At 54.3% G+C, this 57,671-nt stretch carries 54 protein-coding genes (2 of these 54 only partly in view); 50 read left to right on the top strand and 4 right to left on the bottom strand.

What is annotated here, in order from left to right:
- The 8 genes from KXU80_RS09280 to KXU80_RS09245 form a co-directional block, all read left to right on the top strand.
- Positions 1-1,174, top strand: the 3' portion of a protein-coding gene (locus tag KXU80_RS09280; protein WP_219837906.1) for a DNA polymerase IV. The gene continues 113 nt to the left of window position 1, outside the view; 1,174 of the gene's 1,287 nt are visible here — the last part of the coding sequence; its start codon lies off the left edge, out of view; it ends in the stop codon at positions 1,172-1,174.
- A gap of 65 nt (positions 1,175-1,239) precedes the next feature.
- Complete coding sequence (locus KXU80_RS09275) at positions 1,240-1,476, top strand: ferredoxin (RefSeq protein ID WP_219837905.1); 237 nt, start codon at positions 1,240-1,242, stop codon at positions 1,474-1,476.
- 220 nt (positions 1,477-1,696) lie between these two features.
- A complete protein-coding gene (locus tag KXU80_RS09270; RefSeq protein ID WP_219837904.1) occupies positions 1,697-3,112 on the top strand; it encodes a L,D-transpeptidase in 1,416 nt (471 codons plus the stop codon).
- 354 nt (positions 3,113-3,466) lie between these two features.
- On the top strand, positions 3,467-4,567 hold the full coding sequence (locus tag KXU80_RS09265) for a quinone-dependent dihydroorotate dehydrogenase (protein ID WP_219837903.1): 1,101 nt from the start codon (positions 3,467-3,469) through the stop codon (positions 4,565-4,567).
- 15 nt (positions 4,568-4,582) lie between these two features.
- Positions 4,583-5,386, top strand: a complete 804-nt coding sequence (locus tag KXU80_RS09260) for a GTP diphosphokinase (RefSeq protein WP_219837902.1) — start codon at positions 4,583-4,585, stop codon at positions 5,384-5,386.
- A complete protein-coding gene (locus KXU80_RS09255) occupies positions 5,387-5,812 on the top strand; it encodes a DUF309 domain-containing protein (protein WP_219837901.1) in 426 nt (141 codons plus the stop codon).
- A gap of 220 nt (positions 5,813-6,032) precedes the next feature.
- The gene (locus KXU80_RS09250; RefSeq protein ID WP_219837900.1) at positions 6,033-6,803 is read left to right on the top strand and encodes a pseudouridine synthase; all 771 of its coding nucleotides are present in this window, start codon (positions 6,033-6,035) and stop codon (positions 6,801-6,803) included.
- A 33-nt stretch (positions 6,804-6,836) separates the two neighbouring features.
- On the top strand, positions 6,837-7,634 hold the full coding sequence (locus tag KXU80_RS09245; RefSeq protein WP_258171329.1) for a Cof-type HAD-IIB family hydrolase: 798 nt from the start codon (positions 6,837-6,839) through the stop codon (positions 7,632-7,634).
- Between the two features lie 62 nt (positions 7,635-7,696).
- Here the strand turns inward: KXU80_RS09245 and KXU80_RS09240 are convergent, their stop codons facing one another.
- Positions 7,697-7,789: a YjcZ family sporulation protein gene (locus tag KXU80_RS09240; protein ID WP_210654703.1), complete on the bottom strand. Its 93-nt coding sequence runs from the start codon at positions 7,787-7,789 to the stop codon at positions 7,697-7,699.
- A 321-nt stretch (positions 7,790-8,110) separates the two neighbouring features.
- Between KXU80_RS09240 and KXU80_RS09235 the strand changes: the two genes are divergently transcribed.
- The 30 genes from KXU80_RS09235 to KXU80_RS09095 all read left to right on the top strand — a co-directional run bounded on the left by KXU80_RS09235 (position 8,111) and on the right by KXU80_RS09095 (position 39,732).
- The gene (locus KXU80_RS09235) at positions 8,111-8,572 is read left to right on the top strand and encodes an SRPBCC family protein (protein ID WP_219837899.1); all 462 of its coding nucleotides are present in this window, start codon (positions 8,111-8,113) and stop codon (positions 8,570-8,572) included.
- Positions 8,573-8,610: 38 nt separating this feature from the next.
- The gene (locus KXU80_RS09230) at positions 8,611-9,162 is read left to right on the top strand and encodes a pyridoxamine 5'-phosphate oxidase family protein (protein ID WP_219838954.1); all 552 of its coding nucleotides are present in this window, start codon (positions 8,611-8,613) and stop codon (positions 9,160-9,162) included.
- Positions 9,163-9,269: 107 nt separating this feature from the next.
- The gene (locus KXU80_RS09225; protein WP_219837898.1) at positions 9,270-9,878 is read left to right on the top strand and encodes a LysE family translocator; all 609 of its coding nucleotides are present in this window, start codon (positions 9,270-9,272) and stop codon (positions 9,876-9,878) included.
- Between the two features lie 81 nt (positions 9,879-9,959).
- The gene (locus KXU80_RS09220) at positions 9,960-10,523 is read left to right on the top strand and encodes a GNAT family N-acetyltransferase (RefSeq protein WP_219838953.1); all 564 of its coding nucleotides are present in this window, start codon (positions 9,960-9,962) and stop codon (positions 10,521-10,523) included.
- 109 nt (positions 10,524-10,632) lie between these two features.
- Positions 10,633-11,106, top strand: a complete 474-nt coding sequence (locus KXU80_RS09215) for a TcaA NTF2-like domain-containing protein (RefSeq protein WP_219837897.1) — start codon at positions 10,633-10,635, stop codon at positions 11,104-11,106.
- Positions 11,107-11,156: 50 nt separating this feature from the next.
- Positions 11,157-11,657, top strand: a complete 501-nt coding sequence (locus KXU80_RS09210; protein ID WP_219837896.1) for a GNAT family N-acetyltransferase — start codon at positions 11,157-11,159, stop codon at positions 11,655-11,657.
- Positions 11,658-11,706: 49 nt separating this feature from the next.
- Positions 11,707-12,126: a VanZ family protein gene (locus KXU80_RS09205; RefSeq protein WP_219837895.1), complete on the top strand. Its 420-nt coding sequence runs from the start codon at positions 11,707-11,709 to the stop codon at positions 12,124-12,126.
- A gap of 2 nt (positions 12,127-12,128) precedes the next feature.
- Positions 12,129-12,842 carry a YjjG family noncanonical pyrimidine nucleotidase gene (locus KXU80_RS09200; protein ID WP_219837894.1) on the top strand — a complete coding sequence of 238 codons (714 nt, stop codon included), beginning with the start codon at positions 12,129-12,131 and terminating at the stop codon, positions 12,840-12,842.
- Positions 12,839-13,594 carry a phosphoribosylformimino-5-aminoimidazole carboxamide ribotide isomerase gene (gene hisA, locus KXU80_RS09195; RefSeq protein ID WP_219837893.1) on the top strand — a complete coding sequence of 252 codons (756 nt, stop codon included), beginning with the start codon at positions 12,839-12,841 and terminating at the stop codon, positions 13,592-13,594. The genes KXU80_RS09200 and hisA overlap by 4 nt, the downstream gene beginning before the upstream one ends.
- A 144-nt stretch (positions 13,595-13,738) precedes the next feature.
- Complete coding sequence (locus KXU80_RS09190; protein WP_219837892.1) at positions 13,739-14,296, top strand: DEAD/DEAH box helicase family protein; 558 nt, start codon at positions 13,739-13,741, stop codon at positions 14,294-14,296.
- A gap of 38 nt (positions 14,297-14,334) precedes the next feature.
- Positions 14,335-14,631, top strand: a complete 297-nt coding sequence (locus tag KXU80_RS09185; protein ID WP_219837891.1) for an antibiotic biosynthesis monooxygenase family protein — start codon at positions 14,335-14,337, stop codon at positions 14,629-14,631.
- 16 nt (positions 14,632-14,647) lie between these two features.
- The gene (locus tag KXU80_RS09180) at positions 14,648-15,310 is read left to right on the top strand and encodes an HAD family hydrolase (protein WP_219837890.1); all 663 of its coding nucleotides are present in this window, start codon (positions 14,648-14,650) and stop codon (positions 15,308-15,310) included.
- A gap of 235 nt (positions 15,311-15,545) precedes the next feature.
- Positions 15,546-15,953, top strand: coding sequence for a hypothetical protein (locus KXU80_RS09175; RefSeq protein ID WP_219837889.1), 408 nt, complete (start codon positions 15,546-15,548; stop codon positions 15,951-15,953).
- A 134-nt stretch (positions 15,954-16,087) separates the two neighbouring features.
- Positions 16,088-18,274 (top strand): AAA family ATPase, encoded by a 2,187-nt coding sequence (locus KXU80_RS09170; protein ID WP_219837888.1) that lies wholly within the window; start codon positions 16,088-16,090, stop codon positions 18,272-18,274.
- Between the two features lie 207 nt (positions 18,275-18,481).
- Positions 18,482-18,991: a Pvc16 family protein gene (locus tag KXU80_RS09165; protein WP_219837887.1), complete on the top strand. Its 510-nt coding sequence runs from the start codon at positions 18,482-18,484 to the stop codon at positions 18,989-18,991.
- A gap of 13 nt (positions 18,992-19,004) precedes the next feature.
- Positions 19,005-19,790, top strand: a complete 786-nt coding sequence (locus tag KXU80_RS09160; protein WP_219837886.1) for a hypothetical protein — start codon at positions 19,005-19,007, stop codon at positions 19,788-19,790.
- Positions 19,791-19,889: 99 nt separating this feature from the next.
- Entirely contained in the window at positions 19,890-21,632 is a 1,743-nt protein-coding gene (locus KXU80_RS09155) for a phage tail sheath family protein (protein ID WP_219837885.1), read from the top strand.
- A gap of 59 nt (positions 21,633-21,691) precedes the next feature.
- Complete coding sequence (locus KXU80_RS09150; RefSeq protein WP_091215083.1) at positions 21,692-22,126, top strand: phage tail protein; 435 nt, start codon at positions 21,692-21,694, stop codon at positions 22,124-22,126.
- A gap of 159 nt (positions 22,127-22,285) precedes the next feature.
- Positions 22,286-22,663 carry a phage tail assembly protein gene (locus tag KXU80_RS09145; protein ID WP_219837884.1) on the top strand — a complete coding sequence of 126 codons (378 nt, stop codon included), beginning with the start codon at positions 22,286-22,288 and terminating at the stop codon, positions 22,661-22,663.
- Positions 22,664-22,674: 11 nt separating this feature from the next.
- Positions 22,675-22,857, top strand: a complete 183-nt coding sequence (locus tag KXU80_RS28285) for a DUF6760 family protein (protein WP_308858299.1) — start codon at positions 22,675-22,677, stop codon at positions 22,855-22,857.
- A gap of 8 nt (positions 22,858-22,865) precedes the next feature.
- Entirely contained in the window at positions 22,866-23,312 is a 447-nt protein-coding gene (locus KXU80_RS09140) for a phage tail protein (protein WP_258171327.1), read from the top strand.
- Between the two features lie 34 nt (positions 23,313-23,346).
- Positions 23,347-27,504, top strand: a complete 4,158-nt coding sequence (locus KXU80_RS09135) for a hypothetical protein (protein ID WP_219837883.1) — start codon at positions 23,347-23,349, stop codon at positions 27,502-27,504.
- A gap of 30 nt (positions 27,505-27,534) precedes the next feature.
- Positions 27,535-28,161, top strand: coding sequence for a CIS tube protein (locus tag KXU80_RS09130; protein ID WP_219837882.1), 627 nt, complete (start codon positions 27,535-27,537; stop codon positions 28,159-28,161).
- A 3-nt stretch (positions 28,162-28,164) separates the two neighbouring features.
- Complete coding sequence (locus KXU80_RS09125) at positions 28,165-29,265, top strand: phage late control D family protein (RefSeq protein ID WP_219837881.1); 1,101 nt, start codon at positions 28,165-28,167, stop codon at positions 29,263-29,265.
- Positions 29,262-29,975 (top strand): phage baseplate assembly protein V, encoded by a 714-nt coding sequence (locus KXU80_RS09120; RefSeq protein ID WP_219837880.1) that lies wholly within the window; start codon positions 29,262-29,264, stop codon positions 29,973-29,975. The genes KXU80_RS09125 and KXU80_RS09120 overlap by 4 nt, the downstream gene beginning before the upstream one ends.
- 25 nt (positions 29,976-30,000) lie before the next feature.
- A complete protein-coding gene (locus KXU80_RS09115) occupies positions 30,001-30,399 on the top strand; it encodes a GPW/gp25 family protein (protein ID WP_219837879.1) in 399 nt (132 codons plus the stop codon).
- Between the two features lie 25 nt (positions 30,400-30,424).
- Positions 30,425-33,511, top strand: a complete 3,087-nt coding sequence (locus KXU80_RS09110; protein WP_219837878.1) for a baseplate J/gp47 family protein — start codon at positions 30,425-30,427, stop codon at positions 33,509-33,511.
- Positions 33,512-33,532: 21 nt separating this feature from the next.
- The gene (locus KXU80_RS09105) at positions 33,533-35,869 is read left to right on the top strand and encodes a putative baseplate assembly protein (protein WP_219837877.1); all 2,337 of its coding nucleotides are present in this window, start codon (positions 33,533-33,535) and stop codon (positions 35,867-35,869) included.
- A 17-nt stretch (positions 35,870-35,886) separates the two neighbouring features.
- Positions 35,887-38,013 carry a phage tail protein gene (locus KXU80_RS09100; RefSeq protein ID WP_219837876.1) on the top strand — a complete coding sequence of 709 codons (2,127 nt, stop codon included), beginning with the start codon at positions 35,887-35,889 and terminating at the stop codon, positions 38,011-38,013.
- A 33-nt stretch (positions 38,014-38,046) separates the two neighbouring features.
- Entirely contained in the window at positions 38,047-39,732 is a 1,686-nt protein-coding gene (locus tag KXU80_RS09095) for a hypothetical protein (RefSeq protein ID WP_219837875.1), read from the top strand.
- A gap of 52 nt (positions 39,733-39,784) precedes the next feature.
- Here KXU80_RS09095 and KXU80_RS09090 read toward each other — a convergent pair whose 3' ends face one another.
- Positions 39,785-41,764, bottom strand: a complete 1,980-nt coding sequence (locus tag KXU80_RS09090) for a hypothetical protein (RefSeq protein WP_219837874.1) — start codon at positions 41,762-41,764, stop codon at positions 39,785-39,787.
- Entirely contained in the window at positions 41,764-42,150 is a 387-nt protein-coding gene (locus KXU80_RS09085; RefSeq protein ID WP_219837873.1) for a DUF4280 domain-containing protein, read from the bottom strand. The genes KXU80_RS09090 and KXU80_RS09085 overlap by 1 nt, the downstream gene beginning before the upstream one ends.
- A 219-nt stretch (positions 42,151-42,369) precedes the next feature.
- Here KXU80_RS09085 and KXU80_RS09080 point away from each other — a divergent pair, with 219 nt between their 5' ends.
- From KXU80_RS09080 to queC, 11 genes are all read left to right on the top strand, one after another.
- Positions 42,370-45,150, top strand: a complete 2,781-nt coding sequence (locus tag KXU80_RS09080; protein WP_219837872.1) for an adenylate/guanylate cyclase domain-containing protein — start codon at positions 42,370-42,372, stop codon at positions 45,148-45,150.
- 21 nt (positions 45,151-45,171) lie between these two features.
- A complete protein-coding gene (locus KXU80_RS09075) occupies positions 45,172-45,702 on the top strand; it encodes a GNAT family N-acetyltransferase (RefSeq protein WP_219837871.1) in 531 nt (176 codons plus the stop codon).
- Positions 45,703-45,705: 3 nt separating this feature from the next.
- On the top strand, positions 45,706-48,771 hold the full coding sequence (locus KXU80_RS09070) for a cyclic nucleotide-binding domain-containing protein (RefSeq protein ID WP_219837870.1): 3,066 nt from the start codon (positions 45,706-45,708) through the stop codon (positions 48,769-48,771).
- Between the two features lie 137 nt (positions 48,772-48,908).
- Positions 48,909-50,126, top strand: coding sequence for a formaldehyde dehydrogenase, glutathione-independent (gene fdhA, locus KXU80_RS09065; RefSeq protein ID WP_219837869.1), 1,218 nt, complete (start codon positions 48,909-48,911; stop codon positions 50,124-50,126).
- Positions 50,127-50,288: 162 nt separating this feature from the next.
- Positions 50,289-51,281, top strand: coding sequence for an eCIS core domain-containing protein (locus KXU80_RS09060; RefSeq protein WP_219837868.1), 993 nt, complete (start codon positions 50,289-50,291; stop codon positions 51,279-51,281).
- A 168-nt stretch (positions 51,282-51,449) separates the two neighbouring features.
- A complete protein-coding gene (locus tag KXU80_RS09055) occupies positions 51,450-51,902 on the top strand; it encodes a GyrI-like domain-containing protein (protein ID WP_219837867.1) in 453 nt (150 codons plus the stop codon).
- A 21-nt stretch (positions 51,903-51,923) separates the two neighbouring features.
- Complete coding sequence (locus KXU80_RS09050) at positions 51,924-52,874, top strand: DMT family transporter (RefSeq protein WP_219837866.1); 951 nt, start codon at positions 51,924-51,926, stop codon at positions 52,872-52,874.
- Positions 52,875-52,915: 41 nt separating this feature from the next.
- Positions 52,916-53,722, top strand: a complete 807-nt coding sequence (locus KXU80_RS09045; RefSeq protein ID WP_219837865.1) for a PhzF family phenazine biosynthesis protein — start codon at positions 52,916-52,918, stop codon at positions 53,720-53,722.
- Between the two features lie 135 nt (positions 53,723-53,857).
- Positions 53,858-54,340, top strand: coding sequence for a 6-carboxytetrahydropterin synthase QueD (gene queD / locus KXU80_RS09040; protein WP_219837864.1), 483 nt, complete (start codon positions 53,858-53,860; stop codon positions 54,338-54,340).
- Positions 54,330-55,040 (top strand): 7-carboxy-7-deazaguanine synthase QueE, encoded by a 711-nt coding sequence (locus KXU80_RS09035; RefSeq protein ID WP_219837863.1) that lies wholly within the window; start codon positions 54,330-54,332, stop codon positions 55,038-55,040. The genes queD and KXU80_RS09035 overlap by 11 nt, the downstream gene beginning before the upstream one ends.
- 58 nt (positions 55,041-55,098) lie before the next feature.
- Entirely contained in the window at positions 55,099-55,740 is a 642-nt protein-coding gene (gene queC / locus KXU80_RS09030; protein WP_219838951.1) for a 7-cyano-7-deazaguanine synthase QueC, read from the top strand.
- A 78-nt stretch (positions 55,741-55,818) separates the two neighbouring features.
- Here queC and KXU80_RS09025 read toward each other — a convergent pair whose 3' ends face one another.
- Positions 55,819-57,021, bottom strand: coding sequence for a GGDEF domain-containing protein (locus KXU80_RS09025; protein ID WP_258171326.1), 1,203 nt, complete (start codon positions 57,019-57,021; stop codon positions 55,819-55,821).
- A gap of 144 nt (positions 57,022-57,165) precedes the next feature.
- Between KXU80_RS09025 and KXU80_RS09020 the strand changes: the two genes are divergently transcribed.
- Positions 57,166-57,671: the beginning of a glycosyltransferase family 4 protein gene (locus tag KXU80_RS09020; RefSeq protein WP_219837862.1), read on the top strand. Its footprint extends 637 nt past the window's final position; 506 of the gene's 1,143 nt are visible here — the first part of the coding sequence; its start codon is at positions 57,166-57,168; its stop codon lies beyond the right edge, outside the window.

Raw genomic sequence — 57,671 nt, 5'->3', positions numbered from 1 at the left:
AAAACCGACAGCGGTTGCAGGAAGCGTAGAGCAGCGGAAGGGCATTATTGTAACCTCCTCGTATACCGCGCGTTCGAAGGGCATCAAAACGGGGATGACCGTTCGGGAAGGACTGCGGCGCTGCCCGGATCTGATTCTCATCCGTCCCGATTTCAATCTCTATCGCACCTACTCGCGCGGCTTTATGTCCATTGCAAGACAATATACACCGCTCGTTGAAGCGGTATCGATCGATGAATGCTACCTGGACATTACTGGCTCATCAGCGTTCGGAGAGCCTCTTGAAATCGCGCGCGCCATTCAGGAGCGCATTCAAACCGAATGGAATTTGCCCTGCTCGATTGGCATTGCGCCGAATAAGCTGCTGGCCAAGATGGCTTCTGACATGAATAAGCCAAACGGGTTCACTGTGCTGCGCATTCGGGACGTGCCTAACCTGCTCTGGGACAAGCCATGCGATACCTTATTCGGCATAGGCCGCAAGACGGCAGAGAAGCTGATCAAGCTGAATATTCGAACGATCGGACAGCTGGCAGCAGTCGATGAAAGCATGCTTGTCAAGCATTTTGGCGTCATCGGCTCGTGGATGAAGGCTGCCGCGTACGGCCATGACCATGGAGAAGTATCTGCGGAGCGGGAGCGCAACAAGTCGATCGGCCATACGACGACGCTGCCTAAGGATGTGACCGGACGTGAGGAGGCTCATCGGATTCTGCTGAATTTGGCGGACCAGACCGGCAGGCGGATGCGTCATCAGAAAATGATGGCCGCTACGGTTCAGATCGTCATCCGCAGGCCGGATATGACGACGTTCAATCGATCGGTTACGCTTGATTCACCTACCGATTCTGCCTCTGATATCCATAGAGAGGCTTGCAAGCTGTTTGACCGCTATTGGAAGCCGGGAGAGCCCGTCAGACTGCTCGGCATCACGCTCCAAAATCTTACGCTGCAGACCGAAACCGCGGTTCAGCTGGACCTGTTCGATTACAATGAACAGCCTCGTAAGGCAGCTTTGACGAAGACAATGGACATGCTAAGAGACAAGTTCGGCGAGGATGCCGTGCTTACGGCAGGCATGCTCGGAGACGATCCCTCCACGCTAATTCGGAACAAACGAATTCGGGGGACATCCTTGCAAAGGGATGAGCATATGTTATATAGTGATGAGTGAGGGTTGTTCGCTTTATATGACACAAAGTAAGTTTAACGCTTACAATTAATTTAGGAGGGAATACAATGTCGAAGTTTACTTGGGTTGAGAAAGATACATGTATTGCTTGCGGAGCTTGCGGCGCAACAGCACCGGACATTTACGACTACGACGATGAGGGTCTTGCAGAGGTTATATACGGAAGTGACGGCAACCACGGTAACACTGAAATTCCTTCCGATTTGTATGATGATTTGCAAGATGCGGCAGACGGCTGCCCTACGGACTCCATCAAAATCGCAGATACGGCTTTCAACTACTAATCGCGCATAATTACGCATAAACCCCCGTTTCCTGTTCCAGCAGGAGATGGGGGTTTCTTAATGTCTGGACGCGGCTGCCGAGACGATGCTAGCCAGAATCGAAGAAGCCATTCAAGTTAATCTGAAATTAAAGTTAAAAAAAGAGCCGTTCGGGTACAAACCTGGCGGCTCTTCTGCCGATATAGTAGCTACAATCGAATGGAGCCGGGAGGATTCGCCAGTGGATCTGCAAGACGACATGAATTATTTGAAGCGCTACGTTCAGAGCCACCCGAACAACCGCATGGCTTGGTACCTGCTCGGAAAGCAATATATGCAGGAAGAGAAGGAAGCAAAGGCGAATTATTGCTTCCTTCAATCCGGAAGCATCTATGATGCCTATGAACGCAAGCAGCATCCGTTAGCAAGCGAGCCGAAGCAAATGATCGCCGCATGGAATCGCAAGCGGCGATCGCGCATGCTGCTGATGCGAACAACGGCGGGCTTGCTCGCCATTCTAGCGTTAACGCTGATCCTGCCGCTTAGCAAAAAGGATGAGGATGCGAAGCAGGGTTCGAATTCGGTGCAGAGCGAAGCTTCCGCCGACCCGGTTCAGACATCGGATGAATCGCCTGGATTGGCCGTCATGTTCGTTAAGCCGTCCGGCGGGGGAACGCTGGGCAAGGCGCTTGGGGTGCTGCTGAAAGGAAGCGGCGGAGGTGCGAAGATCGGATTAGCCGTCATGCTGGAGCAAGACGGACCGTGGCGCAAATGGACAGGAGACACGCGCATCGTAGTGCAAACGCAGAAGCAGCGTGACGGGCAAGCGGATGTCAGCCTTCTGGATGCGAAGACATGCGACTGCCAGCCCGACGATGCATCGGCAGCGTTCAAGACCTACACGGCATGGAGCGCGCAGCAGGAAATGCAGTGGACGCTCGCCAGTGGCATCGTGCAGTACCGTGAGCGGACGAAATCATGGCCAAGCGGGCTGGAAGCGCTAAACAAGCCCTATCCAAATAATATTCTGTCGGGCAGCTCGCTTGCGATGAAGCAGCTGTTTCCAAAGCTTCTTCGCCAGCTGAAGTCGGCAGCAGCCGGAGGCAAGCCTGGCGATGAAGAATCAGGCAGTCAGGATGCTTCACCAACAAACACGAATAAGCCAGGAAGCAGCGCGGCTTCTGGAGGCCCAGCTTCCGAGAGTAACCAGCTGCCTGACGAGCCGCTGTCCATTATTATCGATAAGGACACGCACCAGCTGGCCGTCGTAAGCGGTGACGTTATCGTGCGAAGCTACACCGTGGGGCTTGGCGGCGATAAGACGCCTGCCGGAAGCTTCGCCATTACCGAGAAGGTGCGCAATCCGAACGGCCAGGACGACAGTGAGTTCGGCAGCAGGGGCATGACCTTATCAAGCACCTTGTATGCGATTCATGGCACGAACGATCCTGACAGTATCGGCAAGGACGAGTCGCACGGCTGCGTACGCATGCTGCGGAAAGATCTCGAGGAGCTGTTCGACCTCGTGCCGCTCGGCACGAAGGTCAAAATAAAAAGCGGCGTCCTTCCCGCCAAAACTGCCCCGATTGCATCGCGTTTCCGCTTGCAGCCGGTTCAGGACGAGACGAACTCCGCTGTTGTATACCGCTGGTTATAGGAAAGAATTCATGCAGCTTATTTATCGACGATAAGCAGGACTGCCATGACGATGACGATCAGGGCGAAGATCGATCCGATCCAAACAAGAGCTTTCTTATTGATTTCTTCCTTTTGCTTGGATTTCATGATAGGGGGCTTCTTCTTAGCTTGGCTCATACGGATCAACCTTTCTTTTCATTCAGATAGGGATATGTATGTATTGTAATCGTTTTCCCGGGACGAGACAACTAGGGATGACGGAAATTGTGGTGGGGTCTGCCGTCCTGAAAGCCGCGGCGGGCTCTTTCTTTTTCGCCGCCGACACGTTAAACTGTTCGATAGAGCTAACACGAAGAACGGAGTGAATCATTCAGTGTTGTACAGTAAAGTGGCCAAACCTTATTTCTTTCGGATGGATGCAGAGAAGGCGCATCATCTCGTTATTGACGGGCTTCATACGGCCAGCCGCGTCCCGGGGGTTCCGGCATTCATGCGAGCGATGTACGGCGTACCGGAAGCGAAGGAATTGGAGATGGGCGTATTCGGCTTGCACTTTGCCCACCCGATCGGACTTGCAGCGGGCCTTGATAAGAATGCGAAAGCCGTTGATATGTTTGCTAATATCGGCTTCAGCTTTGCCGAAGTCGGCACAGTAACGCCGAAGGGACAAGCGGGCAATGACCTGCCGAGGCTGTTTCGGCTTCCGTCCGACGAAGCGCTCGTCAATCGGATGGGCTTCAACAATGACGGTGCTGCCGCCATGGCCGAGCGGCTCGCGAAGGATACGAACCGCCGAATCCCCATCGCCGTGAATATCGGCAAGAACAAAACCACGCCAAACGAGCTGGCGCATGAAGATTACCGCGCATGCTTGCAGCAGCTTTATACATACGGTGACTTCTTCGTGGTCAATATCAGCTCGCCCAACACGCCCGATCTTCGCGCGCTTCAGCACGGGGACGAGCTCCGCCTGCTGCTTTCGACAGTCATGGAAGAGATGGGCAAGCAAGCAGGCAAGAGCGGCGCGGCGCGCAAGCCCGTGCTTGTGAAAATCGCCCCAGATATGACGGACGAGCAGCTGGGCTATACTGTAGATACGATCGTTGCAAGCGGCGTAAACGGCATTATCGCTACGAATACGACAATCAGCCGTGACGGGCTTCAGCATGCGAATTCAAGGGAAACTGGCGGCTTGAGCGGCAAACCGCTCCGCGAACGTTCGACAGCAGTCGTGCGCGAAGTCTACCGTTTAACCGGCGGCAAGATGCCCATTATTGGTTCAGGCGGCATCTTTACGGCATCGGATGCATACGATAAAATTCGCGCAGGTGCAAGTCTTGTTGAAATATATACCGGGCTCATCTACAAGGGGCCGGAATTGCTGCGCGAGCTGGCGGACGGGCTCAAAGCCTACTTGCGCAGAGATGGATTCAAATCGATCGTAGAGGCCATAGGAGCAGATCATCGGTCTTAGACAGGAGGCGGCCGGATGGACGGAAGAGACTGGGGACTATTTTTGCAGCCATATGAGCAGGCAGTGGAAGAATTAAAGGTGAAGCTGAAGACGCTCCGTACCGAACTGAAGAATCGGGAAGCCTATTCGCCGATCGAGTTCGTTACCGGCCGGGTCAAGCGGATCTCAAGTATATTGGAGAAAGCCAAGCGGCTGTCGGTGCCGATGGAAAAAATCGACACGGGTATCGAGGATATAGCAGGCATTCGAATCATGTGCCAATTCGTCGATGATATCCACCGCGTGGCTTCCTTTATCCGCGCGCGCAAGGATTTGAAGCTCGTGTACGAGAAGGACTATATTACGAATTTCAAAGACAGCGGCTATCGCAGCTATCACATGATCATAGAGTATCCAGTGCAAACGGCTATCGGCTTGAAGAACGTGCTGGCAGAGATTCAAATCCGTACGCTGGCGATGAATTTCTGGGCGACCATCGAGCATTCGCTCAACTATAAGTACAAAGAGAGCCTGCCGGATGAAGTACGGGGCCGGCTGAAGAAGGCGGCAGAGGCCGCTTCGGTTCTGGATACCGAAATGTCGAGCATTCGCAAGGAAATATTGGACGCCCAGAGGGAATTCGAGGAGAAATCCAACATGGTGTCCAGCGTCCTTAGCGATATCCAAGAGCTCTACTTCTTTCATCGCGTTCGGGAAGCCGTGCAATTCCAGCTGCGGTTCAATGAGCTGTGGGAGAAAGAGGATGCTTACGCCATTCGCATGTTGTCCGACGATATCCGGTCGGCAATCGCACGGGCGAAGAAGGGCGGCACGACGTAAATGGCGGCGGCACGCAGCTACGATGAACGGTTTGTTTATTTTGTCGTTCTGTTCAACGTTGATGAGGACTATTTTGAATGTCATGAGGTAATGGAGGAGCTGTGGCTCGAGGAAGGGCGCAGCACCCTCTACCAAGGGCTGCTCCAAGCCGCAGTCGGGCTGCATCATTGGCGTAACGATAATTATTCCGGAGCGGTCAAGCTGTTCACACAGGCGGAGAACAAGCTTATCGCGTACCCGGACATTTGGATGGGTCTCGATTTGCGGCAGCTGCTAGCTGATGTGAGGTTAAGCCTTGCCGTGCTGCGCGATGCGGCGGCTCCGCCATTCGCAGCGTTTCGGCTCGTTGTTGCGGACGAAATGCTGCGCGAGCTTGCGAAAGCGCTTGCGGAAAAGCCGCCGGAGCAAAGGATATCCGAATCATGACAAAGCCGGCTAACCAAGAGATCAAGAAAGCTGTCTGATGAAGCGACGTACCCGGGTGGGGGCGGAGCCTCTATTAGACAGCTTATTTTGTTGTAGTGCTTGCGCTGTGGATATAGGTCCCATATTATGGGTTGGTTATGCTACCTGCTTTATTATACAATGAGGGAAGAACTCTGCATGTGTTTGCAGAGGAGGTTGGCGTAATAGGAGCTGAGCGAGCATGGTTACAAGAATGCGGCTGGATAAGCTGCTGGCAAATATGGGCTTTGGTACGCGCAGCGAAGTCAAGCGGGCTGTTAAGCAGGGGCGGGTGTCTGTAGACGGGAAGACGGTTAAGGATTTCGGCTTGACGCTGGATCCGAACACCGCGGTTGTACGTTTCGATGATGAAGAAGTCATCTACCGGGAAACGATCTACGTCATGCTGAATAAACCCCAGGGCGTTATTTCGGCGACAGAGGATTCGCGAGACCGCACGGTTATTGACCTGCTTGACCCGGACGATCGCATCCTTCAGCCGTTCCCGGTCGGTCGGCTTGATAAGGATACGGAAGGGCTGCTGCTGCTCACGAATGACGGCAAGCTGGCGCATGACCTGCTTTCGCCGCGCAAGCATGTGCCTAAGACATACGAGGCAATTGTACGCGGCGACGTGAATGAGCGCGACCGGGAAGCCTTCACGCAAGGCGTGACTCTGGAGGATGGCTATAAGACGATGCCGGCGGAGCTTGTGATCGACGATAAAGAAGAACGCGAGGATGGTATTTACAGCCGTATTACGCTGACGATCCATGAGGGGAAGTTCCACCAGGTGAAGCGGATGTTCGAGGCAGTCGGCAAGCTTGTCGTCTATCTCCGCCGCGTGTCAATGGGGCCGCTTGTCCTGGACGCAAAGCTGAAGCTCGGCGATTATCGGCTGTTGACCGAAACGGAGCTTGAATCGCTGCTGACGGTGCATTCGCTCGCGGAATCGGAAGAAATAGAAGCTTGACGCATAGGAGCAGGAAGAGGAGACATACGTACCATGGGGATAATCAACTATGATTTGATTGCGCTGGATATAGACGGGACACTTCTTACGGATGGACATGTGCTGACGCCGGGCGTTCGCGAAGCCGTTCGCGAAGCGCAGCATCGCGGAGCAGAAATCGTGCTGTGTACAGGCCGGGGTCCGGCCAATGCGATTCCGGTACTGGAGGAGCTTGGCCTCGCCGGTACGATGATTACGCATAACGGCGCCGCTACCGTAGATGCGGCAAGCCGGCAGGTTTTGCATCAATACAGTATTGATCATGCTGAGGTAGAGCGGTTTCGCGGCTATTGTTTGCGGGGCAAGCATCACTTCGACATCAATACCGCCTTTGAGATGATGATCGAGGGCATAACGCCGGAGGCGCAGGTTATGTACAGCCGCTTCGGCGCGCTGCCGAAAATGCGCAATCCGCAGGAGCCGCTTCCGGACGGCTTGGTGAAGTTTACGTTATTCGGTCAGCAGGCGGAGCTGGACATCATTGAGCAGGAGTGGAACGGCTGGAAGCATGGCCTGCAGCATATTCGCAGCGGCGATTATTTCATTGATGTGCAGCATAAGGAAGCAAGCAAAGGAAAGGCACTCGAACAGCTTGCCCGTCTGCGGGGCATTCAACAGAGCCGCGTGATGGCGATCGGGAATTATTTTAACGATGTGGGCATGCTGGCTTTCGCTGGACTTGGCGTAGCCGTCGCGAACTCGCCGGAAGGCGTGAAGGATGCAGCGAATGTACTGACCCGCTCGAACGAGGAAGACGGCGTGGCTCACGCCTTATACACGTACGCGTGGTAACAATGAAAAACCGTCGAAGGGAAGCCTTCGACGGTTTTCGCATTATCGACTAGGTGATTGGATTAGTACATAAACCCGCGGGATACGATGACCAGCAGAATGAACAGAACCAGAATCACACCAGCAGAGGTGAATCCACCGTGTACACCGGACATGCAAATTCCTCCCTTTATGGTAATTCCGGCGCCGGTTGAGAGTTCTTGTTGTTTTTATCGGCACTCGGTATACGATATCGTATGAAATCAGCGGCGCAGCCGATTGGACATTAGCCCTGCTGGCCGACAATTAGGCCAATAGCAGGGAAGCTCTATCCCGGGAATGAGACGGATGTACCGGAGACATTGGCAAGGGAGCATCTACCCATCGGCTCCAGCGGATTCGTCTATTTCGCGTGATGGGATAGGTAGAAGAGGAAAAAGTTGGAAGATGTCGAAATGAATGAAAATTCCGGCATAAGCAGCGAGAGGTGAACGTTCGTGATAACAGTAAGAACGGAAGTATGGATTCATGCGCCGATTGAGCGCTGCTTTGATCTCGCAAGAGATATAGACGTACATACGCAAACCGTATGGAAGCATACGAAGGAGCAGGCGGTTGCAGGCACGACCAAAGGCCGCATTGAAGCGGGGGCAACCGTGACCTTTCAGGCGACGCATTTTGGCGTGAGGCAGCAGCTGACCTCTCGTATTACGGAATACGATTTCCCCGTATACTTTGTTGATGAGATGCAGAAGGGCGCGTTTAAGTCGCTTCGGCACGCGCATTTTTTTGAAGCGCACGGGACGAGAACCCGAATGGTGGATACGCTGACCTTCACTGCTCCTTTCGGCATGCTGGGCTGGATTGTAGAGCGCGCGGTGCTGGGACGGTATATGCGGCGGTTTCTGGAGCATCGCAACGGACAGCTTAAGGTACTTGCCGAGCGGACGGTTGAATAGGATATGCAAGAGAAATTCAATTGACGAGGAGAATGCTGATGGGCACTGTCTACCCGTCCATGCTTCCGGAGCATGAGGCGTTTATCAGAGAACAGAAGATGTTTTTCGTCGGTACGGCTTCTTGTGGCGGTCATGTGAATTTATCTCCCAAGGGCTACGATGCTTTTCGGATACTATCGCCGAACCAAGTTGCTTATTTGGATTTAACGGGCAGCGGCAATGAGACAAGCGCGCATTTGAGCGAGACCAATCGGATTACCTTCATGTTCGTTTCCTTCGAGGGCAAGCCGCTGATCCTACGGTTATACGGCACGGCGAGAGTCATATTACGAGGCGCAGAGGAATGGACCAGTCTGGCGCCATTGTTCACCCTGTACCCGGGCAGCAGGCAGATCATCGTGTCCGATGTGGAGATCGTTAAAACCTCCTGCGGGTTCAGCGTTCCGAACTATGCATATGAAGGTGACCGAGATATACTGCTCAATTGGGCGGTCAATCAAGGCGAAGAGAAGCTGAAGCGCTACCGTGCGAACAAGAACGCGACAAGCATGGACGGCATTCGGACAGCATTTTTTGACAGCGATTTCTGAGGGAAACTTAATGCTCGGTACGGCCCTTTGTCATGCAAATTTTGCCGGAGTCAGTTACACTAGAAGAAGCACGACTATTTAGCGCGTGCAGATGAGGTTATTTTGACATGATGATGCTTGCAAAAGGAATGATAATCGGCTTGTCGGTTGCTGCTCCTGTCGGGCCAATCGGGATCCTGTGCATGAAACGGACGATAAACCAGGGCAGACGCTTCGGCTTTGCAGCCGGACTCGGGGCGGCGACGGCAGATGGGCTGTACGGGTGCATCGCCGCTCTCGGCTTTGACAGACTAACCGCCGGCTTGGTATCGATGCAGAGCTGGATTTCGTTGCTGGGCGGGCTGTTTCTATGCTGCTTAGGCATTCAAGCCTTTCGTTCAAGCGGGGATCGGGACGAGGAAGCCGGCATGAGCCGTAGTATTGCAGGTGCATACCTGACGACTTTCCTGCTCACGATTACGAATCCGATAACGATTCTGTCGTTTATCGGCATCTTTGCAGGGCTTGATGTGCTTGGCGCTTCATCCTCGCAATTATTCGTGCTTGTTCTTGGCGTTATCGCCGGATCCGCGCTGTGGTGGCTGCTTCTCAGCTTCGTGGTTGGCTTCATTAAGCAGATCTTGAGTGCGGGCGCTATGCGTCTCGTCAATCGAATGTCAGGGTTGATTCTGCTCGGATTCGGCATCTATTCGCTGAGTAAAGGATTCTTGCACTAAACTGGGAAGCGCATAGATACAAGAGCGTCGCACGCATACAAAAAGAACGGAGCAAGAGCCATGAAATCGTTACATGAAATGATGCAGCTAAAGCTAAATTCGAAGCATCTCATTCTTCGCGTCATCGACGAGTCCGATGCGGAACGAGCGCTTGCGTTCGTGAGGCGTAACCGCGAGGCGCTTGCCGAATGGGAGCCGGACCGCGACGAAGACTACTTCACGCTTGACGTGCAAAGACAGCTGATTCAGAACGATCACCGTATGATGGAAGCCGGGCATGGCATCCGTTTATGGCTGTGCGCAGCAGAGGATCCAGACGGCGATTTGATCGGGACGGTATCGCTTAACAATATCATTCGCGGCGCATTTCAATCCTGCCATCTAGGATACCGGACGGACGCGGGACATCGGAATAAAGGTTATATGACGGAGGCCTTGTCCCATGTCATTGCTTTTGCATTCGACGAACTGAATTTGCACCGAATCGAAGCGAATATTATGCCGCGCAACGGGCCTTCGCTTAAGGTCTGTGAACGGCTTGGCTTCAAGCACGAAGGACTTGCCCATAACTACCTGCGCATTCACGGTGTATGGGAAGATCATATTCATATGGTTCTGCTGAACCCGTCTTGGACGGATAAGTAAGCCATTTATGTTAAGCACTGATTCATGGTAGAATAGAATTTACGTTAAGGCTGAACGCGGTATCAATTGGATTGAACGAGGCTAATCATTCAGACGGGAGACGACATAGATGCGCAGAATAGCGTTACTGCTGCTAGGTCTGACTTTGCTGCTTAGTGCCTGTTCCGAAAAAGACGATTCTCATGAACCGGGAGGGCCGTCTGGCGAACAGGTGGATTATCGGGATTCCTCCGGGGCGACCGATGTGATGAACGCATACGAGGAGTCCATAGTCGAGGCCGTGAACAAGAACCGGTTCTCCCTCGTCGAGGGGCTGATCGATCCGAACGGTCCTCTGTACGCGGAGCAGCAAAGCCTAGTCCGCCGGCTCAGCGAGAAAAATATTAAAGAAAAGCTGATCCGTTATCAAATTATGAATATCCAGAAAATCAACGGCGAATATAAGTTTTATGTTACCGAGAATGTCGGCGTGTATTACCCCGACGGCCGTTCGACGGTGAATGAATACCAATGGATTTATACGGTGACGCAGCACACGGATGCGCACGCGTTTAAAGTTTACAGTATCGAACGCTGGGAATAGCGATACAGCTATAAGCAGGGCATAAGACTAGAATTGCGCGAGGTGCAACGATGAAAGGCAAGCTGACGTTTGAGGCATATTCGGATCGTTATTTGGAGCAGGTTCGCGGTACCTACAATTATTTTGTCGAACACACGACGGTTTCATTCGACCTGCGGCCTTATTCGGCAGAGCAAATGAAGCAGCTGATCGAGCCGCTGGCGGACATGTACCGTTCGTACGTCGTATTGGCTGAAGGGCAATATGCTGGATATCTGATGCTGACGCAGCATAAGAAGCGTCCGGCGTTCAATGTAACGGCGGAGCTTGCCATTTACTTGGAGCCTTCATTTACTGGACAAGGAATCGGCAAGGAAGCGGGCTTGTTTCTAGAGGAGACGGCCCGAGCCTTGAATTATCATTCCCTGGTGGCGGCAATATGTACCGAAAATGCGGGCAGCATCGCGTTATTCGGCAAGCTTGGCTATAAGCAGGTCGCCTGCTATGAAGAGATTGCCTATAAATTCGACCGTTGGCTCGATTTGGTTTGCTATCAGAAGCTGCTGAAATAGAGAAGGGGCGAGAGCGAACATCGTTCTGCAGATGAGGTGCGTCGAGCGAATGAAGGTAGTCACTGGAATACTAGTGTGCGCGTATACTGTCCTGCTCATTTATTGGATGTTTATCGGATTCGGCCGGTCAAGCTCACATTCGTCCGGCTATCATTATAACGTCGTGCCCTTACATACGATCAAGCTGTATGTTGTTCATGCTGGCCGCTTCGACCTGAATTATTGGCTGGTGAATCTCGTCGGCAATATTGCCGTTTTCGCTCCGCTTGGTCTTACCGTACCGTATATATGCCGTCTAAAGCTGCTGAAGTTTACGGTGGTCTTCGTGCTTGCATTGTTTCTGCTTGAGTCCCTGCAGCTGCTGCTTCAACGAGGCAGCTTCGATATCGACGATATTCTGCTCAATACGGTCGGAGCATGGCTGGGGTTTGCGTGTTTGCATTTGATCCGAAAGCGAGTGACCGCTTAGTCATGTATAAAGCAATTCTTTTTGATCTGGATAATACGCTCCTGAATTACGATACCAGCGAGCATGAGGCGATGCGACAGACGATTGATGTTCACCGGCTGGCTGAGCTTGAGGGCTTCGAGTGGGAGACCTTTCGTACGGTCTTCGCGCCGATCAATTGGAACTATTGGATCAATCGCGTAGAACATCGTCTGCATATCTCGCAGGTGCTGGATTATTCGTTCCGAGATACCCTTCTCCAAATGGGTCATGACAGTACGCTGTCCCGTTCTCTAGCGTCTACTTATTGGAAAATATTCAGTGCGACCTGCCACTTCATGGACGGGACTGAGGAACTTCTCGCTCGGCTTCACGGCCGATATCGGGTTGGTATCGTCTCGAATGGCATTGGAGAAGCACAGCGCAAACGGCTGGCGGCTGGAGGCGTATCGCATTACTTTCAGCATCTGTTCATTTCGGACGAGATCGGCGTAAGCAAGCCGGACAAGTTGATTTTCGATAGAGCCGTGGAAGCGCTAGGCGTAGATCGCTCGGAAATTCTGTTCGTCGGTGATTCCTTGACGGATGACTACGAAGGCGCGCGGATGTCACGAATCGATTTCTGCCATTATAATCCAAACCGGAAGCCGGTTCGTGAAGAGATCAGTCCGGCGCATACGATTCATGCCCTGTCCGAGCTGGTGGATATCATTACGAGAGAAGAGGGACATCGATGAAATTCAGACCGTGTATTGACCTGCACAGCGGCAAAGTGAAACAAATCGTCGGAGAAACGCTGGACGCTAGCGGCAAGGGTGTCGTGGAGAACTTTGTTTCCGAGCACGATTCAGCTTACTACGCGGACATGTTTCTACGGGACAAGCTAACGGGCGGCCACGTCATCATGCTTGGCGGCGGCAATGAAGAAGCGGCGCTCGCCGCGCTCCGCGCCTACCCGGGCGGCTTACAGATCGGCGGCGGCATTCATGCGGAGAATGCGGCGCTGTATTTGGAAGCAGGGGCTTCCCATGTCATCGTCACGTCATATATTTTTCGTGACGGTCAGCTGAATATGGGCAATTTGCAGCGAATTGTATCCGAAGTCGGCAAGGATCGGCTCGTTATCGATCTGAGCTGCAAGGAGAAGGACGATCAGTGGGTCGTTGTGACCAATCAGTGGAAGACGTTCAGCAGCTTCACGGTCAATGAGGAGAACTTGCGGGAGCTTGAAAAATATTGCGACGAGTTTCTCGTGCATGCCGTTGATGTAGAGGGCAAACGAACGGGGATATTAAGAAGCTTAGTCGAGCAGCTGGCAGGCTGGGTGACAATACCGACCACTTACGCGGGCGGCGCTCGGTCGTTCGAGGATTTGGAGCTGTTCCGTTCGCTGACGGCCGGCAAGCTGGATATTACGATCGGCAGCGCGCTCGATATCTTCGGCGGAAGCTTGTCCTATCAAGAGGTTGTCGCTGCATGCAGCCGGTAACGACGGCCCCCTAACAAGTGAAATCCTTTAAGAGCATCTGTCCTTGGTGGAGGGCAGATGCTTTTTTGATGCCCCAAAGAGAAAATGATTGCCGTTTCCTACGATGTTGGATATAATTTTCCAAATTGATAGGGGAGGCAGCCTATGAAATTTGTTCTCTTATTTGGTCCGCAGGCGGTAGGTAAAATGACTGTCGGCCGCGAGCTTGAGAAAATAACCGGTCTGAAGCTATTTCATAATCATATGACAATCGAGCTGCTTCACCCGCTGTTCGGCTTCAGCTCGGAAGCTTGGCGATTAACGGAGCTGTTTCGAACCGAAATTTTCAAAACCGTTGCTGCCAGCGAGATGGAAGGTCTGATTTTCACGTACGTCTGGGCGTTTAATCAACAAGAGGATTGGGATTTTGTCCGCAAAGCCAGCGAGATTTTCGAGTCTCAAGGCGGCGAGGTTTATTTAGTAGAACTGGAAGCGGATTTGGAAAAGAGGCTGGAGCGGAACCGCACGCCTTATCGTCTGGAGCAGAAGCCGACAAAGCGGAACGTAGAGCATTCGGAGTGGGAGCTTTTGCGAAGTCTGGATACCTATAGGCTGAACTCAGATCCAGGAGAAGTACCCGGGGAACGTTATTTTCGATTGAACAACAGCGGTCTGGAGCCGGAACAGGCGGCCCGCCTGATCAAGGCGCATTTTAAATTCTAGTAGTGGTATGCACAATGTGGATTGAAGGAGAGATAGTCATGATATTAGAAACAGCCGTTCTGCATGTGAAACCGGAGCTTGATGCTTCGTTCGTACCTAGCTTTATAGAGGCCTCGGCGCTCATCGCGTCGATGAAGGGCTATGTGAACCATGAGCTTCGGCGATGCCTGGAGAACAGACATCAGTATCTGCTCTTGGTGTGGTGGGAAACGTTGGAGGATCATACGGTCGGCTTCAGACAATCTGCGCAATATCAGGAGTGGCGCAGGCTGCTGCATCATTACTACGAGCCTTTCCCGGTGGTCGAGCATTACGAGAATATCCAAATCCACTGACAGGAGTGTTCCGACTATGAACGAATTGACGTTGAAGTCCTACCGTACAATCTTATTTGATCTGGACGGCACGCTTACTGATCCTGGAGAGGGCATTCTGAACGCCGTGCAGTTCGCGATTCGCCAGATGAATAAGGATATTCCCTCAAAGCAGCAGCTTCGTCCATTCGTCGGTCCGCCGCTAGCCGAGTCTTTTCAAGCGCTATGCGGCATGGATGCCGAGGAAGCGAAGGCGGCGATCGACCATTATCGTGTCTATTTCCTAGAGCGGGGGATGTTTGAGAATGAACTGTTTCCCGGCATACCGGAGCTGCTCCATCAGCTGAAGGGACAAGGCCGGCGGTTGATCCTTTGCACGTCCAAACCGGCCGTATTCGCCGAACGCATTCTGCAGCACTTCAAACTGGAGTCGTTCTTCGAGCACATTGGGGGAAGCGAGCTGGACGGAACGCGTTCCGACAAAACGCAGTTAATCGCGCATCTCGCAGAGCTTCTCGATATCGATAAAGCAGCTGCTGTTATGGTTGGCGATCGGAAGCACGATATTATCGGGGCCGCCAATAATGGACTTGCCTCCATCGGGATTGGCTTCGGCTATGGTTCGAAGCAAGAGTTGGAGGACGCGGGAGCGACGCACTATTTTGCAACGATCCAAGACTTGTCAGCTGCATTCGAATGACCTGCACGGCTGTATGGAAAGATCGATTTCCTTTTGTGGGGTCGGTCTTTTTGTGTTGAATAGGGGATTTTAGGAGCTGGAAGCTAACACTTTCCAAATAAAATACGCGAAAGTTCACACAATTCAAACGAGGACCATGAACTTACTAAATATTTAACCTCTATAATAGAGCGAAGCGCGAAAACGAGGAGGCCTGCATCATGACATATTGCGATCGGGTTAGAGGTGGTCAATTATGAAATTGCTAGAGTTCTATAGAGCGTTATTCGAGGATGCGACGAGCCGGTTCGAGCCTGTATGGCAGCTCGATCACACTTACATATATGGTTATCGATGGACAAAAAACAACTACCCGCTTAAGGAACAATTTCGCATTTATAACGCCGGCGACGAACCACCATTACTGATGTTTTCGGTCGTTCTGCCGGAGTACTATGCACAAACGAACGTGTTTGACGAAGTATACCGCTATCCGACGAACAATGAAATGTCGGTCGTAATCAAGGACCGGCAAATTATGGTCAATGCGTCGCTATGCACGAGCAATCTGGAGCATTCCGTCTTAGGATTCATCCATCAAGCGCGAAGCGATATGATGAATATCTTTGACTGCGTCATATTGCGAAAGGATTCAGACGGCTGAAGCACGGCTAACTGCACGTGCAATGACGGTTTAAACCCGAAAAAATTACGAAAGAGCTCTCGCTTGAGAGCTCTTTTATTGTGTAAGATAGGAAAGAAACTAGCGAATAAGCACGAATGGAGTCGATCCCAGGCATGACACTAGCACCCTACAGCAGCAGCCGCGAGCATTGGAAGGATGAGCTGCGGAAGCTGGATGCCATCATTATGTTTCAACTGCAGTGCAGAATTGAGCTGGATCACGTTAACCCGACAGACCCTATGCGCGGCTTGATTGTGACAGAGGATGAGGTATATCGACTGTTGGCCGAACGTCAAGGGGCCGAAGCGGAAGCAGTTGCGCTTCCGCCTGAGCTTGCCGTTATGCAGGATGAGCTCCGCTTGTTGGATCAAGAGATTCAGACGAAGCTGTCACTTAGCCGCGAGCTTGCCTTGGACGAGCAGCCCCGGCTGCTGCAATTGGCGTCGCGTTTCGGATTGGGAGAGTTGGAGCAGCGCGTTGTCATGCTCGCTCTGGCTCCTGAGCTTCATCGCAAGTACGACAAGCTGTTCGGCTTTCTGCAGGATGACGTTACCTGCAAGCTGCCGACGATGGACCTGGCGCTCAAACTGCTCTGCAGCTCAGAGAAGGAACGTTATGAGGCTAGAAGCGCATTTCAAGGCGAAAGCGGGCTGCGCCGCTGGCTGCTGGCAGCAGATGAGGACACAGCTGCTACGCTGCTGGCCCGGCCGCTCAAGCTAGACCCGCGCATTGTGTCGTTTCTGCTGGAAGCGGAACCGTTCGACGGACGATTGGACGGATGGGTGGAACGCTGGAGTCAATCGGAAGAGGCGGGACAGCTGCAGCCGCTTCTGGTCGGCTCATCTATACAGGCGGAAATGCGGCGAACAGCAGAACTGCACGAGGATGAGGAGAAACCGGTAGTTCTGCATGTCTGGGGACAGAGCGGGACCGGCAAGCGGCTGCAGGCGCAGCACCTGGCGGCATCGCTGGGCAGGCCCTTGCTGCTGCTTGATGCAAGCCGGCTGGACGGGGAACGCGGCGCCTTCTATGAGCTCCTGAATCAGTTGTTTCGGGAAGCCAAGCTGACCCATGCCATACCGGCCATCGCGGGCGGCGATCATTTCATGGGGCAGGAAGGCAAGCTGTCGGGCTGCCGCACAGCACTGGCACAATGGGTGGCTAGAACAGGCGGCTTGCTGTTATGGCTGTCCCAAGAACGGGCGCACTACAGCGAGCTGCCGCTCCCTAAGCAAGCGCTGATCGTTCAAGTGAAGCTGGAGCCGCCTGCTATTGAAGAGCAGCGGATGCTCTGGCGCACTTGGAGCGAAGGAGATCAAGCTTCCGCCGCGGCTGCGGAAGCGATGGCGGATAAATTCCGCTTCGCGCCTGGTCAAATCAGCCGGGCCTTAAGTCACGCCAATCGGCTTGCTGCACACGACGGGTCTGATGCCGTGACGGAGGCGCATCTGGAGCAAGGAGCGGCTGCACAGCTCAATCATGAGCTGGAGAAGAAGGCGCGCAGACTGAATCCGAGGTATACATGGGACGATCTTATTCTCCCGCACGAACCTATGGAATTGCTCCAGCAGGCGAGCAATATGATGAAATTCCGGCGCCAAGTATACGGCTCCTGGGGGTTCGATAGCAAGCTCTCCTACGGCAAGGGACTGAGCATGCTGTTTGCCGGACCTCCCGGCACGGGCAAGACCATGGCGGCAGAGGTCGTAGCGAAGGAGCTTCGGCTGGAAGCGTTCAAGATCGATCTGTCCCAAGTCATCAGCAAGTATATCGGAGAAACCGAGAAAAACCTGCACGAGATTTTCAAAGAAGCCCAGCGGACGAACGCCATCCTCTTCTTCGACGAATCTGACGCCCTGTTCGGCAAGCGCTCGGAAGTAAAAGATGCGCATGACAAATACGCCAACGTGGAGACAGCCTACCTGCTGCAGAAGATGGAAGAATACGAGGGTATTTCGATTTTGGCAACGAATTTCCAGCAAAATATCGACGATGCGTTCATGCGCCGGATCAATATCGTCGTCAAGTTTCCGTTCCCGGATGCCGAGCACCGGGAGAAGCTGTGGCGGTCGATGTTCCCTGCCGCGACGCCGCTCTCGGCAGACGTCGACTTCACCGCCCTGGCGTCCCGGATCGAAGTGGCGGGCGGCAACATTAAGAACATCGTCCTGACTGCCGCGTTCATGGCTGCTTCGGAGGGCAGGCAGGTCGGAATGCGAGAATTGGTGGCCTCTGCCCGCCAAGAGCTCAAAAAAACAGGGAAAATACTTGTAAACAGCGAATGGGACAGCTTTTTTTAGAAAATGGAAGCTGATTAGCAAATTTCCGTGGTCATCCGACATTATTGACGATATAATAGGAAAATAGTTTGGTAGAATTTGCTGAACGCTGTAGAATTTTGGAGTCATAGGAACTAGCCCAGCCGGGCAGACGGAGGGATTGCCATCGGTACTTATGCCGCTGTCGCCGATGCCGGAGCATCGCTGCTCAAGCTGCTTCGGGAACAAATGACGCCGGAGCCCGTGGCACAGCCGGAGCTGATCGGCATGGCTTCGCCTGCGGACAAAGGGGATCTTGTCCTATCGCTCTATCTCTATCGGATTTCGGAGAACGGCGAAGCCAGGAGGAACGAGATGCAGGCACGCGGAAGCGGGATGCTGCAGTTTCCGCCAATGGCGCTGGACTTGCATTACATAGTAACACCGTATTCCAATGCGGACCTTCAGTCCCGTACGCTCGATGAGCATGTCATCATGGGCCGTGCGCTTCAAATTCTGCATGACAATGCGATTGTTCGCGGCAGCTACCTGCAGGGCTCTCTTGCAGAGAACAACGAGGAGCTCCGAATCGTTATGGAGCCGCTGACTGTCGACGCACTTACCGGCATGTGGAATTTTGGGGACATGCCTTACAAAATGTCGCTCCCGATCCGCGTCGGTCCTGTCTTCTTGGATTCCACGAGATTGAAGTCGACCACCCGCGTTGTGGAACGCGTCATTCAGCTGGAGGAGAAATGAAGGAGGTGCTGCGATGGGCATTTCCGTAACACGCTGCTCCCTTGTGCTTCTACTGCGCGATGGATTCACGGGAAGTCGGCCTGACCCCTCGTCGGTAACGGTTCACGTAAAGGGCCTTTCGATCAAACCGATTATCAAGCCGGACGGATTATGGATATTTACGAATTTGGCCGACGAGCCGATAACAATAGTGGTCGATTCGTTGATTTATTGCCGGCAGACGCTGGAGGTTATGCCGTCCAAGCTGAACAAGCTTGAACCGGTTGTCGCCGTATCCTTGATGCCCGGCAGAGCGTACCCGCTGCCGCCGTCAGCCGTCACGCTGACCGTCAGCACCGTAACCGCAAGCGGTCAACCGCTGAAGGGCGTTACGGGGCAGGCCGTTCTCTGCGATGAGCGCGGCGCCCGAGCAAGACTTTCTGCTGATGCATTACCCGGAATGGCGGATATTGAAACGATACCGCTGCTGGGGAAAATCGCCGCAGGCGATGCCTACGAGCTTCGCAGCCGGGAAGGGACGGTTATTGCCCGCTGCGTGATCGGAGCCAATGGCAGCGACAGCCGCAAATTCAAGCTGGCTGCGCCGCTTGCGAAACCGGCAGCCAAAGGAAGCTTCATGATACCTGTCATCCAGGCATCCAGCGATCAAATCGGCGAGCTTCGGTTCGTATTCCGGCCGCCGGTACAGGGAAGCTTTGAAGTCGAACTCCTGCTGTCGTATAGGTCTCAAACCCAAACCACCAGGTTTCACCTTCATGAGGGCCGGAATGAAATCGCCGCCCCGATTGTTTTTACATAACGAGCAAGATCCGAAGAGGTAGGTTCTCTGGAGCCGAGCAGCGCCGACAGGCGCAGGGTGTCCAGTTTATCTTAAATAAGCACAATGCGGGAGGGGCATATGGCAGAGTATTTGTCGCCTGGAGTGTACGTTGAAGAGTTTGATAGTGGTGCACAGCCGCTCGAAGGGGCTAGCACAAGCACAGCCGGCTTTATCGGCCTGGCGCAGCGCGGTGCTGTAGAAGGCTTGCCGCAGCTCGTTACAAGTATTGCCGAGTTTCAGCGTGTATTCGGATCTTATTTGTCCGAGAACGCCTTTGGATCGTATCGCTTCCTGGCGTATGCGGTCGATCAGTTTTTCATGAACGGCGGTTCCCGCTGCTTCGTTATGCGCGTTGCGCCGTCGGATGCCAAACCGGCCGTCAACACGACGCCTGAATCCGCAGTTCTCGCCATTACGGCGAAAAACCCGGGTGCATGGGGCAATCAAATCCGCGTCGGCATCGTGCCGTCCAGCAAAGCGAAAACACAAATTTACGAGGTGCTTGGAACGCCGGGCGAATCTAAGCGCTACCGCGTGAAGAACAATGCCGGCTTCAATCCCGGCGATGTCGTGGCGTTCGAGGACGCTGCGGGCAAGCAGTTCAACCGCGTCGTATCTTCCCAAGACAATCTGATTGAATTGGAATCGCCGCTTGCCGGCGGAGCAGATGTCATCGACAACCAGCTGCTGCCAGCGAAAGTGCTGACGACAAGCGAATTTACGCTCCATATTTTCTATGGCGACGAAATCGAAACATTCGAGAAGCTCTCGCTGAACGTATCGGCAGCCAACCATGTGGACAAAATCCTGGCGCGTTCCGGTATCGTTACGGTGCAGGACTTGACGCAAGGGACTGCTGGCGAAGCGATCGCGCCGTTCACGGTCATCAGCGGCTTGGCTGAAGCTGTCGGCAAATACGATGTGATCTTCGGTGGCGGAAGCGACGGCTCCCTAGCCAACCTATCCGCTGGCGATTTCATGGGCGAAGACCGCGGTCCAGGCAAGCGGACAGGCATCCAGGCATTCATCGATAACGATGTTGTCAGCATTATGGCTGTTCCGGGCGTTACGGATCCGAACGTTCAGCTGTCCTTGGTTGCGCACTGCGAGAACTTGGGAAGCCGCTTCGCGATTCTCGATATCCCGCGCGACAAAACCAAAGTGGCTGATGTGCTGACGCACCGCAATATTTTCGACTCCAGCTACGCGGCGATGTATAACCCGTGGCTGCAGGTCTTCGATCCGCTCGACAAGCGGAATATCTTCATCCCGCCGTCCGGTACGGTTGCGGGTATCTACTCCCGTTCCGACCAAACGCGCGGCGTACAGAAGGCGCCTGCCAACGAAGTGCTTCGCGGCGTAGTCGGCTTGGAAGTACAGTACAACAAAGGCGAGCAGGATATTCTGAATCCAGCCGGCGTCAACCTGATCCGTCATTTCACGGGCCAAGGGACACGCGTCTGGGGTGCACGCACATGTTCCTCCAACGGATTGTGGAAATACGTCAACGTACGCCGCTTGTTCATCTTCTTGGAAGAGTCCATCAAGAACGGCACGAACTGGGTCGTATTCGAACCGAACAACGATCAGCTGTGGGCACGCGTGCAGCGTACGATCGATGCGTTCCTGACACGCGTATGGCGTGACGGCGCATTGATGGGCAACAGCTCTTCGGAAGCGTTCTACATTAACATTGGCCGCGAAACGATGACGCAGGACGATATCGACAACGGTCGTCTGGTTTGTGTCATCGGCGTAGCTCCGGTGAAGCCAGCTGAATTCGTAATTTTCCGCATTACGCAGAAAACCGGCTCCGAATAGGAATTGGGCTGCGCTTTGAACGGGAGCATCTAAGGTCAATTTGATGGAAGGGGATATCCATGCCAGGCGAACGTAATGATCCATATCGCAATTTTAGATTCCGAATCGAAATCGAAGGCATTCAACAGGCCGGCTTCAGCGAAGTGTCGGGCTTTGAAGCTTCGCTTGATGTTATCGAATACCGCGAAGGCAACGAAGTGATTACACCTCGCAAGCTTCCGGGCTTGGCGAAATACGGCAACATTTCCCTGAAATGGGGCGCAACGGATTCGATGGATCTGTATGATTGGATGCAGGAATGCATCGAAGGCACGATCGAACGCAAGACCGTAACGATCATCGCGATCGATGAAGAAGGCGGCGATGTGGCGACGTGGCAAGTAATTGAAGCATGGCCGGTGAAGTATTCGGCGCCTAGCTTCAACGGTACAGGTGCTGAGGTCGCCATCGAGTTTGTGGAATTGGCACACGAAGGCATGACGCGCACAGCGTAATCGTAATCCGAATACGGAAGCAAGGAAGAAGAACAAGGGATGGCTGCGGGCGATAGTGCGCCTTGCGCATCTCTTGTTTTCCGCTTCTGAGATTTCAGTGGAACATGATGGAAAAGAATCGAACGAAATTCTAGTTACGATAATCGGGGGTACCGGAAAATGGCGTTTCAAACGGAGTATGAGTTCGAGCTCCCTCGGGGCTACGTCGACGAGAACGGCACGCTGCACAAAAGCGGCGTTATCCGGCTTGCAACTGCAGCAGATGAAATTTTGCCCATGCGCGACCCGCGCGTGCAGCAAAACCCAGGCTATTTGACGGTTATTTTGTTAGCCCGCGTCATTACGCGCTTGGGCGACTTGAAACATATTGACACGAAAATTATCGAGCGGCTATTTACGGCTGATCTCGCTTACTTACAGCAAGTGTACCGCCAGATTAACGACCTTGAAGTGCCTAAGGTGCATACGGCTTGTCCGAAATGCGAGCACGATTTTGAGGTGGATGTCGATTTTTTGTCCGTAACGGAAAGCCTCTAACGGGCTATCCGATTGAGAAATTATACGAAGAGACGGGGTTTATCGCGTATTATTTCCATTGGCCGCATGACGACATCATGAACATGGAACACCATGAGCGGCGGCGATGGTGTGAAGAGATTTCCCGCATTAACAGGAAGCTGAATGACGAATCCGAGAAAACGAACGTATTTGACGTGTTCAAGAAGAGGTGAGATAACGCTTGAGCGCTTTGACACAAGGAGCTAACGTTGGCGGCGTATTTCGCTTCTGGGTGGAGCTGGACGGAATCCTTGCCGGCGGTTTTACCGAAGTAAGCGGTCTGGAGGCAGAGGTTGAGACCGAGGAGTTTCGAGAAGGCGGCCAGAACGGGTTCGTTCATAAGCTGCCCAAATCTGTACGCTTCTCGCCGATTATGCTGCGCCGCGGCATTACAAGCTCAAGCGCGCTGTGGGATTGGTACGCAGGCGTCATGGAGGGCCGGGTCGTGCGCAAGAGCGGCTCCATTATCTTGCAGCAGCTGACCGGCGAAGAGTTATGCCGCTGGAATTTTTTTCAGGCCTATCCGGTGAAATGGAGCGGTCCAACGCTTAATGCATCACAGAGCGATGTGGCTATCGAGACGTTGGAGCTGGTTCATAACGGTCTGAAGACGATCTATAAGAAGTAATCGGCTGCGTCGTTAAGAGGAAGGAGGCCGAGGGATGAAACGGATTACCGGCAGCGATCACGACAGCGATAATGGGATATCGAGCGAAGGCGGTGCTGTCAGGCACAAGCAATTCGCGCTTTCCATTCAAGATAAATACCGTTTCATCCGTCGAGACAACTGGGGCAGACTTGCCTTGACATTCCGAGAGCCTGGCGATCCGATGGAGGGGGCTCCTTCCCAAACGACGATTTTACAGCAAATTCAGCTCAAGCTTCAAACGCTTGCGCCGCTCAAAGTGAACTGGGAAGCCAAGGAACGTGAATGGCTGAAGCGAATGGAACGTTGGTTACGCGAGGCTGCTGCCCGCAACCGGGAGGAAACAAACCGTAAGGCGCTGGCTAACCACGAAGTCGTGGTTTCAAAAGCAGAGCAGCTACACCCGGAACAGGTGACTGCGAAAGGCGAGAAACGCGGACGTCCACGCGATGCCAAGCCCGAGGATCAGATCCGAAAGGGAGCTCCACGCAGCACAGCGGATAATCGGCGTGTCGCTGATCTATTCAGCGATGTGGTCGACTGGCAGGAGCCGAGAAGCATTGCAGGGAGACTTCATGCTGTAGATGCGGGAACGCGTACGAGAAGCGTGCAGGTACAAGATGCTAGAAAAGCGGCTGAATTGCTGCTTCAAATTTCTGCCTTGCTGAACATTCGGCAGACAACTCGCGAGGAAGTCGGCTTCATGTCCACCTTTAGGAAGACGATGGAGGTGGAGAAACCGGCTCCACAGACCATACGGGATGTGGCTCCGGGGCAATTGCTGCGCCATGAAGCCGTTCCGTTATGGCAGCAGAAACCAGCCGGTATGCTTTGGCGGCTGCCGCCGATCCACGCTTTCGGCGACAAGAAAGCGAATTGGACGGATGGGGCCGTGCGCACGTTTCTTGGGCGTATCGGCGACTTGAACACTGCAATCAGGAAGCCAGCTGCAAACAGCCGGAATGCCGCTTCAGTATCTCGTCAAGCAGCTGCAACGGCGAGAGGTGAGAAGATTGAAACCAGCGGCGTACCTGCGGCAGGCGTAGCTTTAACAGGCGTGCAGCAGAGAAAAGCAATCGAAGCCGTGCCATTGCCAACGAAGTCGAGGCTGAACCTTCGGCAAGCAGCTTATCCGCTAATGACGCGCGTTGCTGAGGCGAAGCCGGCACGTGTTACGGACTGGCAGGCTGCAATTGTCCCAAGTGCTGAGGGCAGCCCGGTTTCTTGGATTCGCAAGCCTGCGAGCATCATTCTTCGAAGGCAATTGCCTGCTTTCTCTGAAGCACCCGCCCATGATGTGCGGATAAGTGCCGTTCGGCGATCGTACAAACAAGCACAGAATTCCGAGCTTGGCACCGTGGCTGCCGAGGTAACAGAACTGCCAACCAAGCAGGGAAGACAGCGGCGACAAGCTGGGGAACGCCCGGCACAGCAGCTCGAGCAGGGGAGTCGCCCTCTGGAAAGTACACCTTCGAGTCGGCGTACTGCGCAGCAAGCTGCTGTTACTCGCGACCAGGAAAATCGCTCAAATGCTCCTTCTCCCAGCTATTTGCCGGAGAATGAAGCCGGGCCAACTTTGGCTCGTCTACGCGCCGTACCTACTGCGATACAAAGGCAGCTTGTTGCAGGCGGGAAGGGGATATCCGTCTTATCGCTGGCGGAAGGTTTCATCCAGAGGATATCCGCGTCAGGCATGAAACAGAGGGTGCAAACGTCAAAAGCAGGCAGCTTGCACACGAGCTCCAGCCTCGCATGGGATGACAAGGACTCTAAACAACCTGTGCTTCGTGCCGTCGTAACTGCTCGTCCCGCCCGGCCGATTAAGCTAGCGCCATCAGCCCTGTTGCATCGGACGCTGCCTTTAAGCGGAGCAGCCGACTTGAACGCATCAGGCTCGAAGAGCAGAGGCAGCAAGGCTGTGCGGAATGAGCCGCTGCAGCGAAACGCGGAGTTCGCGTTTAATGCGGATGCTGCAGCAGGAACGAAGCGGGCTTTCCGAGTACAAGCAGCGATTCGGCCGAAGCATGCACCGCGTCTCAATGAAAGCAATACTGGCGGGCCTATCATGGATCAGGCGCTTCATAAAACAAAAACTAGCGCGCCATCCTTGATAGAGCCATCCAGAGAACGTACAGAAGAGAAGCTTGACGCTTGGACTGCAGTTCATCGTAACCGCTTGCTGACGATCATGAAAGCATCGACGCCGGGGGGCGTCCGCACGGAAACTTTCATGCATCGTTTGCGCAATCGCCAGCTTCAGTCGCTGCACGTCTCGGAGAAAGCAAACCCATTCGAGACGGATCGGAGTAAGCTTGAAGGCATTTCCTTGCAGGATCGCGTCCGGGCAGCTGGGAAAGAAGGCTTACAGCTCGTTCAGCGCCGCGTCCGGAATGATGCGGCAGCAACAGTCGTCGGCAGCATTATCCGGCCGCCTCAGAGATTACGAGGCTTGACAGACGAATCGAGAAGCATCGGGAATTCTCAGGTCCAAACGACAACGGATTCAGACTCTATAACAGGCCGTATTCATTTCGCAGCGCGAGACCGGTTGATCGCTAAGCGGCTCTCCAATAGAGACGAACCACTGCAAATTCACCGCTACGTTCCTTTAACTGTCGATCAAGACTGGACAGCTGTGGGTAAGCGAGGCGTTCGGGCGACTAATCGGCGAGAAGCGGCAGCCGCTTCGAACGATGAGACCATGAAACCGGAGAACATGGGATCGACTGCCTTAGGCGCGCTGCGAGAGACTGCAGGAGCAGCGGTGCAGCGCCGATCTGCTGCATTGGGTATGGGCCGTGTCTCGGAACGATCGCCGAAGCGGATCATCGACGGGACGTCCGAATCCAAAATCCCGTTCAGCAGCCTTGTTCTGCGTCGAACGCGATTAGCGGCGGGGATCCATAGTAGGGCAGCTGCAGAGGCTGCTGGTCTGCTGACAATGAGGCCGAAGCCAACAAGCAGCGGCGGAGCTTCTGCCAGCCGCAAGGTTACTCAGACTTCGAACAGTAGTTTATCTGGAGGCGGTCTTACAGCTGCGGGCACATCCGTAAGCGGGGACACATCCAGTCAGGCTTTGACTTTGCCTCAAAGGACGGTCGGAACTGACTCGCCTACGCTGCGCAGAAGCCCGGACATTAACGGAACCGAGGCTGCGTTTAGCCGGCTGCTGCATCGCCAGCAAATTGGCTTGGCCATAGATCCAGCCGCAGCTCAGAGGCCGTTAACCTTGCGGCGATTAACAGCAGCTGCTTCGAGTAATATGACCGAATCAGCAGCAGCAGGCGGCTTGCAGCAAGCCCGTCGGCTTGCTGCAAGTGCCTTCATAGGTCTATCGTCCACAACAAGATTCTTACAGCAGGGGCTGGCCTATCGGGGGGGTATTCTTGGAGCGAAGAGCGCAATGAAGCGAAATCGTTCGCCAGAGCATGATGCTTCAGCTGCGCTCGTACAGCGCCGATTCCATGCAACTATAGGCGATAACGCCATCGGAACCGCAGCGATGTTGTATCGGACACGGCGCCGAGCAGAAGGACGTGACTCAGCGATCATCGCTGGGGCAAGCTTAGGGACGCTGGTTCAGCGCCGGACAGGTACTAATAACGGTGAAGCCGGCGTCAGGGTTGTTAGTCCTAAGCCGACAGCAGGCAGAAGATCAGCCTCTCCATCGAGAATACATCAGGCTGTGAACAACCTGCTAACGCAGCGCCGCTCTGTTCTTCCGTTGGGCACGGCAAGCACAGCAAGTGCGAGCATGTTGATCCAGCGGCGAACCGCAGTGCCGCTTGCGGAGAGCGGCGCAGGCGTGCCAGGCCAGCTGAGCCGCGTTGCGGCGGCTGCTGCGGCGGCGGACCGCCCGCCCGCTCCTGCCCAGCCCGCACTGCATTACGCGGCCAAGCCGCAGCAGCCAGGAGCGCCGGAGACTCCGCGTTCCGTGTCGCCGCCGTCGATGCAGCATCATGCGGCGAAAGCCGCGGCAGCCGCTGCTGCGGCCGCGACCGTTCAGCAAAGCTTGGCGGCCGTGAAGCCGCCGGCGGCGCCGGTCATCGATGCGAAGCAAATTCAGCAAATGCTGCTGAACATGCCGCATTTGCAGCCGGACGCGATTGCGGACAAGGTTTTCAAAGCATTCGAGAAGAAGATGAAATTCGAGCAGCGCAGAAGCGGGTTTTAACGCAGCGGCGGAAGGAGGCGCGGAGCCGGCATGGCTTTGAAGAAAGCGAAGATTATCGTCACCCGGGGCACGGGAACCGAACAGCTGGAAGTGCTGTTTAATCCAAGCGAATACAATCTTGAATCCGGCAATACGTTTGCGTGGCAGACCATTCCCGGCTTGCAGACGCCGATCGCGCAGTTCATCAGCGGCGAAGCGACGACGCTTTCCATGGATTTATTTTTCGATACGTACGAGAAAGCGAGCGATGTCAGGCTGCTGACGGCCAAGGTGTCCAAGCTGCTTGATGTAGACAAGGATCTGCATGCACCGCCTAGCTGCCGATTCGTCTGGGGATCGCTGGATTTCAAAGGCGTTGTAGAACGCGTTTCCCAGAAATTCACGATGTTCCTCGATTCCGGCCTGCCGGTCCGCGCGACGCTGAACGTTTCGTTCCGCGCGCTGCAGAGCATGAAGGAGCAGTATCAGAACATCCCGCGCCAATCCGCGGACCGGACGAAGCAGAAGACGCTGAAGCAGGGCGACCAGCTTTGGATGATCGCTGCGGAAGAGTACGAGGATCCCGGCGAATGGCGGGCAATTGCGGAAGCGAACGGCATCGATAATCCGAGACAGCTGCGCACTGGCCGCAAAATCATCGTTCCGAGGCTGGAGTAAACGATGGCAAACGTGAAATTCGATAACAGTACCTATACGTTCGACGCTTTGGAACAGAAGTACCGGAATTTCTTCGCGCCTGCTTTCGAAGTCATGATCGACGGCAACAGCATGATTCGGCAGAGCGTTGCCATCTCGACGATCCGAGTGAGCACAACGGTCGATCAGAAGGCGGATTCGTTCCATTTTACCGTAGCGAATGCGTTCGATCCCATCAAACGCGAATTTCAATGGATCAACAGCTTTCTGGCCGTTGGCAAATACGTAGAAATCAAGATGGGTTACACGGACAAGCTGGAGACGGTCTTCTACGGCATCATAACGTCGGTAGATCTCGATTACCCTTCGGACGGCAATCCCACGGTGAACATATCCGGCATGGATATTTCGTTCCTAATGATGAAGGGAGCGCACTCCAACTCCTGGAAGGAAAAGAAGGACAGCGACGTCGTCAAGGTAATCGGCGCAAAATACGGAGCAACGCTGAAGGTGGATGCGACGGAGGTTACGAAGCCGATCATCGAGCAAATTAGAATGACGGATTTTCAGTTTCTGAACAAGCTGGCGAAAGACAACGACTTTGACTGCTTCGTCGTCGGCAAGACATTGTATTTCCGCGAATCGAAGAACAGCAAGACGCCGGTCATTACGCTGATGTACGGCAAGAACCTGCGCAGCTATTCCACGAGCGTCGATATATCGAACCAAGTCAGCCAGGTCATCGTTCGCGGATTCGATCCGAAGACCTCCAAGGCGATTGAAGCCACTTCCGGCCAAATCGATATTATTGGCTCGAACTCGCGCACGGGCAAAGATATTATGCGCGCGCTGGCCGATTACACCAAAGAGTACGTGTACACCAATGCAACGACGATGCAGGAAGCGCAGGAGCTGGCGGATGCGATGATGAACGAACGGGCAATGGATCTCGTAACCGGTTCCGGCGAAAGCATCGGCATTCCGGAGATTCGCGCCGGACGCTACATCAAGCTGGACGGGCTCGGAGCCAAGTTCAATCAGCCGATGTATTTGACCCAGGTAACCCATTCCATATCATCATCCGGCTATACGACGAGCTTCGAGGTAGGGGGAAATGCAATATGAATAACGGCATGTACGGCTCGAGCGGTTCGGGCTCCGGCGGCGTGGAAGGCGTTATGCTCGCGCTCGTCACGAACAATAAGGATCCGGATAAGCTTGGCCGCGTGAAGCTGAAGTTTCCTCACCGCGAAATCGATCAGGAAACCGACTGGGTCCGCTGTTTAACGTTCATGGGCGGCAAAGATCGAGGCAGCTTGTTCGTGCCGGAAGTGAATGACGAGGTGCTGGTCGCGTTTCATATGGGCGATTTCAACCAGCCGTACGTGATCGGATCATTATGGAACAAGACGAATCCGGCGCCGGCAGGCGACGAGAACAACAATATACGTAAGATCAAGTCCAAATCCGGGCATGAGTTCATCTTCGACGATACGTCATCCAGCGAGAAGATTACGCTGAAGACGAAGAAGGGCAGCAAGCTGGAGTTCACCGACAGCGGACCGGAGATCAAGCTGAGTGACGACAGCGGAAACCATCAATTGACGATTACCGGCGGCACGAGCGGCAAGCTGACGCTGAAGAGCTCCACGACGAAAGTCGAAATCGCGGCATCCGGCGATATCACGATCTCCAGCAGCAAGGAAATCGCAATCAAATCGACGCAGATTAAGCTTGAAGCAACGGCTGCGCTGAATTTGAAGGGCGGAGCGACTGTTGACATCAAGTCGGATGGCATTATTAATATCAAAGGCTCGATGGTAAAAATCAATTAATGCGGGTATGAAGGGGGCGGCAAGGATGGCAGCGTTTCTGGGAAGAGGCTGGAAATTCCCCATTGAGGTCGATCCCACGACGGGACGGATCAAGACGGCGGAGAAGGAAGACGATATCGCCGAGGCAATCCGTATCATTCTTGGCACGTCCAAGGGCGAACGCGTGATGCGGCCGGATTTTGGCTGCGGCATACACGAGTTCGTGTTCGAGACGACAGACGAAACGACGCTTCGTTTATTGGAAACGAATATTCAAGAGGCGATCCGCATATGGGAGCCGCGCGTACATGAAGTGGAGGTTCATGCCGAAACGGACGGTATTCACGCAGGCAAGCTGATGCTCCATATTTCGTATGTCGTCCGGAGCACGAACAATCTATTTAACCAGGTCTACCCTTTCTATTTGGAGGAAGGCACGAAGTAGCTGACAAAGGGCGGAGCAGGAAACCATGACGAACAATACTCGAAGCGGGGCGCTTGCGCCGCAGGCAATCGATAAGCGCGATCTGGCTTCGTTTGCCCGCTGGATGAAGGAGACGGCCCCTTTCTATACGCCGGAATGGCGGTTTTCCCCGGACGATCCGGATCCGGGCACGGCGCTTTTCTTTCTGGCGGCGAATATGCTGCAGGAGAATGTGAAGCGTCTAAACCGTGCGCCGGAGAAGAATTTCATCTCATTCTTGAACATGCTGGAGACACGCCTGCAGTCGGCTCGTCCTGCCCGCACCAATGTTGTCTTTCGTTTGAACGAAGGCGCGTCAGAGCCGGTATGGATTCCGAAGGGCACACAGCTGACGGCGCCTTCTCCGAATGGCGGCGAAGAGCTCATCTATGAGAGCGATCGAGCGCTGCTCGTGACGCCGGCACGGCTTACGGACATCATCAGCGTGAGTCCGGCGCAGGATGCAATCGCGCTGGCAGCGGACAACTACAGCGAGCGCCTTGCGGCCGACAAGGGCGACATCGGATTATTTCAGGCTGTGCAAGGGACGAACTTGCAGGAGCACGCGTTATATTTACGCGAGGACGATCTGCTTCATGCAACGCATCCCGCTGTCATTAAAGTGAATTTCTACCATTCCGCCAAGAAGTACAAGCAGCCGCAGCTGGCTGAGATCATGGCGGATACGACCTGCCTGGAGTGGAGCTACTATTCGGAAGGCGAATGGGTGTCATTCGATCATGTAACCCCAGCGGTATCCGGTATCGTGTTGCACAAATCAGTCGTCAAGCCGGTGGATAAGCTGATTATCGGCGGCATAGAGGGCCGTTTCATCCGCTGCAGGCTGAAGTCGCTTGAAGGCGCTGCGAATCCGCTGCTCAGCCAAGACGTGGAGCTCGATGAGATTACGCTTACCTCGGCTTTTGACCCGAATGCCGGCGTGGACGGCATAGCGCCGTCGATGCTGATCTATAACGATATGGAACTGAGCCCGGATGGCTTCTATCCATTCGGGGAACATTTCGCGCCGTACTCGACCTTCTATATCAGCAGCGAAGAAGCGCTATGCAAGCGGGAAGGCAGGCTGAGCATCCGGTTTCGGATGAAGGCCGTTGCTTCCGCGCTGCGCACGGCGCCGGATCCCGAGATTCGTTGGCGTATGATTATGCGCCGGGCGGAGCTGGAGAAGAAGGATCCGCCGCGCATTCGCATTCAACGAGTGCTGTGGGAGTATTGGAACGGAAGCGGCTGGGTGAAATTTCCCGGCAGCGAAAGCTACGAAACGATGTTCGGCGAGCTGCCGGAGGATGAGGACCTGCTCTGCAGCGTATCGCTTCAATGTCCCGAGGATTTGGAACGCACCTTCGTCAACGCGCAATTCGACTATTGGATACGCGTTCGAGTTATTGCGATGGACAATATGTATGCGCCGGAAATGGTGTACGTGACGCCTTGGTTGAACGAACTGAAGCTTCAGTATTCGTACGGTGACCGCAGCTTTCCGGCGGAATCCGCAGTTGCATTCAACAATGCCGCGATGCGGGATTTGACGCTGGAGGCGGGAGGCGGGAGCGGCACGCCGTTTCGAATATTCGAGCCGATCGACTGCGAGCATCCTGCGGTCGTGCTGGGCTTCGATGTGCCGCCGGTTAAAGGGCCGATTTCCCTATTTGTTACCTTGGCGCCATCCAAATGGGAGGCGGTCAAGCGGCCATGGGTGGAATGGGAGGCACTTGTACGTGAAGGCACAACGGTCCGCTGGATGCCTCTTTCCGTCATCGATGAGACGAACGGCTTTACCGAGAGCGGCTCCATTCAATTCGCTGGTCCGCCTGAGCTAAGCAGTACGCTGCTTTACGGCAGGGAACGATACTGGCTGCGCGCGGTGAATCGGGATGACAGCTATGATGCGTCGGATTTCGCGCGTCCTGCAGCCAATCGGCTCGATCTTAACGCCGTCTCGGTCCTTCAACAGCGCACGATTACGGCGGAAACGCCTGAACGTTCACGCGGCATCTACCGATTGTCCCGATCACCGGTCATCGCCGAGGAAGTCTGGGTCGACGAAACCGAAGCGATGACGCTGCATGAGCTGGAAGCCCATGTACGCCAGTCGCCGGAATCGATCGAAGTGCTTTACGACAGCGAAGGTCTTGTGCAGCGCGTATGGGTACGATGGAGCGGCGTCGATTCGTTCCTTGCTTCTGCTGCCGATGATCGGCATTACGTACTGGATGGCTCTGCCGGCACAATCACGTTCGGCGAAGGCATTCACGGGCGTGCGGTTCCGGGCGGAGGTCCGGACAGCATTCGCGTCAACTATAAAGTCACGGCCGGCGAAGAAGGCAATATCGGTGCAGGCGAAATCAAGGGTCTGCTGCAATCGATCGCATTTATCGCTGGAGCAACCAACCCGGAGCCTGCAGGCGGGGGCTGCCACACGGAACGGCTGGAAGCGGCGATGCTGCGCGGACCGCAGCGGCTCAAGCATCAAGGCCGCGCCGTAACAGCGGAGGATTTCGAGTGGCTGGCTAGAGAAGCGTATCCCGGACTAACGAAGGTCAAATGCCTGCCGAACCGGAACGTGTACATGGAGCACAGCTTAGGTTCGATTACGCTGGTCGCGCTCTCTGTACCGGGTGAAAGAGGCTACGCGCTGTTCCCGGCATTGAAACGCCAGATTGAAGCTTATTTGATTGAGCGAGCTGCAAATACAGTTGCCCATGCGCCGTCCGTGCAAGTCATTGCGCCTGCTTTCCTAGAGGTGTCCGTGACGGTCGTCGTGACAGTTGAAGCGCTTGATGACGTGCTGCCCACAGAAACGGCATGCATCGACAAATTGACGCTGTTCCTGGATCCGCTGAAGGGAAAGCTGGACGGCCGAGGATGGGAAATCGGCGAAACACTGCATCCGTCGTTGTTTTATTCCCTGCTCAAATCAATTCGCTCGATCAAAAACATCGATAAACTCTATTTGTCCATGGTGAAGGTCGAGGACGGAACCAGAACCGAAATCGATCCGGCCAAACAATCGCAATTCCCGCATGCACTGCTGTGCAGCGGTTCGCATAAGGTTCACGTACAAACGAACTAGCCAGGAAGGAGGTGAACGTCTATGCTGCCGACGCCTAATTTGGATGACCGCCGCTTTCAGCAAATCGTGGAGGAAGCGCGCAAGGCGATTCCAAAATTTTTGCCGGAGTGGACGGATGAGAACGCACATGATCCCGGCATCACGATGATCGAGCTGTTCGCTTGGCTGAGTGAAATGCAGCAGTTCTACATCAACCGCGTTCCGGAACGGAACCAGCTGAAATTTTTGAAGCTGCTTGGGGCAAAGCCGCAGCTGGCGCACAGCGCGCATACCGAAGTGAGCTTCACAGGCGCCGATCGCAGCCGCGTGCTGCCGAAGGGAACGAAGCTGCTTGCGCAGGATCAACCGTTTGAGACGGTCGTTCCGCTCACGCTGCATCCGGCCAGTATCGAGCGGATACTCGTCCGAACCGAGAAAGAAGCGAACGATTATACGTCGACGAACGATCATGTCGGCGTCTCTTTCTTTGCGTTTGGACCTGAGGCCCACAAGGGCAACCGACTTTATGTCGCATTTGACCGCGAGCTGTTGCCGGGTGATACGATCACAATGGCGTTCACCCTTTATGACGACGGCATCGTTCCGCTCACGCCAATTAAAGACGCATACAAGACAATCGTGCCGTCGGCCAAGGTTTCTTGGAAGTTCTACGGAAGCAGCGTTGACGATTCAGGCGCGAACGCGGTACAGGCCGCAGATTCGAACGAGCTCGAAATGGCGGATATCACTGCACGGGCAGGCGGCCAGTCGGCATGGATGCCGCTGCAAGTCGAACAGGACGAGACGGTTCACCTTATGTACAGCGGCAAAATGACGTTCAAGGTACCGCATGGCATGCTGCCGGTTATGGTGCATCCAGCCAACGATCGCGGCCGCTATTGGTTTTGCTGTACGGTGGAGCAGGCAGGCTACGAGAATCCTCCGCGCATCGAACATATTGCGCTTAACACAGTGCAGGCCGTGCAGCAAGAAACGTTCAGTGAGCTGTTCTATGCGGACGGCAACGGCGAAGAGGTTCAACAGGTGCGCGTATCATCGTATTTGGCAGCCTTTGGCCGCATTCGCGTGCAATCTCGTACGGAAGACGGCAGCTGGGTGGACTGGCATGAGACCGCCAAGGCCGACATTCATTCAGCTGTCGCGCAGGTGAAGCGGACGTTCCGTCTGCAGCAGCTGACGGAACTCGGCGAAGCGCAGATTACATTCGCAGGCAGCGAGACGGAGACAATTCCCGTACTCGGAAGAAATACAATGCGCATAATTGCCTATACGGAAGCGTTCGAGAATCAGGCGTTTATCGGGCGCACGAACGGACTGCCCCGCCAGAAGCTGCCCGTTTACGATGATCCGCTGCAGAACGGAAGGTTCACTCTTCAAATCGGCCGTAAACAGTCGGATGCCGAATGGCTGTGGGAGGATTGGCTGGAGGTTGAACATTTTGATAACTCGGGTCCGGAAGACCGCCATTTCGTATTTCATGCAGAGGAACGAGAGCTGCGGTTTGGGGATAATGAACGCGGACGTGTTCCGGCTGCCTGCGAAGAGCCGAATATTTGTGTGATCGCATGCGAAGTCGGCGGAGGAACAAGAGGGAATGTCAAGCCGCATCTGATTAACGAGATCGTTTCGATTCAGCCGGAGCTGGATTACGCCGCGGCAAGCTTAAGCGTAACGAACCATCAGTTTGCTTCCGGAGGAACGGAGAAGGAAACGCTGGAAGCGTGCATCGAGCGGGTTCGCCATGAGCTGCAGCAGCCTTTCCGCGCCGTAACGGCTGAGGATGTGGAGTCGATTGTTGCCCGGACCCCCGGACTGCGAGTCGCAAGGGTCAAAGCGCTGCCGCTCTACATGAAAGGGCTGAAGGATTACCCGCGCAGCCAAGCGCCCGGGCAGTTGACCGTTGCTGTCGTGCCGTACAGCCCGTCCAAGACGCCGACGCCGAGTCCGGGCTTCCTGCAGTCGGTCAAGCGCCATTTGGACGAGCGAAGGCTGATTACGACGGAGGTTCATGTCATTGCGCCGGCGTATATCGGAATTACCGTGCATGCCGTTATCGTGGTCGAGCCGCATTTCGTTGACGAGGGCAGGCAGATCGTGTCCGCGCTGAACAAGCTGCTGAAGCCGCTTGATGGACGCGACGGCTCTAAAGGCTGGACGTTCGGGCGAACGGTGTATAAAGGCGATTTGTTCGGCGTCATGAACGAGATGAAAGGCGTCGCTTATATTCAGGAGCTCTGGCTAGACGCTCAGGGTGCAGGTTGGGCGAAGTCATCAGGCGGGGATATCGAGCTTCCACCGTACGGCTTGGTCTACTCCGGCGAGCACGAAATCGAGTTAATCAGCCGAAATAGCGTATAGACGTACAAGGGCCGCATTTGAATGCCGCAGGCCGTGAGGAGGTGGACGAACTGGAGCAGGACACGCTGTTTTTCTCGCTCAACAAGGAAAGCGATTGGGCGGGCAGCAGTAAATCGAATTTGGAATGGACGCCGAAGGGACTGCAGATCGCGCAAACGCAAAAATACGGCATTCGGAACACGCTTCGCCTGCAGGATTTGGACGGCATGCATGAAGCCCACGAGTTCGTCATCGGCCCTTACGGCCGTTTGTACGTACTGGATCAGGCCAGCGATGTGTGGATGTACGATGCCGAGAGCCATCATCACGAGAAGCTGTTTCCAAGCGGTCATGGATTATTCGGCGTTCGATCCATGCTGGCCGTCATCGGTGAGACGCTGCTTGTCGCGGATCCCGAGCAGCAGCGCTGCGCAGCCTACGCAATTGGGAATGCGCAAACCTATTGGAGCTTAACGCATTGCAAGGACATCGAGCTGCACCCGCTAGCAGCGGCATCCGACGAGCATTGCTTCTACATCGTCACGCCGCTGAAGGTGGAGCAGCATGAGGACGGCGAGGCCGTCGTGCCTGCGGGAACGGGACTTGCCGTCGTCCAAATCGACCGCAGCGGACAGTTCGTCGGCATCTGCACGGATGAGAAATGGCTGCTGAAATCAGCCGTGAAGCTTCGCTTCCTGTACAAGCGCTTCTATGCGGCCGTAACACCGGAGCGCGGCGTATATGTCTTTGACAGCGAGGCGCATATTCTGCACGGATTCGCAAAAAGCGGGGAGCTGATTTCCCGCATTTACCTGCCGTCGCTGCGGTTCGCGGGACTCGCTGTCGATTCGCAGAATCAGCTGTACATCGGGGATTCCCGGTACATCGCCGACGAGGGTGAAGACGACCGGTTCGTGCTGAATTTGGGCGAGACGGGCGAGATGATCAACAAGGTACCCGGCTTCCGCGGTAAAGCGGACAAGCTGATGTTCGACGCCCGGGACCGGATGTACATTCTGAACGCCGAAGAAGGAACGGTAACGGTGCTGGAGCTCCAGCCGAGGACGCTGGAAAGCGAAGATACCGGCCGACTGGAAGGCGTCTGTCTTACGACGGCGCTCGACAGCACGGAAGCAGAGACGGTCTGGCACAAAATGGTGCTGGAAGGCGATTTTCCGGATGAGACACAGGTGCGCATTTCGTACTTCTGTTCGGATTCTCTCTACCAAATTATTGACGGGCGCATGCTGCTTATGGACGATTTCATTTGCGACCCAAGACGTGACATGCCGGAGAAAATCAGAACCTTGGCGCCCTTCTGGTCGCCGCCCGTAACGAATCCAGGAGATGCGCTGTTCTTCAATGCCAAGGGTCGCTACATGTGGCTGAAGATCGAATGGATCGGAAGCGAGCGCAAAACGCCCTGCTTGTCGAAGCTGCGCATTGTTTTTCCAAGAAACACCTACTTGTCTCATTTGCCTGCGATTTATCAGGAGGATCCGAGCGGCTTCATGGAACGGTTCCTGGCGTTGTTCGGCACGATGTTCGACAGCGTGGAGGCGCAGGCGGACGAGCTGCCGAGGCACCTCGACAGCGAGCTTGCGGAGGGGCCGTACCTCAAATGGCTGGGGAGCTGGCTCGGCATCGAAGTCGATGAGCATTGGAACGACGATCAGATCCGGCGCTTCATTCGCGAAGCCCCTCAGCTGTACCGATACCGTGGGACGCGCCGGGGGATCGAGAAGATGGTCGAGATTTATACCGGCAGCAAGCCGCACATCGTCGAATACTTCGAGTACAAAATGATGCGGGAATCCGCCGAGCTGCGTCAATTGACGGATATGCTTTACGGCATGCACGCTTGCAGCTTCTCTGTGCTTGTCACGACGGAGCAGGCGCCGACGGAGAAGCATCGTCATATGCTTCAGCGCATGCTGGATGAGCAGAAGCCCGCCTTCACGGAAGCGCGGCTCATCGTCCTTCAGCCGTGGATGTACTTGGATATGCACACGTATTTGGAAGTCAATACGCTCTTGTCGGAGCCGTCCCTTCTGCGCATCGATCCAAGCCGCTCGATGCCGAGCGACACGATTATCGTTGATGTGGACCGCGACCGGCGGCTGGATTTACATACAAGGCTTGGCCTGGATTCGGAAATCGAGTAGTACAAGTTCAATCCATTTTTAGGAGTTGATCGTGTGAAGAAGAGCAGGTATTACCCTTTTGAGCGGAATCGGTATTTCTATGGAAAATTGCTGACGGTCCGCGATTTCGAGTCCGAGCAAAAGTATCTCGGCGACAAGCGCCGTCTGATGAACCGTCTGCTCGTCGGCAGCGGCGTCGTGTCCGGCATGCATGTGGTTGCGGTGGACGATAAATCCATTACCGTGGAAATGGGCGTGGCACTCGATTACGCCGGCCGCGAAATCGTCATTCCTTCACCGACGACGCTGAAGCTGTCCATGATCGATGGCTTCACGAACAATGAGTACAAGAAGAACGTCTACCTCTACGTCGCCTATGACGAGAAGGGCAAGGAGCCTGTTCATGCGATTGCGAACTCCGCGGTTCGTTCCGAGGATGTCAGCGAATACAACCGCGTATTGGAAAGCTACCGGCTGTTCATCAAGGAGGAGGCGCCGGATCCGGCTTCCTTCGAGCATGTGCAATTGACGGAGAGCATAGCGCCCATCTATCAGGACGGTCAAGTCCGCATCTACCAGCGAATGCCCAAATACGTGAACCCGGAAAGCATCGTGGATGTAACGCTTGTCGTCGAGAAGACGCTGCAGACGCCGAAGATCTCATTCGCCTTTGACTATGCCTGCGAAGGCTTCACGCCTGTTGGTACGGACAAAACTAGCATTCAATTTACGGAGCCTGGCGATGGACAAGAGACTGAATATACGTATACCTATTCGGTGAAAGCGGCAAATTGGGCGGAAGGACGCAAAGCTTCACTGTCGCTCCTAGCCTCGAATGCCTTGCTCACGATCGGCGATTCGCGCATTCCGCTGGACAGCAGCCCGAGCCATGAAGTCGAAGTGATTAAAGCCGCCGCGGCGGATCGCATCATGCGCGATTATTACAACCGAACACTGGATCAATCCATCGACGGCGTGTCGGAGCAAAGCGTGTGCCTGGCGAAGATCAGCCTTCTTCAAATGGGGCCGACTTACATGATCGAGAGCGTGGACCGTGTGCCGTTCGGCGAGTACGTGTACAATCCTTCCCACCTTCAGCGCGTAGGCGGTTCGGGCGGAAGAGAGAACAACGCGAAGTTCTTCACGTCGTCGGAAGCATTCCAGCTTCCGTACGGCAAGGCGCCTGAGCTGGATGTGAGCTACAACCCAGAGCGCAGCGAGTTTGCCTTCAAGCTCGGCGTGCCTCAGCCGCAGCATATGCAGGATGAGATGGCGACAGGCACCGTAACCGTGGAGATGGAGCCAAGCAGCAAGAGCGGCTTGTACTTCTTCTCCCGCGGCCAGAAGAATTATGTCACCGGAGAAATTGAAAGCGGCTTGGGGGAAGGACAGCTCTACGTTATGGTCGGACTGGAAGACAAGGACATTAACGTGACCTCCGATCTGCTGCAAGCGAGCGATCAGGTGTATTACGGGGCATCGGACGTGTTTAAAGGCAGCGAGTTTGAGTCCCAGCTGCCGAGCGTGACCTTCGGCACGATCGTTTATCCGGCCAAAGGATCATTCCGCATTGGCATGAAGCTGAGCCAAGCGACAGAGACATCGGCGATCAAGCTGCGCTGGTGGGCCTTCAAGAAGCTGCCTGGCGCCGATTCGGCAGTCCTCGTGGAATCGGCGGCAGCAGCCGCCGGGAGCATTGCAGCCATGCGCGAAGCAGCCGCCGGCAAGGAGAAGTCATAAGTCCTAGTTTAAAAGGGGGAAGCGCAGTTATGCGCTTCCCCCTTTTATATCGTTATGAGCTTAATAAGGACTTGGTTACTTGCAAGCGAACCGGATCCTTCTGCTGCTTGAAGTAGGTGAAGGAAAGGAAGTAGTCGCCGTACGTATAGACGACAATGCTCTTTTCGGCATTGATTTGTTCTTTGACGCCTTTAAGCTTGAGCGCGTTCACTTGGCTTAGTAGATCCGCAATAATAGTCTTGTTCCACAGGTTCACTTCGGCTACGTAGGCTTCCTCCGGGTTCGCCTCGTCCGGCTCAAGCTGGAAGGAGAGCTGGAAAGCGGCGTAGGTCATGAGAACAGGGCCGGTCTGCTCGACAGGAACGCCGTCGGATACCACGTCTTCCGCAGAAGTGCCGACAGGATCACTCGCATCGCTTGCGCTTGGGTCGGTGACAGTCGTTCCTGCCGTATCAGCTGGGACTGCGGAAGCTGTCTTGACCGACTTGCTGCTGTCCTTCTTGGTATCGGATGGGCTGCCTGAGGCAGCGCCGTTGTCTGTCGCTGCAGGATCGGCGGCAGTTCCGTTCGTGCCCGTTTCCTTGGCGTCGCCGCTGCTCGTGCCTTGGCTGTTCTCGCTAACGGTACCGGTCGAAGTGCCTCCGGCAGCCTTGGTATCGCCTGTGTCGGTTGTCGTGCTATTGCCCGTATCCGCAGCTCCACCGTTTCCTTCAGCGGCTGCCGTCCCTTGATCGGCAGGCGGCGTAGTCTCCGCAGCATCATCGCCTGTCGTTGTACTGCTGTCACCGCCGTCAGCCGGATCTGCTGCACTGCCGTCGGCAGCGGCTTCTTCCGGCGGCGCATCGGCTTCGCCCAGCACGTCCATCAGCTTCTTGCGCGTCAAGCTGATGAAGCCTGCCAAGTTAATTTTGCCCTTCTGAAAATAGCCTTTATAGACCGTATTGCCATCCGCATCGTTTAGGGCGCCAACGCCGTCGTATTGCCCGTTCTTATATTTGCCGGCATAGTGCACGACGCCGGTCAGCGGATCGAAGGACTGGCCGTCGCCATTTTTTACGCCGCTGCTGAATTGTCCCGTGTACACGGGCGTGCCTTTGCTGCCGAATAACGATCCGGCTCCGCTGTATAGTCCAAGCTGGAATGCGCCTTTGTATTTCACCGAACCGTCAGGGTTGTATTCCGTGCCTTCGCCTGAGAGCGCGCCGCTCTTAAACTCGCCTTCGAACTGCACGGAGCCGTCGGGCCGCATCAGCTTGCCTGCGCCTTCGTAGACGCTGTTCGCCCAGTTGCCTTCATAAACGACAGCGCCTTGCTCATCATATGACTTACCGGCGCCGCCGTAAGCACCCTGCAAGAAAGCACCGGTATAGAGGACGCTGCCAAGCTCATTGTACAAGGTGCCGTTTCCTTCGTATTTCCCCCCGGCAAAATCGCCCTCATAGTGCTTGCCGCCGCTTGCGAAGAAGAGCGTTCCCGGACCGCCGCCGTATTGATCCAAGGCAAACGTTCCTTGGTATAGCAGTTTGCCGTCCCCATCGAAGAGCTCGCCCATGCCGTTCTTAAGCCCTTTGGCAAAGTCACCTTGATAGAGCAGCTTGCCGTTCTTGCCATACAGCTTGCCGGTGCCGTCGTACAGACCGTCGACTAAACCGCCTTCGTAGATGAGATTGCCTGCCTCGTCGACTACTTTCGCCGATCCCGTGAAGTTAGCCGCATTTCCGGCAACCGCTTCAATCTTCGGTGTCCGAGCGAGCAGTTTATTCAATAGCTTGGGCGGTTTGATGAAACCGAAATAAAACACGACAAGGCCGATCAGCACGATGATTACGACAAGCTTCTTCGCGATGTAGAAGCGGCCGAACGGAATATAGTTTTTGACGGATTGCTCCGCGGGATTAAGAACGGTTTTAACCCATTTGCCCAAGAAGATGAGAACAAGCTTAGGCAGCTGCTTGGCGTACCGAAGCGGGAGCATGACGAGCTTTTTGAACGGTTTTATAAAAGGTTTGAGGAACTGCTCGAGTATTTTCATTAGGGCACCTGTATCGTGAACTGGCCGGCGACCGAGATTTGAATAACGCCGCCCCAGTTGCACATGCATTTCGAGGAATTGTTTAATGCGGGCATATTGCCGACGAGAACCGTCGGTGAGCCTGGAACCCATGGTGCAGCCGTAACCGGGATGCAAGGCATGGGTGTTAATACACCGAGCGCAGCAGCCGTCGCGGCGGCAACCTGGGGATTAGCCATGGAGCTGCACATGCCGAAAGGCATAACGTTGACCATCGGCTTGTTGTCCATAATGTTGGCGATCGGCGTCATGGTCATGACCCGGTTGGCCGGCAGTACATTGAGCGCACTGGGTGCCATGCCGAACGAACATTGCAGCATGGCGCCTTGACAAACAAGCTGACCCACTTAGAAAACTCCTTCATGATCCATATGTAACGCATCTATCGCATTGCTGCGAAATCCGAATCTCTCACCTTTCAATAGTACTATAAAGCCTTTAACAGCATCAATATAAGTTGTCGGTAATTGGCGAAAATATGCAATTATTTAATGTTGAAAGCCGAATTATGTAGTAGTATGGAAGTAATTCGTCATTTTTTCTCTCTGAAAGGGAGCGTCAGTTGGATGAAAAGGAAGAAGTCGCGCAGTTCACTGCATAATCGGAGTATAGGACTATCATGGCTTGCGATTCTAACGGTATGTTTAATAGGACTAACGACGTATGCAGCCATACATAGCAGCGAGCTGAAGCAAGGCCCCACGCAAACGAACATACCCCTCAGTAACCTCTCTGCCATGGCGGAGGACACGAGCGGCGGCGTATATGTCATCAGCAGCGCGAAGCAGCAGATCGAAGCCATCGATAAAGACGGTACGCTCAAATACCGCATCAATCAGAAGAGCGGCAATCGGCGCAACTTCTCGGAAATCGCCGTGGATGACAGCGGACGCTTGTACGTGATCAATACGGAGCTGGATACATACGGCTTGTATGTGAATGCAGAGGAAATCATCCGTTACACGTCCGCGGGCAAGCTGGACAAAGTGCTTTTCCAATGGAAGGGCGACAATACGAGCAAGCGAATCGGGCAGCTCAGATCGCTGCAAATCAAGGGCGATACGCTTTCGTTCTTCATCAGTCGTCAAAACGAGGTGCAGCAGAAGCAGCTCTCGCTGGTCAGCGGCAAATGGGAGCAGCCGTTTGCGTTCCAGCTGCCGCCTAACCGCTATCTATCGGAAGTCTACGGAACGGAGCCCGGCGCAATTTACTATACAACCAAGCGCGGCGCGATCTACAGCGTCGCTTCGGACGGTACAAGTAGCAGGCTCTATCCTGTTGCAGGTATGGAGCAGACACGTAAAAACTTTCCCGAGCGGCTCAAGCTGGACGGCAACGGGAGTTTAACCTTTGTGGATCGTTCCATCAATGCGGTTACGAGATTGACGCCTGACTTAACGAGTCCGATTTCGCTCTTGTTAGAAGAGAAGACGCTGACGGCTGCTGCTCCGCTGGCGGAGAGCGTGGAGATTGGCGACTTTCATCTTCATGCCGACGGAAGCATGGACATTCTGCTGGCTGATCGCATTATGAAACAAAGCAGTAACGGTGCCGTGACTTCCTTAACCGATCAAATCACCTTTAGCGGTAGCGAGCAATTCCGTTTGTGGCTTGTATGGGGAGCTGCCGCAGGAAGCGTCTTGCTGCTGATCGCTGTTTGCTGGCTGATCTACCTGCATGTGATGAGAAGGCGGATTTCATTCTTCCTGAAACAGATGGTCGCGTTCGTGCCGCTCATTATCGTTTCGATGATCGTGTTGTCCAACTCCATATATGACGGCTTCTCCGGCAAGATGGAAGAGGAGATGAAGCGGGAGCTGTCCGTTCTGGCACAGAGCGGCAAATATATTATCGACGGCGATCGGCTGGAACGCCTTACTTCGCCGAATGACTTTATGAACGTCGACTACCAGGAAATCAAACAGCGAATGAACGTGCTTTTTCAGCATGACAGCAGCATCGACCGCCGCGGGCTTTACAGCACGGTTTATAAATACGAGAACGGTAAGCTCTACATCATCGCAGACGACGATGACGGGGTGAACATGTTCAAGCCGTTTCCGCTGACGGAGAATAATTTGCCGGTCGTGGAGCAAGGACAGGTCATGAGCGGAAGCTGGGAGGACGCGAACGGTCAATGGACGTATGCGATCGCGCCGGTATATAACTCCAAGGGCGCCATTGTCGGCATCTATGAGACGGGCCGCGATTTGAACGTACTGCGTACCGAGAATTCCACCATTAATAGGTCGATCTTCAAAAATATTACGATTATTACCATCCTGATTCTGCTCGTGTTCATGATTTCTTCCTATTTCCTGCTCGCTTCGCTTCGGAAGCTTCGCAAAAGCGTCACCGAAATTACGAACGGAAATTGGGATGCAGAAGTACATATCCGTTCCAGCGACGAAGTGGCCGATCTGGGGCAGCAATTCAACCTCATGGTGCGGCATATCCGGCAGTATATCAATGATATTACGGCGTTCAGTGAAGCTTCCTTCCGTTTCGTGCCGCAGCAGGTGTTCAAGTATTTGGGTAAGCGGGGCATTCTGGATGTGCATTTGGGCGATCAAGTGCAGCAGAACATGGTCGTTATGGTCACGAAGCTGCGTACGTTCTATGAAATGTCGAAACGTCTGACGCCGAAGGAAAACTTTAACTTCATGAATTCGTTTCTCAGCCGCTTCGGTCCGCTTGTCCGCAAGGAGAACGGATTAATCAGCAACTATCTGGGCGCGGGCTTCATGACGCTGTTCCCGAACAGGACGGAAGAGGCCATTAAGGCTGCAATCGCGATCCGCAAGGAGCTTGTCGCCTATAACGGCCATCGCGGTAAAACGAATAAAAGTCCGGTCGATATCGGCATCGCCATTCACAAAGGACCGCTTATGCTCGGCATTATCGGCGAGGAAACGAAGATGGAAAGCAATGTGATTTCCGATGATGTGACGCTGACCTCGAAGCTGGAGGAGCTGTCCGAGCCGCTCGGCGTCTCCATCCTCGTTACCCGCGAAGCGATGGCATCCATGGATTCGCCTGAACGGTTTCAGTACCGCTGGCTCGGCCGTATTCATATCGAGGGCAAGGAAGAGGCCGTAGAGCTGTATGATATTTACGAGGGCGACAGCGAGCTTCTCCGCTCCGGCAAGGACAAGACGAAGAAATTGTTCGAGCATGGCATTCGGCTGTACCAGGAAGGCCGCTTCTTCGACGCGAGGGAAACGTTCGTGGAAGTGATTAAATGGAACCGGATGGATAAAGCAGCAAAGCTGTATTTCTATTTATGCGACGAGTATTTCCAACGGGGCACGGCTGTCGATTGGAACGGCACGCTGGCTGTTTCATAGCGATAGAGGAGGAAGACCGGTATGAGGCAAACGATGTATCATGTAGAGCCGCTTCTTCTGGAAGAGGATGCGAGGCTGATCAGCAAGTTTTTCCTGTCGGATGTTTCCTTCGACGACATGAATCATACGCCTGGTGAAATTCAGCATTACGAGACCAATCCGTTCAAGGCGCTGGTATCGGATTATTCGTATCGGTTCGTCAAGAATGAACGGAATGAAATGATCGGCGTAATTGGCTATTTGCAGAACGAGCAGCAGACAGGCGGGTATTATCTTGACTATCTCGTCGTTCACAAAGCATTCCGCAGGCATGGTATTGCGGCCCTGCTGCTGAACGACATGATTGGCGTATTGGAATTTCAAGAGGCTCGGTATGTGCTTACCTATACATGCGATACGGAATTATACGCGCCTGTTCGCCGGCTCTTCGAACGGACAGGCTTCTCGCTTGCAGGACGCTGTCCGGATTATTATTTTGAAGGCGAAGACCGGCTGATCTACAGCCTGAAGCTCGGCAGGCATCGAGTACATTCGAATAAACATGGTGCATAACATATGAATCAAACCTTATTACGCTCAATTGGCGCCAAATTCGATGACCGGCGGAAGCTGGCGATGATGGTGCCTGTTTTTTTTCTGTGCGGGATTGCCGAAATGCTGAATTACAATGGGTACATGACGCTGTTCAATCAGCGGTTCGGCAGTGAGTATTTGCCGTACGTATACGGGGCGGAAGCCGTGATTATGCCGCTAGAGGCTTGGTTCATGTCCTGGTTGACCAGCCGGCTGTCCAAACCGCAGCTGATGCGCACGCTATTTGCTATCATGGGCATCATTATCGCTTGTAATGCAGTTGTCCTGCTCATCTTTCATTTAGCGGATTTCAGCATGAGCGCCTATTATCCGTTCCTGTTTCTGAGCTCGAGCTTCGTGGTCAGGCAGCAGACGATCCTGCTGTGGAGCTTGGCCGTCGACCTATGTCCGACGCAGCAAGGAAAGCGGCTTATGCCCGTATTCGTTTCATCGGCGGCGCTTGGCGGCATCGCTGCAGGATTGCTGGCGCAAGTCGTGAGCCGCTGGCTTGGCGCAGACGCCGTCTATATGCTGGCACCGCTCTTTATGCTTGCTGGCGGCGTGAATTATTGGAAATCGATTGCAGCATACTTGGTTCCGTTAACGCTCAAGCAGGAACGAAGCGGCAATCGTGCTGCGGATGAGGGCGGACTGTCTTCGGCCGATTATTTCAAACGCACCTTTACAACGCCTTATCTGCTCATAGCGGTCGGCGTCATGACGCTGATGCCGGCCTTATATTTCCTGATGGAATACGTGTTTCTGAACGTGTCCAGAACCTATTATCCGACGGAAGCGTCTTTCGGTTCGTTCTTCGGACTTATAACGACGCTGTTGTTTACTGCCGCATTCCTACTCCAGCTGCTGTCCGCCCGTATTATGAACTGGCTGGGGCAAAGCAACATGCTTCCGGTCATTGCGATCGTCTTCACATGCGGATTTCTGCTTGCGGCGATTACGTTCGGGACAAGCGTCATTATATATGCCTTGTCCGTCGGTTACATGTTCCTCTACCTGCTGCTTTATTATTTTGCCGAACCGGCCAATCAATTGTTTTTCAAGCTGCTGCCCATTCGGCAGCGGGACGGTTATCGTTATGTCGCACAGGGGATTGCCGCGTCGGCGGGCATTCTGATCGGCGCGCTGCTGCAGGCGTTGCATGCCGGTCTCGGCATGCAGCTTCAAACGCTTGCCTGGTATGGCGCCGCAGGTGCTGTCTGTCTCGTCGGCTTGGCTTATGTCGGCCGGTATTTCTACATTCGCGAGTTGGTTCGCAGCGTTCAGCAGATGACGGATTCCGGTCATGACCTAGACGCTGCGTTCGACGAGTTTATGCGCGAAGGGCGTTCGGCGCTGCTCCTTGGCCAGCTGCTTGAATCGCCTAACGATTATTCCAAAGAAATTGCGCTTGGATTGATTGGGCGAACGCGGGATGCTTCTTATCTAGCACCACTCTTGAAGCTCGTTGATGATCGTAGTGCGAGGATTCGCATCGCATCGCTGCGGGCGATGAATTTGGAGCGCGCGGAGCTTCAGGCGTTGGTGAAGGTGGCTTCGTTTCTGGAGGACCCTGATTACGAGGTGCGCGCGGAAGGGGTGCGGCTGCTAGGCCGCGCTTCCCATATGTCCCATCAGGCGGTCTATTTCATCCGCTTGAAGCTGCTGGATGCCAATCCGAAAGTCGTCGCAGAGGCGGTAAAGGCGCTCTACTTTTTACAAAACGAACAGAGCTTCGAGGCCTGCTACGAGGTCATTCAGCGATATTTGAAAGAAGGCGGCGAGCCTGCGGTGTATATGTGCCGGGTGATCGCGGACCTGGGAATGTACAGCTTCCTGCAGGACGTCGAAGTGCTGCTCGGCGAATTTGATCCGGCTGTCCGCGCTGCCGCGATTGCCTGCATGGGAAAGCTTCAGCATAATGAAGTCGTGCCTTGGCTGCTGGAGCAGCTGGAATGGGCGGAGCCAGCGCTGTACGAGGTGACGATTGAAGCCTTAATCGATATGGGCGGCGGCGTGATCGAGACGCTGCTGCTTGTCATCGAGCAGTCTCAGCCGAAGGTGTGGAGCGCAGCTGTTCGAGTCCTCGCACGCCTGATGGATGAATCGCAATGCCAGGAAATCCTTATTCCGGCTTGCTTGTCAAAGCTGGCGGAGCTGCGCAAGCACCGCGAGATCGAATCCGCACTGCTGCTTCATGAACGCACCGATCGGGCAGAGCTGGCCCGCATGCGGCTTACAGAGCTCATGGGATTCGTGCTCGGAGGCGTATGGCTTGTCATGGCAAGACTGGGCGAAGAAGACGTGATCCAGTCGGTTAGACGTGCCGTTGAAGATTCGGATGAAGAGATACGGGAAAGCGGATTGGAGGCGCTCATGGAAGGAGCCGCCGACAAACGTATGAGTGGAGCCTTGATTACGCTGCTGGAAGTCTGGCAGGACGCGGCTCCAGAGCTGCCGTCAGCGGAGGAGGCAAATGTTGTCCTTCGCGCAGCGGCGGCTCAACAAGATATGTGGCTGCAATTGCTGGCATCTGAGGCGCTGCGGCAGAAGGAGGAAGCAGGAATGAGCGAGCATAAGCTGATGGGCATGCTGGATAAAGTCGTTTTCCTCAAGCAGGTGCCATTCTTCAGCGATCTATCGCTAGAGGAGCTCGGTTATATTGCCGGCGTGGCCGTGGAGGAAACGCACGCTGCTGGGTCACGGCTAGTCACCGCGTCGCAAGCCAATGCGAAACTTGGTGTCATCGTAGAGGGCACCGTGCAGCTCGTGAGCGGAGGAAGCCAAGGTGGAGTTATTGCGGAGCTTGGGGTTCGGGATGTCTTCGGCGAAACCTCCGCACTCGATGGAACGCCGGCAACCGCGACTGCCCGGGCATCCGTGGATGTACGTATCTTGTCCTTGGTAGGCGAGGAGATGGCAAAGCTGATTCGACTTCACCCTGAGATCGGCATAGGTTTGTTGAAAGCATCGCTCTCTAGAGTCCGCATGCTGGAGCAAGCGATTGCCGGACGCCTGCCTGACACAGAATCGGAAAGGCTGCGCGCTTAGCAGCCTCTTTTTTTTACTTCCTCTCGGATGGAAGAATAAACAAAAGTAAGGATAGCTTTTCCAACTGGAAGCGATTACAATGAGGAGTGAAGAACGAGGCAGCCCAATCTATGGATCACGGAGGAGAGACTGAAACCATGTCAGGAAATCGTGCGGTAGTCTATGTGGAATCCGGTAAAGTAGCGGTTCGCGATATCTCGTACCCGGAATTGATTCTGCGGGACGGACCAGGTGTCAACCCGCTCAATGTCGGCAGAAAATGTGAGCATGGCGTTATTTTGAAAGTCATAACGACGAATATTTGCGGCAGCGACCAGCATATGGTTCGCGGCCGGACGACGGCTCCGAGCGGCTTAGTGCTCGGCCATGAAATTACGGGCGAAGTCATCGAAGTCGGCCGCGACGTTGAATTTATAAAGAAAGGCGATCTGGTGTCCGTGCCGTTTAACATCGCATGCGGACGCTGCCGAAATTGCAAAGAACGCAATACCAATGTCTGTTCCAATGTCAACCCGGACCGACCGGGCTCAGCTTATGGCTACGTGGACATGGGCGGCTGGATAGGCGGCCAATCCGAGTATGTTATGGTACCTTATGCGGATTTCCAGCTGCTTAAATTTCCGGATAAGGATCGCGCGATGGAGAAGATTCTTGATCTGACGATGCTCTCGGATATATTCCCGACGGGCTACCATGGCGCGGTTAGCGCAGGGGTGAGACCGGGTTCAACCGTCTATGTCGCTGGCGCTGGACCGGTCGGACTTGCGGCTGCCCATTCGGCACAGCTGCTCGGCGCCTCGGTCGTCATCGTCGGCGATTTGAACAGCGAGCGTCTTGCCCAAGCACGCAGCTTCGGGTGCGAGACGGTTAATCTGCGCGAGCATCCGAATCTCGCTGAGCAAATTGACCAAATTCTTGGCGTGCCCGAGGTGGATTGCGCGATTGACTGCGTGGGCTTCGAAGCGCATGGTCACGGTAAAGCGCACGGCGAAGCGCCGGCTACGGTGCTTAATTCCATCATGGAAGTGACCCGTGCAGGAGGCAGATTGGGCATACCGGGGCTGTACGTCACCGGGGATCCGGGTGCTGTGGACGAGGATGCCAAGATTGGCACGCTCAAGATCCGTTTCGGGCTCGGCTGGGCCAAATCGCATACGTTTGTCACGGGCCAAACGCCGGTAATGCAGTATAACCGCGAGTTGATGAGCGCTATTCTGAGCGGCAGAGCACAGATCGCCAAAGCCGTCAACGCGACGCTGATTTCAATAGATCAAGCCCCAGCCGCGTATGCGGAGTTCGATCAAGGCGCATCCAAGAAGTTCGTGATCGATCCACACGGATCCGTTAGACGATAGGTGAGAAATACCGCTTTGTCTGTTTCCAGACAGGGCGGTTTTTTGTATTCGTTCATGCCATGCCTGTGACTATTGTTGCGCGCATCTCGTACATACTCGCTAAAATATGGTATATTAGTAGCAAAAGTACGTGAATGGTGTCGATACGAGGAGGCTGTAATCGTGAAAACATTCGGTTCGGGTAAATCCATCCGGAAAATGGACAAGAGCAGCTACAAGGGACAAGCTGCTCTTCGCTCCAAATCCAACCCATATGCACCTTTGCAGCGAGCGCTGGCAAGCGGAGCGCCGCTTCAAGCTGCTGAGATGCATGCCTTGCAGCGTTCAGTAGGCAACCAAGCTGCAGGTCAATTCATTGGAGCAGGCGGACGGCAGCCGATCATGGCCAAGATGACGATCAATCAACCGACGGATGCCTATGAATTAGAAGCGGACCAGGTGTCGTTTCGCGTTGCGAACGATCTTCAAGCCTCTTCCGGCAAGAGCGACGAACCCGTTCAACGGATGGAGCAGGGCGAATCGGAGGAAGAGGAGCTGCAGCTGAAGTCGGACAGCGCCGGCGTCCTGCAGCGGATGGAACAGGGCGAATCGGAGGAAGAGGAGCTACAGCTGAAGCCGGATAGCGCAGGCGTCCTGCAGCGGATGGAGCAGGGCGAATCGGAAGAAGAGGAGCTCCAGCTGAAGCCGGATAGCGCAGGCGTGCTGCAGCGGATGGAGCAGGGCGAATCGGAGGAAGAGGAGCTGCAGCTGAAGCCAGACAGCGCAGGCGTGCTGCAGCGGATGGAACAGGGCGAATCGGAAGAAGAGGAGCTGCAGCTGAAGCGCGATCCGTTCGCGGTCATTCAGCGGGAGGCCGAAGGAGCTCCGGAGGATGCCGGTCCGAAGGTGGAGGCGGCGATCGATGAATCCCGCGGCAAAGGACAGCCGCTGCCGGATGCGCTTCGCAAGAAGTTGGAAGCTTCGTTCAAGGCGGATTTCAGCAAGGTGTCCATTCATACGGACAATGCGGCAGACCAGCTGGCCAAACAGGTAGGCGCGCGTGCATTTACCACGGGTTCGGATATTTATTTCCGACAAGGCGAATTTAAGCCGGATACGGCAAGCGGCATTCAACTGCTCAGTCATGAGCTTACGCATGTTGTACAGCAAAGCTAAATAGAGTAGAAGGAGGCATTCTTTTCCACGCGAAAGGATGTCTTTTTATTTCCGGCAAGTCGTTTACAATCCATACGCAATTATTGCATTCCAAACGTCCGGTCAAACATGGTAAACTGATATCGGGTCAACCTGCGTTTCGCAATTTCCTGCGGGAGGTCATTCGCGATGAACAATTGCTCATTGATTACCAAACCTGCGATTAATATGGTTGGTATCAGCTATTGCGGTCCCTATTCCACATTTCCGGATGAAGCCATCCGTCTGCAGAGTGACTTTCTCTCCAGAAAGCATGAAATTAACGGTGACGTGAAAGCAAATGTGCTCTACAGTCCGTATTTCGGCAATGAGGTATTTGCTACGTATTGGGCTTGCTTCGAAGCTCCGCATTTGGAGCAGCTGCCCAAAGGCATGGTGCAATTCTCGATTCCAATGCGAACATACGCAATGGCCGTCTGTACGAACAAAAGAATCGGCGAGGGTTACGAGCAGCTGACCGCTTGGATGAACGAGCAGAACATAAAGAAGCGGGATAACGCCGTTTCCTTGGAAATCTTCTACATTGATGAACATTTGGAGGAGGAACAAGTAGAGCTGCTTATTCCGATTGACGAACACTAAAGTCACAAAGTAAGGAAGATTATGACAGCAGCTAAATTTTTCACGCATCCGCTTGGCATTTTTGGAGCTTCCGTCAGTGCAACTTTGCTCTGGGGAAGCTCATATCCATTTATTAAGCTTAGTTACGCCAGACTTGGCATCGGTTCTTCGGATACGCTGCAGCAGCTGTTGTTTGCCGGTTATCGGTTTACGCTGGCCGGGCTGCTTATTTTGGCGTATATGGTCATTCGACGAGAAAGCCTTCGTTATCAACGCGGCAGCGGGGGGATGGTCTCGTCGATTGCCATGCTCCAAACCGTGCTGCAATATACCTTCTTCTATGCTGGCTTATCGATGAGCGCAGGCGTTGCCGGAGCGGTTATTTCGGGAACGATCTCGTTCTTTCAAATCGTACTGGCCCATTTCATTTACAGGGACGACCGTATTAGTGGCGCCAAAGGAGCCGGTCTGCTGGTCGGATTTATCGGCCTGCTTGTGCTTGGCATAGCTAAGCATGACGGCGGAGCCGGCGGCTTGCATTTCTCGGCAGGGGAGCTGCTGCTCATGGCCGCAACGCTCTTCAACGCGTTTGCCAACCTCTTGTCTAAACGGGCAGCGGCAACGCTCAGCGTTTCCTACATTAACGGGTATCAGATGCTGCTCGGCGGCATTGTGCTCAGTTTAATCGCTGCAGGCGGGGTAGGCTGGACGCCGTTTCATTTTGACGGTATTGGGCTGCTTATGCTGCTGCATCTGGCAGTCGTTTCCGCGCTGGCATTCACGCTGTGGAACAATGTCATGAAATATAACCGGGTCGGCAGTGTTTCGATGTATTTGTTTCTCATTCCCGTGTTTGGCGTCCTGCAGTCGGCGTTGTTTCTTCATGAAGCGTTGTCCGCGGCCGTCTTGGCGGCTTTAGCGCTAGTCAGCGCGGGTATCGTTATCGTTAACCGGGGCCGCAGGCAAGCGGCAAGAACGCTGACGGAAGAATAGCAGCCGACCTAGGTCATTCGAACCATGAAAGAAGGATGCAGATGAAAACACCGATTGCAATCATCGATGCGTTCACGTCCGTTCCGTTTCGGGGGAATCCCGCTGCGGTCTGTCTCTTGGATGAACCGAAGAATGCCGAATGGATGCAGCTGGCGGCAGCCGAGATGAATTTGTCTGAAACGGCATTTCTGGAGCGGCGGGAAGATGGCAGTTATGGCCTGCGCTGGTTTACGCCTACGGTGGAGGTGGAGCTTTGCGGGCATGCGACGCTCGCAAGCAGCCATTATTTATGGACGAACGGCCTGCTGCGGCCTGATGAACAAGCGCGGTTCCAGACGCTGAGCGGCCTGCTGAAGGCAGATCTGACAAGCAGCGGCGTTACGCTCGATTTCCCGGCGGAGCCGGCTGCGCCGCTGACGGCACCTGAGGAGCTGATTCAAGGACTCGGGCTGATTCCGCGCTTCATCGGACGGAACCGGATGGATTATTTGGTCGAAGTGGACAGGGAGGACACGGTAAGAACGCTGCAGCCGGATTTTGCAATGCTGGCGCGGGTTCAAGCCCGTGGCGTCATCGTGACGAGCCGTGCCGATTCGAATGCGGAAGGGACACCTTATGATTTCGTATCGCGAGCCTTCTATCCGGCTTCCGGTATTAACGAAGATCCTGTGACCGGCTCCGCGCATTGTGCGCTTGGACCATATTGGCAGCGCAGACTTCGCAAGAACGTGTTGAACGCTTATCAGGCATCCTCAAGAGGCGGAGAGCTTACCATCGAGGTAACAGGCGATCGCGTGCTGATGACGGGGAGAGCCGTTACGATCATGAACGGATATTTGGAGATTTGACAGGAAAAGACGATGAAAATGGACCTGCCGCATGAGCCTGATGACAAAAATTTGGTTCTATGGATACAGGCCTCGCGTTATGCTATAATTGCATATTGCAATTGTTCGATTGGTAAGAAGGGGAAGGTGTGAAACGTGACGTACGAGATTCCGAAGCATATTCAGCAGTTCGGTGTCGATATTGAGGAGCATCAGCTCCGCTATCACAACCGGCGGGTGCTCGTTTCCAAGGAATATACTTTTGACAGCGCGCATCATCTGCATCAATATGAGGGCAAGTGCAAGAGTTTGCACGGCCATACGTATAAGCTACAAACGATTTTGTCCGGTACGACCGACAAGCGCGGCCTGACGATCGATTTTGCCGATATGAAGCGCATCGCCAAGGAACGGATTATCGACAAGCTGGATCACCGTTATTTGAATGAAGTGCTTCCGCCGATGAACACGACCGCCGAGAATATGGTTGTGTGGATGTACGAGCAAATGCATGAGGCGCTTGTTGAAGAGGGGCATTATCCCGTCGTCCGGATCGAGGAAATTCGGTTATGGGAAACGCCGACCAGCTATGCGGCTGTCACTCGTGTCATGATGGAGGCGGACGAGCATGTCGGTTGACGTCAAGGAGCAAGGGCCTCGATCTATCCGATTACCCATGGTGGAAATTTTCGAAACGGTCGAAGGCGAGGGCACGCGTGCCGGGTTTCCGACCGTTTTTGTACGTCTGTTCGGCTGTAATCTGCGCTGTGTCTGGTGTGATACGAAGTACAGCTATCCGCCGGCGGAAGCGGAATTCACGATGACGGTCGAAGAGATTGCAGCGCAGGTCGAGAACAAGTATGCCTCCACGCATATTTGCATGACCGGCGGGGAGCCGCTGCTGTATGGCAGCCGCTCTGCCGCGCTGCTGGAAGCGCTGTGCAGCATTGAACGAATCCAGGATGTGCACATCGAGACGAACGGGGCGATTGATTTGGCGCCGTTTTTGCGCGATATCCATTCACCGAAGGCACGCTACGTGATGGATTATAAACTGCCGGATTCCGGCGAGAACAATGCGATGCTGCACGGCAATTTCGCGCTGCTGCGCCCGCAGGACGAAGTGAAATTCGTCATTGCCAGCGATGCGGACTTTGATGCCGCCGTACAGGTGCTGCGCGACTATCCGACTGCGGCGCTGCCGCTGTTCAGCCCGGTATGGGAGAGCATGCCGCCGGCACGGCTGGTCGAGAAAATGCTGGCTGCAGGGTTGACAGGCGTTAAGCTGAACATGCAGCTGCACAAAATCATTTGGGATCCTGCACAGAGAGGTGTTTAAGTTGACAACGAAAAAAGCAGTCATTATCTTGAGCGGAGGTTTGGACAGCACGACCTGCATGGGGTTTGCGAAGGAAGCGGGTTATGAGCTGTATCCGATTACGTTCAATTACGGCCAGCGGCATATTATCGAGCTGAACAACGCTCGAGCCGTAGCCGAGCATTACGGCGTCAGTGACCGGTTCAAAATCATTGAGCTCGGTTTTTTGCGCGACTTCGGCGGAAGCGCGTTGACAGACGACCGTATTGAGGTGCCGAAGCTCGGTGCAGATCCTGTGCCTGAGCAAGCAGGTGAAATACCGGTCACGTACGTACCGGGGCGCAACTTGCTCTTCTTGTCCATCGCAACATCGTTTGCGGAAACCGTCGGCGCGGAAGCGATCTACATTGGCGTGAATGCGCTGGATTACAGCGGCTATCCCGATTGCCGGCCAGAATTTATCGCCAAGGTGCAGGAAGTAATCGCAACCGCGACGAAAGTCGGCGTGGAAGGCAGGCCGATCTCCATCGAGACGCCGCTTATCCACCTGACGAAAGCGCAAATCGTGACGGAAGGCATGCGGATGAACGTGCCCTATCGCCTGACGACGTCCTGCTATAACGGCGAAGCGGAAGCTTGCGGCGAGTGCGACAGCTGCAGACTGCGGTTGAAGGGCTTTGCGGAAGCCGGTTTAACGGATCCGATTCCTTATAAGCATTAACAAATAGAAGACAGTTCCAACCCGGCAATCACCGGAAGGAACTGTCTTTTATTGTTTATGTATGCGGCAGGCGAGCAGCTAAGCCTGCGCGTTGGACTTGAGGGCGCTGTCGGCCGAACGCGAACGCGTACGCATGGAAGCATGGAGCGTGACTTTGTTCTTGCCGCTAGTCTTGGATTGATACATGGCCTCATCGGCTTGGCTGACCACTTCGGCAATGGAAATGCCTTCGCGAGTCACGCTGACGCCGACGCTGATCGTAACCATGGTTTCCTTCTCCACGCGTTTGCGGATCGATTCGGCTACCTCTTCCGGCTTGACGCCGGCAGCGGCCACGAGGCCCAGAAGCTCTTCGCCGCCGTAGCGGCCGGCCGTGCCGATGCCCGCCGTTTCTTCTTTGAGAATCTCGGCGACCTGCTTTAATACGCCGTCTGCCTTATGATGTCCCTGCGTGTCGTTCAGCTTCTTGAAATTATCGATGTCGCAGAAGATGATTGCGATCCGCTTCGACTCTCGCAGCAGCTGTTCGGCTTTCTTCGTGAAATGGCGCCGATTGTATAAGCTCGTCAATCCGTCGGTAATGGAGCTTTGGAAGGTAAGCAGAAGCCGTTCCAGCACCCACTCGAACAACAGCAGGAATAAGAGCGTATAATAGACGACCGGGAGCAGTTGAGCCAGGATTAGAATTGCGGGCACTGTTCCGTGAAACACATAGTTATCCGCCAAATTCGAAATTTGGTACATGAAGTAGACGATCAGGCTTGCCGAATAGCTGAAGCGCTGTTCGATGCCGCGAAGATTAAGCAGAATAATGAAAGTTAGCACGAGGCCGTAGAAGTCCAAGCCAAGCAGCCCCGCATGTCCGTAGCCGGCGTACGCCTGATTAATGCCGGGCGTGAATAGAATCTGAGCGGCTGTGATGAGGGCAAGGCCGATGAACATCAGCAGAAAGGGCATGCCTTTTAATTTGGAGGCGGGGCCGGTATATAATTTCATGAATACAAAGTTTATAATAATAAAGGTAAGCAGACTGAGGAATGCATAGACGATGTCTAAATAGGGAGCGGCCGTCCATTTCAAACTCGATAAGCTCAGCATGACGGCATTCTGGATAAGCACAATCGGAAGCACGATGATCAGCATGAGATAGGTTTGATTTCGGCGATAGCTCTTATAAAGCTTGATCGACATGAACAACATCATGACCAGAATCGTCATGACGCAGGCGTAAGCGAAAATTTTGCCGGATGTACCTGCAAGCCATTGGATAAACGACATCATTCAACCACCTAAGATGAGAATTTGCATAAGGATGTTATCGGTCCAGCCCATCGGTTTGATGAGCTTTACAGAAACATATGTTCTAGTATATCATGTTTTTTGCGGGTCGAGAAGACAATTGCAGCGGTTTGAGGAGGCCTTGACATGAACATTTTACAGGCGCTGTTTTTCCCGCCGGAGCAGCCGGGCGGCGTGTCCTCCATGGTTCCGTATATCCAAGAGCGGTTTAATAAACTCGGCTGGCAGATGGAGCTATTTTCACTGCCGAAGCGTGTGAGAGGAAAGGGACAGGAGCATGTGTCCTTCGATACTTTCGATATTACGCATTATGAGGGAAATCCCATTATCGATAAATATTTGCAAACCTACCGCGACTACGTCTGGTGGACGAAGCTGCGAATTAATAAATCGTACGATCTGATTCATGCGCATCATCCGATCTCCGCGTTAGTCATGAAACAGCTGTACCCGGAGACGCCTCTCGTCATGACGATCCATTCGAGCTACGAGCGGGAACTGATCTTGAACGGCAAAATCATAGAGGGCGGCATGGAGCACCGGTTTCTCACGGCCATTTACGGGGAGCTGGAAGCGAAGGCGGATCGTATTCTGACACCGTCGGAATCGTTCCGGCAGTACTTGAGACCGCA

Source organism: Paenibacillus sp. R14(2021), from assembly GCF_019431355.1.
In the GTDB taxonomy this organism is placed as follows: Bacteria; Bacillota; Bacilli; order Paenibacillales; family Paenibacillaceae; genus Paenibacillus_Z.
This window is presented reverse-complemented; position numbering and strand designations above follow the sequence as displayed.

Bases quoted from the DNA above. Each gene is read 5' to 3' on its own strand.
- KXU80_RS09275 (WP_219837905.1), top strand. From the start codon at position 1,240: ATGTCGAAGTTTACTTGGGTTGAGAAAGATACATGTATTGCTTGCGGA.
- KXU80_RS09260 (WP_219837902.1), top strand. From the start codon at position 4,583: ATGGACGGAAGAGACTGGGGACTATTTTTGCAGCCATATGAGCAGGCA.
- KXU80_RS09255 (WP_219837901.1), top strand. From the start codon at position 5,387: ATGGCGGCGGCACGCAGCTACGATGAACGGTTTGTTTATTTTGTCGTT.
- KXU80_RS09250 (WP_219837900.1), top strand. From the start codon at position 6,033: ATGGTTACAAGAATGCGGCTGGATAAGCTGCTGGCAAATATGGGCTTT.
- KXU80_RS09245 (WP_258171329.1), top strand. From the start codon at position 6,837: ATGGGGATAATCAACTATGATTTGATTGCGCTGGATATAGACGGGACA.
- KXU80_RS09240 (WP_210654703.1), bottom strand. From the start codon at position 7,789: ATGTCCGGTGTACACGGTGGATTCACCTCTGCTGGTGTGATTCTGGTT.
- KXU80_RS09230 (WP_219838954.1), top strand. From the start codon at position 8,611: ATGGGCACTGTCTACCCGTCCATGCTTCCGGAGCATGAGGCGTTTATC.
- KXU80_RS09225 (WP_219837898.1), top strand. From the start codon at position 9,270: ATGATGATGCTTGCAAAAGGAATGATAATCGGCTTGTCGGTTGCTGCT.
- KXU80_RS09220 (WP_219838953.1), top strand. From the start codon at position 9,960: ATGCAGCTAAAGCTAAATTCGAAGCATCTCATTCTTCGCGTCATCGAC.
- KXU80_RS09215 (WP_219837897.1), top strand. From the start codon at position 10,633: ATGCGCAGAATAGCGTTACTGCTGCTAGGTCTGACTTTGCTGCTTAGT.
- KXU80_RS09210 (WP_219837896.1), top strand. From the start codon at position 11,157: ATGAAAGGCAAGCTGACGTTTGAGGCATATTCGGATCGTTATTTGGAG.
- KXU80_RS09205 (WP_219837895.1), top strand. From the start codon at position 11,707: ATGAAGGTAGTCACTGGAATACTAGTGTGCGCGTATACTGTCCTGCTC.
- KXU80_RS09200 (WP_219837894.1), top strand. From the start codon at position 12,129: ATGTATAAAGCAATTCTTTTTGATCTGGATAATACGCTCCTGAATTAC.
- hisA (WP_219837893.1), top strand. From the start codon at position 12,839: ATGAAATTCAGACCGTGTATTGACCTGCACAGCGGCAAAGTGAAACAA.
- KXU80_RS09190 (WP_219837892.1), top strand. From the start codon at position 13,739: ATGAAATTTGTTCTCTTATTTGGTCCGCAGGCGGTAGGTAAAATGACT.
- KXU80_RS09185 (WP_219837891.1), top strand. From the start codon at position 14,335: ATGATATTAGAAACAGCCGTTCTGCATGTGAAACCGGAGCTTGATGCT.
- KXU80_RS09180 (WP_219837890.1), top strand. From the start codon at position 14,648: ATGAACGAATTGACGTTGAAGTCCTACCGTACAATCTTATTTGATCTG.
- KXU80_RS09175 (WP_219837889.1), top strand. From the start codon at position 15,546: ATGAAATTGCTAGAGTTCTATAGAGCGTTATTCGAGGATGCGACGAGC.
- KXU80_RS09170 (WP_219837888.1), top strand. From the start codon at position 16,088: ATGACACTAGCACCCTACAGCAGCAGCCGCGAGCATTGGAAGGATGAG.
- KXU80_RS09165 (WP_219837887.1), top strand. From the start codon at position 18,482: ATGACGCCGGAGCCCGTGGCACAGCCGGAGCTGATCGGCATGGCTTCG.
- KXU80_RS09160 (WP_219837886.1), top strand. From the start codon at position 19,005: ATGGGCATTTCCGTAACACGCTGCTCCCTTGTGCTTCTACTGCGCGAT.
- KXU80_RS09155 (WP_219837885.1), top strand. From the start codon at position 19,890: ATGGCAGAGTATTTGTCGCCTGGAGTGTACGTTGAAGAGTTTGATAGT.
- KXU80_RS09150 (WP_091215083.1), top strand. From the start codon at position 21,692: ATGCCAGGCGAACGTAATGATCCATATCGCAATTTTAGATTCCGAATC.
- KXU80_RS09145 (WP_219837884.1), top strand. From the start codon at position 22,286: ATGGCGTTTCAAACGGAGTATGAGTTCGAGCTCCCTCGGGGCTACGTC.
- KXU80_RS09135 (WP_219837883.1), top strand. From the start codon at position 23,347: ATGAAACGGATTACCGGCAGCGATCACGACAGCGATAATGGGATATCG.
- KXU80_RS09130 (WP_219837882.1), top strand. From the start codon at position 27,535: ATGGCTTTGAAGAAAGCGAAGATTATCGTCACCCGGGGCACGGGAACC.
- KXU80_RS09125 (WP_219837881.1), top strand. From the start codon at position 28,165: ATGGCAAACGTGAAATTCGATAACAGTACCTATACGTTCGACGCTTTG.
- KXU80_RS09120 (WP_219837880.1), top strand. From the start codon at position 29,262: ATGAATAACGGCATGTACGGCTCGAGCGGTTCGGGCTCCGGCGGCGTG.
- KXU80_RS09115 (WP_219837879.1), top strand. From the start codon at position 30,001: ATGGCAGCGTTTCTGGGAAGAGGCTGGAAATTCCCCATTGAGGTCGAT.
- KXU80_RS09110 (WP_219837878.1), top strand. From the start codon at position 30,425: ATGACGAACAATACTCGAAGCGGGGCGCTTGCGCCGCAGGCAATCGAT.
- KXU80_RS09105 (WP_219837877.1), top strand. From the start codon at position 33,533: ATGCTGCCGACGCCTAATTTGGATGACCGCCGCTTTCAGCAAATCGTG.
- KXU80_RS09090 (WP_219837874.1), bottom strand. From the start codon at position 41,764: ATGAAAATACTCGAGCAGTTCCTCAAACCTTTTATAAAACCGTTCAAA.
- KXU80_RS09080 (WP_219837872.1), top strand. From the start codon at position 42,370: ATGAAAAGGAAGAAGTCGCGCAGTTCACTGCATAATCGGAGTATAGGA.
- KXU80_RS09075 (WP_219837871.1), top strand. From the start codon at position 45,172: ATGAGGCAAACGATGTATCATGTAGAGCCGCTTCTTCTGGAAGAGGAT.
- KXU80_RS09070 (WP_219837870.1), top strand. From the start codon at position 45,706: ATGAATCAAACCTTATTACGCTCAATTGGCGCCAAATTCGATGACCGG.
- fdhA (WP_219837869.1), top strand. From the start codon at position 48,909: ATGTCAGGAAATCGTGCGGTAGTCTATGTGGAATCCGGTAAAGTAGCG.
- KXU80_RS09055 (WP_219837867.1), top strand. From the start codon at position 51,450: ATGAACAATTGCTCATTGATTACCAAACCTGCGATTAATATGGTTGGT.
- KXU80_RS09050 (WP_219837866.1), top strand. From the start codon at position 51,924: ATGACAGCAGCTAAATTTTTCACGCATCCGCTTGGCATTTTTGGAGCT.
- KXU80_RS09045 (WP_219837865.1), top strand. From the start codon at position 52,916: ATGAAAACACCGATTGCAATCATCGATGCGTTCACGTCCGTTCCGTTT.
- KXU80_RS09035 (WP_219837863.1), top strand. From the start codon at position 54,330: ATGTCGGTTGACGTCAAGGAGCAAGGGCCTCGATCTATCCGATTACCC.
- queC (WP_219838951.1), top strand. From the start codon at position 55,099: ATGGGGTTTGCGAAGGAAGCGGGTTATGAGCTGTATCCGATTACGTTC.
- KXU80_RS09025 (WP_258171326.1), bottom strand. From the start codon at position 57,021: ATGATGTCGTTTATCCAATGGCTTGCAGGTACATCCGGCAAAATTTTC.